Here is a 56656-nt window from a genome sequence, read left to right as displayed (position 1 = left end):
AGGACGCCATGAGCCAGCAGCACTCCGCCGCACCGGCCCGCCACTTCGCCACCGTCTCCGTCGCCGACCGCCGCGACTGGTGGCGGGACGCGGTCATCTACCAGGTCTATCCGCGCAGCTTCGCCGACAGCAACGGCGACGGCATGGGCGACCTGGAGGGCGTACGCTCCCGCCTGCCGTACCTGCGCGACCTCGGCGTGGACGCGGTGTGGCTCAGCCCCTTCTACGCCTCCCCGCAGGCCGACGCCGGCTACGACGTCGCCGACTACCGTGCCGTCGACCCGATGTTCGGCTCCCTGCTGGACGCCGACGCGCTGATCCGCGACGCCCACACGCACGGCCTGCGTGTCATCGTGGACCTGGTCCCCAACCACTCCTCCGACCGGCACGAGTGGTTCAAGCGCGCCCTCGCCGAGGGCCCCGGCTCCCCGCTGCGCGACCGCTACCACTTCCGCCCCGGCAAGGGGGAGAACGGCGAACTGCCGCCCAACGACTGGGAGTCCATCTTCGGCGGCCCGGCCTGGACCCGGGTGACCGAGCCGGACGGCACCCCCGGCGAGTGGTACCTGCACCTGTTCGCCCCCGAGCAGCCCGACTTCAACTGGGACCACCCGGCCGTCGGCGACGAGTTCCGCTCGATCCTGCGCTTCTGGCTGGACATGGGCGTGGACGGCTTCCGCATCGACGTCGCCCACGGCCTGGTGAAGGCCGAGGGCCTGCCCGACCTCGGCGCCCACGACCAGGTCAAGCTGCTGGGCAACGACGTCATGCCGTTCTTCGACCAGGACGGCGTGCACGCCATCTACCGCCAGTGGCGCCGCATCCTCGACGAGTATTCGGGTGACCGTATCTTCGTCGCCGAGGCGTGGACCCCGACCGTCGAGCGCACCGCGAACTACGTCCGCCACGACGAACTCCACCAGGCGTTCAACTTCCAGTATCTGGGGACGGCCTGGGACGCCAAGGAGCTGCGGACGGTCATCGACCGCACCCTGGACGCGATGCGCCCCGTCGGCGCCCCCGCCACCTGGGTGCTGTCCAACCACGACGTCACCCGGCACGCCACCCGCTTCGCCAACCCGCCCGGCCTCGGCACCCAGATCCGCACGGCCGGCGACCGCGAGCTGGGCCTGCGCCGCGCCCGCGCCGCCACCCTGCTGATGCTCGCCCTGCCCGGCTCGGCCTACCTCTACCAGGGCGAGGAACTGGGCCTCCCGGACGTCGTGGACCTGCCCGACGAGGTGCGCCAGGACCCGGCGTACTTCCGCGGCGCGGGCCAGGACGGCTTCCGGGACGGCTGCCGGGTGCCGATCCCGTGGACCCGTACGGGCTCCTCCTACGGCTTCGGCGACGGCGGCAGCTGGCTGCCCCAGCCGCCGGTCTGGGCCGAGCTCAGCGTCGAGGCGCAGACCGGGGTTCCCGGCTCCACGCTGGAGCTGTACCGGTCGGCGCTGCGGGTCCGCCGGGAGCGGCCGGACCTGGGCGCGGGCGAGTCGGTGGAGTGGCTGCGCGCGCCGGAGGGCGTCCTGGCCTTCCGGCGGGGCGACTTCGTGTGCGTGGCCAACACCACCGGCGAGTCCGTGACGCTCCCGTCCTACGGCCGGGTGCTGCTCGCCAGCGGCGAGGTCACCGAGGCGGACGGCGGGACGAAGGTGCCCGCCGACACCACCGTCTGGTGGACCGCGCAGCGCTGACACCCCCACCGGCGCGGCCCCCTGACGCCCCGTCGGAGACGTTTCACGTACCACCTTCACGACGGCCCGCTGCCTTCCGGGCGGCGGGCCGGGCCTTTACCCTCTGCGTCACCGCAAGTCCGCCGAAGCTTTCAGCAAGCGGCTTCAGCGGTCCCCACTGCCTTCAGCGTCGAAGGACCCCACATGGCACGCAGCACACTCCCCATGGCGGTCGCCCTCACCGCCGCCGCCTTGATTGGCATGACCCCGACTACCGCCGAGGCCGCCCCGCCCGGCACCAAGGACGTCACCGCCGTCCTCTTCGAGTGGAACTACGCCTCCGTGGCCAGGGAGTGCACCACCGCCCTCGGCCCCGCCGGCTACGGATACGTCCAGGTCTCCCCGCCCGCCGAGCACATCCAGGGCGCCCAGTGGTGGACGTCGTACCAGCCGGTGTCGTACAAGATCGCCGGCCGGCTCGGCGACCGCACGGCCTTCCGGAACATGGTGGACACCTGCCACGCGGCCGGGGTGAAGGTCGTCGCCGACGCCGTCGTCAACCACATGTCGGCCGGCTCGGGCACCGGCACCGGCGGCTCGTCGTACACCAAGTACACCTACCCGGGCCTGTACTCGGCCCCCGACTTCGACGACTGCACCGCCCAGGTGTCCGACTACTCCGACCGCTGGAACGTCCAGCACTGCGAACTCGTCGGCCTCGCCGACCTGGACACCGGCGAGGAGTACGTCCGCAAGACGCTCGCCGGCTATCTGAACGACCTGCTGAGCCTGGGCGTGGACGGCTTCCGGATCGACGGGGCCAAGCACGTACCGGCCGCGGACCTGGCGAACATCAAGAGCCGTCTGACCAACCCGTCGGTCTACTGGAAGCAGGAGGTCATCTACGGCGCGGGCGAGGCCGTCCAGCCCTCCGAGTACACCGGCAACGGAGACGTCCAGGAATTCCGCTACGCCTACGACCTCAAGCGGGTCTTCACCGCCGAGAAGCTCGCGTACCTGAAGAACTACGGCGAGGGCTGGGGCTACCTGAGCGGCTCGGCCGCGGGTGTCTTCGTGGACAACCACGACACCGAGCGCAACGGCAGCACGCTCAACTACAAGAGCGGCGCGAACTACACCCTGGCCAACGTCTTCATGCTGGCCTGGCCGTACGGCGCCCCGGACGTCAACTCCGGCTACGAGTGGTCGGACGCCGACGCCGGCCCGCCCAACGGCGGCCGGGTCGACGCCTGCTGGCAGAACGGCTGGAAGTGCCAGCACGCCTGGCCGGAGATCAGGTCCATGGTCGCCTTCCGCAACGCGACCCGCGGCCAGGCGGTCACGAACTGGTGGGACAACGGGGGCAACTGGATCGCCTTCGGCCGGGGCGCCAAGGGCTACGTGGCCATCAACCACGAGCCGGGCAGCACGACCCGCACCTACCAGACCTCCCTGCCCGCCGGGACGTACTGCGACGTGCAGGGCAACAAGCCGGTGACCGTCGACTCCGGCGGCCGGTTCACCGCCACCCTGGCCGCCGACACCGCCCTCGCGCTCTACGCCGGCAAGCCGAACTGCTGAGGAGTCACCCCCGTGATACCAAGATGGCCGGCGCCGCCGAGGCGCCGTACCCGGCGGCGCGCGTCAGCCGCGGCCGTCACCGCCGCGGCCCTCGCCGCCACCCTGCTGCCGCCCCTGGCCGCCCACGCGGCCGGCCCGCCCGCACCCCCGTCGGACGCGCGGCTCGCCGCCGTACCCGCCCGGCACGACGCCACCCGCGAGCAGTTCTACTTCGTCCTGCCGGACCGCTTCGCCAACGGCGACCCGGCCAACGACCGCGGCGGCCTGACCGGCTCCCGCCTCGACACCGGCTACGACCCCGCCGACAAGGGCTTCTACCAGGGCGGCGACCTCAAGGGCCTGACCGGGAAGCTGGACTACATCAAGGGGCTCGGCACCACGGCCATCTGGCTGGCGCCGATCTTCAAGAACCGCCCCGTGCAGGGCACCGGAAGCAACGCCTCGGCGGGCTACCACGGGTACTGGGTCACCGACTTCACCCAGGTCGACCCGCACTTCGGCACCAACCAGGACCTGAAGAACCTCATCTCCAAGGCGCACGCCAAGGGCATGAAGGTCTTCTTCGACGTCATCACCAACCACACCGCCGACGTCGTCGACCACGACGAGAAGTCCTACGACTACCTCTCCAAGGGCGCCTTCCCCTACCTGACCGAGGACGGGCGGCCCTTCGACGACGCCGGCCACGCCGACGGCACGGGGAAGTTCCCGCCCGTCGGCACCGGTTCCTTCCCGTACACCCCCCGGGCGGCCGGCCGGGCCAAGGTCCCGGCCTGGCTCAACGACCCGGCGATGTACCACAACCGGGGCGACTCCACGTACACCGGCGAGTCCACCACCTACGGCGACTTCTCCGGCCTGGACGACCTGTGGACCGAGCGGCCCGAGGTCGTCCACGGCATGGAGCGGATCTACCAGCGCTGGGTGCGGGACTTCGCCGTCGACGGCTTCCGGATCGACACCGTCAAGCACGTGAACATGGAGTTCTGGACCCAGTGGGCCACCGCGCTGGACCGCTACGCGGCCGAGCGCGGCCGGAAGGACTTCTTCATGTTCGGCGAGGTCTACTCCGCCGACCCCGCCGTCACCGCCCCGTACGTCACCCGGGGCCGGCTCGACGCCACCCTCGACTTCCCCTTCCAGGACGCGGCCCGCGCCTACGCCTCCCAGGGCGGCAGCGCCCGGAAGCTGGCGGCCGTCTTCGGCGCCGACCACCGGTACACGACCGACAAGGCCAACGCCTACGAACAGGTCACCTTCCTCGGCAACCACGACATGGGCCGCATCGGGACCTTCCTGAAGCAGGACAACCCGAACGCGACCGACGCCGAGATCCTGGCCAAGGACCGGCTCGCCAACGAGCTGATGTTCCTCAGCCGGGGCAACCCCGTCGTCTACTACGGCGACGAGCAGGGCTTCACCGGTTCCGGCGGCGACAAGGACGCCCGCCAGACCATGTTCGCCTCCGAGGTCGCCGACTACCTGGACGACGACGAGATCGGCACCGACCGCACCCACGCGAGCGCCGCCTACGACACCGGCGCCCCGCTGTACCGGCAGATCGCGGACCTGGCCAGGCTCCGCAAGGCCGAACCGGCCCTGACGGACGGCGTGCAGACCGAGCGGTACGCGGCCGACGGCCCCGGGATCTACGCCTTCACCCGCACCGACGCCGCCTCCGGCCAGGAGTACATCGTCGCCTTCAACAACGCCGGCGCACAGCGGACGGCGACCTTCGCGACCGGGTCGCCGGACATGACGTACCGGGGGATCCACGGCGCCACCGGCTCGGTGCGCTCCGACGGCGACCGGAAGCTCACCGTCACCGTCCCGGCCGGATCCGCCGTCGTCTACAAGGCGGCCGGCCCCCTCGCCGAACCCACCGCCGAGCCGGCGGTCACCCTGACCGCCCCCGCCGCCGGAGCCACCGGAACGGTCGACCTCAAGGCCGACGTCGACGGCGGACAGCTCAACCGGGTCGTCTTCGCCGCCCAGGTCGGCAACGGCAAGTGGCAGACGCTCGGCTCCGCCGACCACGCCCCCTACCAGGTCACCCAGACCCTCGGCACCGACGTGCCCGCCGGGACCGCCCTGCGCTACAAGGCCGTCGTCATCGACTCGGCCGGGCACACCGCGAGCGCCACGGCGAGCAGCACCACCGGCGCCCCGCCCCCGCCCGAGGTCCCCAGGGCCTCCTCCCGGGACCACGCCATCGTCCACTACAAGCGCGCCGACGGCGACTACGACGGCTGGGGCCTGTACGCCTGGGGCGACCTGGCCGACGGCGAGGCCACCACCTGGCCGGCCGGCCACCCCTTCATCGGCCGGGACGCCTACGGTGCCTTCGCCTACGTCAAGCTCAAGCCGGGCGCCTCGAACGTCGGCTTCCTGGTCGTCGACAAGGACGGGAACAAGGACGTGTCCGCCGACCGGTCCATCGACGTCACCCGCACCGGCGAGGTGTGGATCGAGCAGGGGAAGACCGACGTACGCACCGAGCGGCCGGACTACCCTGCCCAGGACCCGGCCAAGGCCGTCCTGCACTACCACCGCGCCGACGGGGACTACGACGGCTGGGGCCTGCACGTCTGGACGGGCGCCGCGCACCCCACCGACTGGTCGCAGCCGCTGAAGCCGGTGAAGACTGATGCCTATGGCGCGGTCTTCGAGGTGCCCCTCACCGAGGGTGCCACCCACCTCGGCTACATCATCCACAACGGCGACGAGAAGGACCTCCCGGCCGACCAGAGCCTGGACCTCAAGGCCGACGGCCACGAGGTGTGGCTGGTGAACGGCCAGGAGAAGCACCTGCTGCCGCAGCCGGCCGGCACCGCCGCCGCCCTCGACCTCACCACCTCCAAGGCGGTGTGGATCGACCGGGACACCGTCGCCTGGAACGGCGTGGCGGGCGCCGCCTCCACCCAGCTGCTCTACTCCCTCGACGGCTCCCTCACCGTCCGGGGCGGGACCCTGAGCAGCGACGACGAGCGCTGGATCAGGCTGGGGAAGACGACCCTGACCGACGCGCAGAAGGCGAGGTTCCCGCACCTGAAGGACTACACCGCCTGGTCCGTCGACCCACGCGACCGGGACCGGGTGCGGGAAGCGGTCAAGGGACAGCTGGTCGTCTCGCAGCGGGCGGAGAACGGGGCTGTACTGGCGGCGACCGGTGTGCAGATCGCCGGGGTGCTGGACGACCTCTACCCGGATGCCACGAAGGCGCACCTGGGGCCGGTGTTCCACGATGGAAGGCCCACCCTGTCCGTGTGGGCCCCGACGGCGCGGAGCGTGTCGCTGGAGCTGGACGGTTCGGTCAAGAGCATGCGCCGGGACGACTCCACGGGCGTGTGGTCCGTCACGGGGCCGGCGTCCTGGAAGGGCAAGCCGTACCGGTACGTGGTGAAGGTGTGGGCGCCCGGCGCGGGCAAGGTGGTCACCAACAAGGTCACCGACCCGTACTCGGTCGCGCTCACCGCGGACTCCGGGCGCAGCCTGGTCGTGGACCTGGACGACAAGTCCCTGGCCCCGGCGGGCTGGCCGGCGCTGCGCAAGCCGAAGGCCGTGCCGCTGCGGGACGCGCAGATCCAGGAACTGCACATCCGGGACTTCTCCGTCGAGGACCGCACCTCCCGGCACCCGGGCACCTACCTGGCGTTCACCGACAAGGACAGCGACGGCTCCCGGCACCTGCGGAAGCTGGCGGAGTCGGGGACGTCGTACGTGCACCTGCTGCCCGCCTTCGACATCGCCGGAATCCCCGAGCGCACGGCGGACCAGGCGGTCCCGGACTGCGACCCGGCCGCCTTCCCGGCGGATTCCGAGCGGCAGCAGGAGTGCGTGGGCAAGACGGCCGCGAAGGACGCGTACAACTGGGGGTACGACCCGTACCACTACACGGTCCCGGAGGGCTCGTACGCCACCGATCCCGACGGTACGGCCCGGACGGTGGAGTTCCGCCGGATGGTGCAGGCGCTCAACCAGGACGGGCTGCGGGTCGTGATGGACGTGGTGTACAACCACACGGCGGCGAGCGGGCAGGCGGACACCTCCGTGCTGGACCGGATCGTGCCCGGCTACTACCAGCGTCTGCTGGCGGACGGGTCGGTGGCGAACAGCACCTGCTGCGCCAACACCGCGCCCGAGAACGCGATGATGGGCAAGCTGGTGGTGGACTCGGTCGTCACCTGGGCCAGGCAGTACAAGGTCGACGGGTTCCGCTTCGACCTCATGGGCCACCACCCCAAGGCCAACATCCTGGCCGTCCGCAAGGCCCTGGACGCGCTGACCCCCGAGAAGGACGGCGTGGACGGCAAGAAGATCATTCTGTACGGGGAGGGGTGGAACTTCGGCGAGGTCGCCGACGACGCCCGCTTCGTACAGGCCACGCAGAAGAACATGGCCGGTACCGGCATCGCCACCTTCTCCGACCGGGCCCGCGACGCGGTGCGCGGCGGCACCCCCTTCGACGCCGACCCCGGCGTGCAGGGCTTCGCCTCCGGCCTGTACACCGACCCCAACACCTCCGCCGCCAACGGCACGAAGGAGGAGCAGAAGGCCCGGCTGCTGCACTACCAGGACCTGATCAAGGTCGGGCTCACCGGGAATCTCGCCGGGTTCCGGTTCACGGACACCGGTGGCCGGCAGGTCACGGGTGCGGAGGTGGACTACAACGGCGCGCCCGCCGGGTACGCCGAGGCCCCCGGTGACGCCCTGGCCTACGCGGACGCGCACGACAACGAGTCGCTGTTCGACGCGCTGGCCTACAAGCTGCCGAAGGGCGCGTCCGCCGGTGACCGGGCCCGGATGCAGGTCCTGGCCATGGCCACGGCCGCCCTCTCCCAGGGGCCGGCGCTGTCGCAGGCGGGCAGCGACCTGCTGCGCTCGAAGTCCCTGGACCGCAACTCCTTCGACAGCGGGGACTGGTTCAACGCCATTCACTGGGACTGTGCCGACGGCAACGGCTTCGGCCGCGGGCTGCCCCCGGCGGCCGACAACCGGTCCAAGTGGGACTACGCCAGGCCCCTGCTCACCACCGTCAAGGTCGGCTGCCCGGAGATCACCGGCGCCTCGGCCGCCTACCGGGACCTGCTGAGGATCCGGACCACCGAGAAGGCCTTCTCCCTGGCCACCACCGCCGACGTCCAGGACCGCCTCTCCTTCCCGCTGTCCGGCAAGGACGAGACCCCGGGCGTGATCACCATGCGGCTCGGCGGCCTGGTCGTGGTCTTCAACGCCACCCCCGAACGGCAGGAACAGCGCGTCGACGCCCTCGCCGGCACCCCCTACACCCTCCACCCCGTGCAGGCCACGGGATCGGACGCCACCGTGAAGTCCTCGTCGTACACGGCCGGTTCGGGCACGTTCAGCGTCCCGGCGCGGACCGTCGCGGTGTTCACCCGGGCGGGGAACTAGGGTGAGGCCGTTGCCGTAGAACAGGAGTGCGCATGCCGCAGATCACCATCGACTACTCGGACCTCATGGAGGACGCCTTCGACCGCGAGGGTTTCGCGCGGGCGCTGCACGAGGCCACCGTGGAGATCGCGGCGGCGCGGCCGGAGGCGTGCAAGACGCAGTTCCGGCCGAGCGCGTTCACGGCGTACGGGTACGAGGCCCCGGGGACGCGCGGGCACGCCGTCGCGCACGTGACCATCGGGCTGCTCGCCGGGCGCACCGACGAGACGAAGGCACGGCTGACGGAGACGGCCGTGGAGCTGCTGCGCAAGTACGTGACGGACGGGGCGTTCACCCTGCACGCCTCCGCGGAGATCCGCGAGCTCGACCCGTCGTACCGGAAGTCCGACGGCTAGGGGCGCCCGCTCAGGAACCGAGGGCGATGAGCCGGCCGGCCAGCACCGCGAAGGGGCCGTCGGCCGGCTCGTCCTTCACCATCGTGCGCAGCAGCTCGGCCATGTCCTCGTCGTGGACGGCGCCGACGGCGGCCAGCGCGGCGAAGTCGTGCACGAGCTGGACCTCCAGCTCGGCGCGCGGCACCCGCCGGCCCTCCAGCCAGATCAGGGCCGTGGACTCGGCGAGCGAGATCCAGGAGCGGACCACCAGCTCCAGCCGCGGGGACGCCTCGGTCACGCCCAGGTGCGACAGGATCTGGTCGTAGGCGGCCTGCCGCACGGCGTCGATGAGGGCGTTGGTCGCCGACGAGCCGACCGCCGGGCCGCCGCGCAGCAGCGCCGAGAAACCGGGGCCGTGCTCGTCCACGAAGTCGAAGTAGCGGCCCATCACCCGCAGCAGCCGGGCGCCGAGCGGTCCCTCGTGCGGCTCGTCGAAGCGGCTCGCCAGATCCTCCGACGCCCGCTTCAACGCGGCCTCGTACAGGCTGAGTTTGCCCGGGAAGTAGTGGTACACCAGCGGGCGCGAGATGCCCGCCGCCGTGGCTATCTCGTCGATCGAGACCTCGTCGGGCGAGCGTTGGCTGAACAGCTCCAGGGCGACGCCGATCAGCTGCTGCCGACGCTCCTCGACGCCCATTCTGCGGCGAACCCCGGTCCTCATACGAACACCTTACCGAGCGGATTCGGCCGTCGGTGATCACATGTCGAGCACCAGCCGGTCGCCACGGGCCCGGGACACGCAGATCAGCATCGAGTCGTGCCGTTCGGCGTCCGTCAGCAGCTCGTCCCGGTGCTCGACCTCGCCCTCCAGCACCCGCTGCTGGCAGGTGCCGCAGAAGCCCTGCTCGCAGGAGTAGGCGGTGCCGGGCAGCTCCCGGCGCACGGCGGCCAGCACGCTGGAGCCGGCCGGGACCGTCACCGTACGCCCGCTGCGGCGCAGTTCCACCTCGAAGGCGGCGTCCGGGCCGTCCGCCGTACGCGGCGCGAACCGCTCCAGGTGCAGCGTGGCCCCCTCGGGCAGCGCCTGCTCCACGGCCGCCATCAGGCCCTCGGGGCCGCAGCAGTACACCGCCGTGCCCTCGGCCGTCCCGGCGAACAGCGCGGCCAGGTCCGGCCGCCCGTCCTCGTCCTCCGCGACCACCGTCAGCCGGTCGCCCGCGAGCTTTGCCACCTCGTCCAGGAACGGCATCGAGGCCCGCGTCCGCCCGCCGTACAGCAGCCGCCACTCGGTGCCGTCCGGCAGGGCCCGCAGCATCGGCAGGACCGGGGTGATGCCGATGCCGCCGGCGACGAAGACGTAGGCGGGCGCCGTGACCAGGGGGAAACGGTTCCTCGGCCCGCGCACTTCCAGTTCCATGCCCTCGGTGAGCTGCTCGTGCACCTCGCGGGAGCCGCCCCGGCCGTCCGCCACCAGCCGGGTGGCGAGGGTGTACGCGGAGCTGTCCCCGGGGTCCCCGCACAGGGAGTACTGCCGGACGAGCCCCGAGGGCAGCACCAGGTCGACATGCGCCCCCGGCTCCCAGCGCGGCAGCTCGCGGCCCTCCAGGCGCAGCCGTACGACCCCGTCGGCGACGGTCTCGTGCGCGGTGAGCAGCAGCCGCAGGGGGCGGGGCCGGGACCGGCCGGAGACCGGCGGGTCCAGGGCGGGCAGCGGCCACAGCGGCGAGGTGCGCACCCGGCGGCGCAGGGCCCGCCGGGTGAGCAGGGCGGCGGCGGTGGCGCCCGCGACGAGCGCGGCGGTGCGCGGCGCCGGCATCACGCGGCCCTCCGTTCCGCCGCCGTGGCCGCCGGGGAGGCCGCCAGATAGGCGAGCGCCTGCTCGGTGTCGCCCTCCTGCGAGGGGTGGTAGGAGCGGCTCAGATAGCGGGGTATGGACCGCAGCATGTCCCCGGTCCCGGGCAGCACGCCCTGCCGGCCCCGGTCGTGGAAGTCCTTGAGGGTGGCCCTGCCGTCGGTGAGGGTCGGGTCGTTCTCCATGAAGAACCGCGCCCCGCGCTGCCACAGGAACACCAGCGCGGTGAAGGCGGTGGCCCAGGTCCGCACCCGCCGGCGGTAGCTTCCGTCGAGGTGCGTGAACAGCTCGAAGGCGACGGAGCGGTGCTCGACCTCCTCCGCGCCGTGCCAGCGCAGCAGGTCCAGCATGACCGGGTCGGCGCCGCGCCGGTCCAGCTCCCCGGCGTTCAGCACCCAGTTCCCGAGGAACGCCGTGTAGTGCTCGATGGCGGCGATCAGCGCGACCCGCTCCAGCAGCCACCACCGGCGCGGCCTGCCCGGCGGCAGCGTCCGGTCGCCGAGCAGCTTCTCGAAGAACCAGTCGACCTGCGCGGTGTACGGCGTCGGGTCCAGCCCCAGCTCCCTCAGGTGGGGCAGCACCTCGTCGTGCGCCTGGGAGTGCACGGCCTCCTGCCCGATGAAGCCGATGACGTCCTCGCGGAGCCGGTCGTCCCGGATCAGCGGCAGCGCCTGCTTGTACACCCGCACGAACCAGCGCTCCCCGGCGGGCAGCAGCAGGTGCAGCACGTTGATGGTGTGCGTGGTGAAGGGATCCCCCGGCACCCAGTGCAGCGGTGTGCCGTCCCAGGAGAAGGACACATGGCGTGCCTTGAGCGGCACCCGGGCCTGCGTATTAGACATGGCGTCAATGTACTGACGGGTAGCGCGGCTGAGAACCCCCCGCGCCCCACCTTGTCGACGCCGGCGCCGCCACCGCGGACCTCACCGGCGCCGCTACCGCAGGCCGCTGAGCTCCCGCCCGTCCGCCGACACGCCCCTCAGCTCAGCCCGCGCCCCCTGCTCGGCCCGCGCCACCAGCAGCGGCCCCTGCCCGGACGCGGTGACCCCGCCCGTGGCCTCGATCGACGCCGTGTCCTTGCTGCCCGCCGCCAGCAGGTACCAGTTCCCGCCCGCCGACTTCCACAGCACCCCGGCCAGCACCCGGGGGTCACGCGGCCCGCAGGCCGGCACGTCCGCGCCCTTGGCGACGACCGCCCCGGCCGCCCCGCCCGGCGCCCGGAACTGGGCCAGCGCGGCCGTGCCGTCCCCGCGCCAGGTCTCCGCCCGGGTGCACACCCAGGTGCCGGACCCTCCGCCACCCTCCGGGCGGGGGGACCCCCATCTCGCTTCGCTCGCGCCGGGCAGCGGCTGCTCGGCGAACTCCCAGGCGTTCACGCTGCGGACGCCCGCCGAGCGCATGGCCGCCAGTGAGCAGGCGAACGGCGCCCAGGTGCGCAGCCCCCGCGGACCGGAGGCGTCCTTGGCCGCGCCGGGCCGCCCGGCCGTCAGCCGGGCCGGGACCAGTTCGCCGAGGTCGGTGCCCAGGTGGGTGCCGGAGGCGTCGGTCAGCTGGAGCACGGTCCACGAGGCGCAGCCGCCGGACTGGAGGGCGGGGCTGGCCAGCGGCCCGGTCACGCCGTCGGCGAGCGGGAGCGGGACGGCGGCCGAGTCCGGCTTCGTCAGATCCCGCTGGGCCGCCTTCGTCACCCAAGGGGCGGTCAGATAGCGGACGTTGGCGTCGGAGCGGCCCAGTACCAGCGCGCTCGCCCCCGCACCCGTCGCGCCGTCGACCCGGGCGAAGTCCACGGCCGCGCCCTGCGTGCCGTCCTTCGGCTCGGCGTAACGGGCGATGCGCAGGCCGTCGTAGAGGAGCACCACGCGGGCGGCGTCGACCTCGCCCGCGTACAGCAGCTGCGGCGGGCCGGCCGGGCCGCCGGTCGGGGTGCCGGGGGTCGCCGAGACCCGGACGCCGCTGCCGGGGCGGGCCCACACGGCCAGGGCGCGGCGCAGCAGGGCCTGGTCACCGGTGAGCGGTCCGCGCGCGGGCCACACGGAGAAGTCGGTACGGTCCGCCGTCCGCCAGGCGTCCGGGGCGGCCCGGGTCAGCCTGCCCGGGTCGAGGGCGGCCTCGGCGGCGGGGTTCCCCGCGTACACGGGCGCGGCGGCGCCGTCCGGGCCCCAGCCGCCGCCCGGCAGGGCGACCAGCGCGCCGCAGATCGCGAGCGCGGCGGCCGCGGCGAGGGCGGCCTTGGTGTGCTGGCGGCGGCGCATCAGATCGGTGGGCCGGGCCTGGAGGGTGCACGGGTCGAACTCGGGGGAGGAGAGCAGCCCCGGATGCGCGGGCACACTGTTCGCCGAGGCCAGCGCGCCCCCCGGGTCGGACACCCCGGCCGCCTTCAGCAGCTTGCGGATGTCCGCGTCGGACAACTGCTCCAGGCCACGCAGCACGTAGGCGGCGCGAGCCGGGCCGGAGAGCGTGGACAGCCGCTGGTCCAGGGCGAGTTCGTCGGCGCCGCCGGAGCGCGGGAACAGCCTGAGCCCCCACACCTGCGGCAGCGGCGGCGGCAGCTGGGCCAGGCGGGGCAGGCCCCGGCGGGGACGGGCCGCCGCCAGGGCCATGCGCAGCACCCGCTCGCGCAGATAGGCGTACCCCGGGTCGTCCGCCCGGCCGCCGCCCTGGGCCGGGATCGGGGCCGGCTGCTTGCGGCCCCGGGGCAGCGCGCGCTGGGCGAGGGCGTGTGCGGTCAGCACGCGGCGGCCGCGGCCGAGGCCCGGTGGCAGCACGAGGTAGGCGAGCCGGACGAGCCGGGGGTAGTGCTCGGCGAGCACGGCCTCGGCCTGCTCGGCGTCGACCGGGCCGGGACCGGCGGAGGGAGCCTTGCGCTGGGAGAGATCCTGTGACTGCACGTCCGGAAGAACGAGCGACCCGCAGGTCGGTCACCGCCCGACGGCCGGTTCAGGCCTCCGGATCGACCAGGGCGCGCGCGTAGTTGGCCATCGACCGCTGGTAGCGCGGCAGATGCGGGGCGAGTGCGCCGAGCACCAGGGACAGGCCCTCGCGGTCGCGGCCGAGGCTGGACAGGCACAGGGCGAGGGCGGCCCGGACCGCGTCGTCCAACTCGTCCGACGGCGCGTCGAGTTCGGGCGTGAGCAGCTTGACGCCCTCCTCCGGCTGCCCGACGTTGCGCAGGCTGCTGGACAGCTGGATCTTCGCCCGGCGACCCTGGTAGCCCGTGAGGCCGCGGGCCAGCGCCTCCCGGTACAGCGGTACCGCCTTGTCGGAGTGCCCGGTCGAGTCCCAGGCGCAGGCCTGCTCGAACGGGCCGAGCGGGCTGCCGGCGGGCAGTTCGGCGACGAGGGCGTCGATCAGGGCGCGGAACTCGTGCGCCCGCTCCTGCGGATAGTCGTCGAACGAGGCCCAGGCGGCGGCCACGCGGTCTTCCCAGTCTTGGTTCACCGGGCCACCCTCGCACACGCGTGCGTACCTGGTCACCGGATTTGAGCGCGCCGGGCCCCGGAGCCGTATCCGTGGGGGCCGGGGCCTGCCCGGCACACCAGGACCGGAGGGACAGATGAGGGTGACGCGACTCGCGCCCGCCGCGGCCGTACTGCTGGCGCTGGCGCTGGCGGGCTGCGGCTCGGGCGAGGACACCGGCCGGGTGCCGCCCACCGCGACCGGCAGCCTGGAGGAACTGGCCGCCGAGGTCCGGTGCGAGCCGGACGTGCAGACCGACGCCGACGAGATCCGCCAGGCCATCTGCCGTACGGCACGCGGGCGGTTCGTCCTCGCCACCTTCGCCACCGACCGGGGCCGGCGCGAGTGGACCGACGAGGCCAAGGACTACGGCGGCCACTACCTGGTCGGCCGCAAGTGGGTCGCCGTCGGCGACGAGGAGGTGGTCCGGGCGCTGCGCGGCACGCTGGGCGGCGAGCTGGAGGCGGGCGCCGACCACCACGCGCACGGCGGCTGAGCCGGTCGCGGGCAGGGCGAAGGCCGGTGACGAGGGGGACGTCACCGGCCTTCGGTCAGCTGCCCGTGGTGGGGGTCACGCGCAGTTCTGACCGCGGTTGAGGCAGTTGGCGATCTTCTCGGCCAGTCCGTTCCGGGTGACGCTGATGAAGTCGTCGTGGTCCGTGGCCGGCTTGTGCAGCTGCTCGGGGAAGCCGTCCACCGCGTAGGCGTTTTGCACCTGCCCGTTGCGGATCACCGGCGGGGGAACGGCGTAGACCAGCCGCATGGTCAGCTGCGGGATCGCCTTGAACCCGTTCGGGCAGACCCCGCTGGCCGGGTCGGCGAAGGCCACGTGCGTACGGTGGTTGGCGCTGTCGGTGTTCCGCCCGTCCCAGCAGCTCTGGAAGGCGAACGAGCGCACCACCTTGCTGCCCTGCGGGCAGATCGGGTACCGCTCGGTGAGCTGCACCTTGTTCTCGAAGCCGGTGCAGCTCCAGTGCGCGTTGGCGTTGGCGAGGCCGTTGGTGGTGGTCTTGGCGTCACCGGTGATGACGCGCAGGAACCGCGGCATCGCGACGACCTTGCCCGCCGGGCTGCCGACGTACTTGATCTCGGCCTGGACCGGGGTCAGGATCCGGCCGACGTTGCCCTCCTTGCCGCCGCCGTCGGCGTTCTGGTCGAAGTCCCGGGTGCCGTCCTGGACGCGGACCACCGGCCAGTAGTACGACGACAGGTCGTCGCGGTTCTGGCAGCTGGTGCCGCCCCGGAGGAACGTCTGGTTGCTCGCGAAGGCGTCGATCCTCTGGTTGCCGACGTAGTCGTGCAGGTGGTGCGCGCCGTTGGTGACACCGGGCGCCACGATCACGTTGTCGGTGTTGTGGTTCTTGTTGGCGTTCACCCCGCAGCGGGTGGTGAACGTGCCGGTCGAGGCGTTGCCGGTCCGGCGGGGTGTGCCCTGGACGTTCGGCGCGACCTTGGTGATGTCCACGAAGTCCGCCGCGACGGGGCCGTTGCCGGCCTGCCCGCCGATGCCACCCTGCTGCCCGCCGTTGTTCTGCTGCTGCCCGCCGTTCGGCTGTTGCCCGTTCTGCTGCCCGCCGCCCGCGTCGGTCCGGTCGGTGCTCCGCGTCGTGCAGGGGGCGAGCTGTTTCAGCGCGTCGTCGAAGGACCCGCCGGCCCGCTGGATGGTGATCCGGATCCGGTCGATCGTCGCCGCCCGCTTCTCGCCGAGGGGGCCGGTGATCGCGTTCCGCACGAAGCCGGGGTCCTTCGCCTGCGCGTCCCGGGTGGCGGCGAGCCGGGCGTACGCCTCGGTGATCTGCCGGTCCAGACCGGCCAGTTCCCGCGCCACGCCCTGCCGGGCCGGCTCCGGCACGTTCGTCAGCCGCTGGCCGACGTCCGGGCAGGAGACGGTCGCGACCTGGGCCGTGGCGGCCTTGGTCTGCTCGCCTCCCCAGGCCCGCTGGTCCGGCTCGTGCGCCGAGGCGTGGAAGTTCGCCCAGAGCAGCCCGCCCCCGCCGAGCGCTAGGGCCGCCGCTGCGGCGAGGGCCTTGACGGCCGGCGGCTTACGGCGTTGTCGTGTGTTGCGTCCCATGGAACTCCTCTGACGTCCTTGTGGGGCGGCACCGAGGCGCCCGACAGGAGTGAAGCGGCGCCCTTTCATACGGACGCCGCCCCGGAGGTGTTCACCGGTCTCGCGAATTGCCTTCCGGATCAGTGGAGTTGGCGGCTCACCGGTCCTGGTCCAGATAGGCGAGCACCGCCAGGACGCGCCGGTTGTCGTCGTCGGAGACCTCCAGGCCCAGCTTGGCGAAGATGTTGGAGGTGTGCTTGGCGATCGCCCGTTCCGTCACCACCAGCTGGGCCGCGATGCCCGCGTTGGAGCGGCCCTGGGCCATCAGCTCCAGCACCTCGCGCTCCCGCGGGGTCAGCCGGGCGAGCGGCCGGTCGTCGGCCGACCGGCGGGACAGCAGCTGCTGGATCACCTGCGGGTCCATGGCCGTACCGCCCGCCGCCACCCGTCGTACGGCGTCCACGAACTGCTCCGCGTCGAACACCCGGTCCTTGAGCAGATACCCGATCGCCCCGTTGCCGTCGGCGAGCAGCTCGCGCGCGTACAGCTGCTCCACGTGCTGGGAGAGCACCAGCACCGGCAGCCCGGGCCGCGCCCGGCGGGCGGCGAGCGCGCACTGCAGGCCCTCGTCGGTGTGCGTGGGCGGCAGCCGTACGTCCACCACGGCCACGTCCGGCGTCAACTCCTCCAGCGCCTCGGCGAGTTCCGGGCCGGTCTCGACGGCCGCGGCGATCTCGAAGCCGTAGGCGGTGAGCATCCGCACCAGCCCGTCGCGCAGCAGGAAGAGGTCTTCGGCTAGGACAACACGCACGGGATCTCCATGGTCACCATGGTGGGACCGCCGGCGGGGCTGCTGACGGCCAGGACGCCGTCGAATGTACCCAGCCGGCGCTCCACCCCCGCGAGCCCCGAGCCGGCCCCCACCGCCGCGCCGCCGCTCCCGTTGTCGGTGACCGTGAGCCGCAGCCGGCCGTCGGTGTGGTGCACGTCGATCCAGATCCGGTCGGCACCGGAGTGCTTGACGGCGTTGGTCAGCACCTCGTTGACCGCGAAGTAGGCGGCCGACTCCACCGGGGCCTCCGCCCGGCCGGACAGCTCCACCGTCGCCTCGGCCGGCAGCGGCAGCCGTAGCGCCAACGCCCGTACCGCGTCGCCGAGTCCGCGTTCGGCGAGGACCGGTGGATGGATGCCGCGCACCAGGTCGCGCAGTTCCTCCAGGGCCTCGGCGGAGTTCCGGCGGGCCTGCGCGATCAGTTTCTTCGCCGCGGCCGGGTCCCGTTCGACCAGCATCTCGATGGTGCCGAGGTCCATGCCCATGGCGACCAGCCGGGCCTGCGCGCCGTCGTGCAGGTCCCGTTCGATCCGGCGCAGTTCGGCGGCCGAGGTGTCCACCGCGTCCCGCCGGGTCTCGGTCAGCACCCGTACCCGCTCGGTGAGGTCGCCCCGGCCGCCGCCGAGGACGGCCCGGGTGAGCCGGAAGTGCGCGGTGAGCAGCGACGGGGCGAAGCGGTGGGCGAGCACCAGCAGCACGGCGGCGAGGGCGCCGGCGAGCAGCGCGCTCGCCTGCCCGGTGACCGGCACGAAGAGGTACCAGTAGGTGTCGCCCGGCCCGTGTACGTACGCCCGCCACAGCCCGGCCGCCAGCGTGAGCCCCTCGACCGGGTTGAACAGCAGCACGGCCGGGAGCAGCGCGGTGACCAGGCCCGCGGTCATGTCGGTCAGCAGCCACAGCAGGTCCCGCCACGACTGCGGGTCCCGCAGCAGGGTGACCGTACGCGTCCACGGGCCCGCCCCCGGCGGCACCGGCCGGTACACCACCGGGATCACCACCCCGCCCCACTCGGCGGCCAGCTCCCGCCGGGCCCGCGCGTACCTGCGCACCGCGCCGAACACCGGGGGCACCAGGAACAGGCCGAGGCCGAGCGGGAGCAGTTCGAGGGACACGAGGGTGAAGGCGAAGCACAGTACCGTCACCGGCGGCATCGCCAGGGCCAGGACCAGCCCCCGCACGGCGGCCAGCACCGCCTGCCGGGTGCGGGCGCGGAAGTCGTCCCGCTGGACGTCGGTGTTCATGCCGCCAGTCTGGCCGGTACGCCGGGCCCGGTCACTGGGCGGAGCCCCACGTCAGGGGGTGGTGCCAGGTACACCCTGGTCCAGGCCCAGCACCTTCGCCTCCACCTCGGGGTCCAGGCCCGGGCGGGCGCGGTCCGGGCGCAGCGGCCCGGTGCCGCCGAGCCCGCTCAGCCAGCGCCAGGTGTCCGCGACCGTCTGTGCCACCGGGCGGCACACCAGCCCGGTCGCCACCGCCCGTGACACGTCCGCGCCGTGCACGGCGCCGTGTGTCTCGCCGCCCGGCGGCACCCACACCGGCAGCTCGGTCCACGGCTCGATCCCGGCGGCCAGGATCGCCTCCGGATCGGTCCAGCGCAGCTCCGCGTCCGCGCCGGTCGCCCGCACACAGGCGTCGAGCAGCTCGCCCATGGTGGTGTGACCGGGCGGACTCACCAGGTTGTACGGTCCGGACAGGCCGCGTTCCAGGGCGCCGAGCAGCCAGTCGGCGAGGTCCCGGGCGTCGATGTACTGCAGGGGCAGCTCGCGCGGGCCGGGCGCCAGCACCGGGCCGCCGCGCGCGATCCGGGTCAGCCACCAGGGCAGCCGGCCCACGTTCTCGTGCGGGCCGAGGATCAGCCCGGCCCGCACCAGCAGCGAGTCCGCCGCGCCGAAGGCGCCGACGGCGGCCAGCTCCCCGCCGCGCTTGTCGGCCGCGTAGTCCGTGGCCCCGGCGTCGGCGGCGCCCTCCACCAGCGGGGCGTCCTCCGCGGCGCCGGGCGGCCAGGGCCAGACGTACACCGACCGGCTGGAGACGTACGCGTACCGTCCGGCCCGGCCGCGCAGCAGCCGGGCCGCCTCGTGCACGGCACGCGGGGCGGCCGACCAGGTGTCCACCACGGCGTCCCAGCCGGATCGGTCGGCGGTGAGCGCGGCCAGGCCGTCGGGCGCGGTGCGGTCGCCGTGCAACGACCGCGCTCCGGCCGGGGGTTGGTGCCGTCCCCGGTGGAAGACGGTCACCTCCCAGCCCCGCCCGAGCGCGGCCTCGACGACGGCCCGCCCCACGAACTCCGTTCCGCCCAGCACGAGAAGTCTCATGCCGGTGATCCTGCCCGGTCCGGGGCGGTGTGCGCGCGGGGCTCTGCCGAGGGCAGAACGGTCAGCGGGCGGTCGGCGGGGTGTACTTGTAGCCGACCCGGCGCACGGTCTGGATCGACTGGCGGTGCCGGTCGCCCAGCTTGCGGCGCAGCCGGGCGATGTGCACGTCCACGGTGCGGCCGTCGCCGACGTGGCCGTAGCCCCACACCGTGGTGACCAGCTGGTCGCGGGTGTGCACCCGGTGCGGGTGCGCCACCAGGTGGGCCAGCAGCTCGAACTCCAGGTAGGTCAGGTCGAGTTCGCGGCCCTCGACGCTGGCGGTGCGCCGCACCGGGTCGATCCGCACCAGCGGCTCGGTGCCGGGGTCCGGCTCGGTGCGCCCGGCCGGGGCCTCCGGCTGGTCGGGTACGGCGACCGGCAGGAACGGGGGCCGCTGGTCGGCGGGGACCAGTACCAGGTAGCCGACCATCGGCGGCTGGCCCGGCAGGGTGGGCAGGGTGTGCTGCGGCGCGGGCAGCCAGGTGGCGCCCGGCGGCAGGAAGTCCGCCACGTGGACCGCCTCGTCCCGGTCTACGGCGCGCAGCCGGTGCCGGGTGCCGTTCGGGGCGGAGGCGGGCAGGGTGGCGGTGGAGAGGGATCGGGTGGTCGCCATGAGAGGTCAGCTCTTTCGCGCGAGGAGTTCGTCGGAAGGTGCGGCGGCCCCGATTCGTGGTCGGGCGTCGCCGGAGGACGTACGTCGTTTCGCGCTGGCCGAAGGCCGGGGGTACGGCTTTAGAGGGCCCGCGCGTTCATCGCGGGGCGACACACACGGTCGAAGTCGTGGTGCTGACGGGAAGGCCAGAACGGCTGGAGGTCGTAGCGACCCGTCGCGGTGATCTGCTGGATGCTGGCCATGGTCCCATTGAAGCAGAGCCGTGCGGCGGGCAGGAGTCTCCTCTCACTGCTTGGACGCTTCTTTGATGTGTCACCGACGTGACAACCCCTCCGGGCCCCGGCTTTCTGCCCTGTTCAGCGGCCTGGAGCGGGCCGAGGCGGGCCGGCGGGCCGTCTCATATTCCGGACGGGTCCACAGGGCCGGCCGCCTCGGCGGGGCCGACAGCCGCTCTCGGAAGTGGCGTACGGACACGCGACGGGGGCGCCCGCCGTCACGGCGGGCGCCCCCGGAAGGTGCGGGACGGGTCAGACCTGGCCGGCCTTCTCCAGCGCGGCGCAGCAGGTGTCCACCAGCAGGCGGGTCACCACGTACGGGTCGACGTTCGCGTTCGGGCGGCGGTCCTCGATGTAGCCCTTGCCGTCCTTCTCGACCTGCCACGGGATGCGCACCGAGGCACCCCGGTCGGAGACGCCGTAGGAGAACTTGTCCCAGGGGGCCGTCTCGTGCAGGCCGGTCAGGCGCTCGTCGATGCCGGCGCCGTAGTTCTTCACGTGGTCCAGCGGCTTCGAGCCCTCGCCGAGCGACTCGCAGGCGGTGATGATGGCGTCGTAGCCCTCGCGCATGGCCTTGGTGGAGAAGTTGGTGTGCGCGCCCGCGCCGTTCCAGTCGCCCTTGACCGGCTTGGGGTCCAGGGTCGCGGAGACACCGAAGTCCTCGGCGGTGCGGTACAGCAGCCAGCGGGCCACCCACAGCTGGTCGGAGACCTCCAGCGGGGCCAGCGGGCCGACCTGGAACTCCCACTGGCCGGGCATGACCTCGGCGTTGATGCCGGAGATGCCGAGGCCCGCCTTCAGGCAGTTGTCGAGGTGGGCCTCGACGACGTCCCGGCCGAAGATCTCGTCGGCGCCGACACCGCAGTAGTAGCCGCCCTGCGGGGCCGGGAAGCCGTTCTCGGGGAAGCCGAGCGGACGGGAGCCCTCGAAGAAGGTGTACTCCTGCTCGATGCCGAAGATGGGCTCCTGCGCGGCGAACCGCTCGGCCACCTCGGCCAGCGCGGCCCGGGTGTTGGTGGGGTGCGGGGTCAGATCGGTGTCCAGCACCTCGCACAGCACCAGGATGTCGTCACCGCCGCGGATCGGGTCCGGGCAGGTGAAGACCGGCTTGAGCACGCAGTCCGAGGAGTGGCCCGCGGCCTGGTTGGTGGAGGAGCCGTCGAAGCCCCACAGCGGCAGCGCGTCGAGACCGGCCGGGGCACCCGGGATGACCTTCGTCTTGGAACGGAGCTTGGCCGTCGGCGAGGTGCCGTCGATCCAGATGTACTCGGCCTTGAAGGTCACGGGGGCCACATCCTTCGGGGGTGGGTCGGGTGCGTCCGCCTGGGCGGATGCCGCGGCGCTGCGGCACTGGGGCGCCGCTCGAACTGCGGGCAGCCTGCCAACAGGCGGTTTCCCGGCCATTGCCCGAATGTGAACCCCGTGTTACCTGATGTTTGTGTGCCGAGGGTCACGTGGTGAGGGGGAGCGGTCCCGGCCGCGCGGATTGCGTACGACCGGGTCTCCCGTACGGGACTCCGGTGTGGCGGGAGTCGTCAGCGCCCGCTGTGGGCCAGGGCCTCCCGCACGGCCTCCTCGCTGCGGGCCACCAGCGCCGTCCCGTCGTCCGCGGTGATGATCGGCCGCTGGATCAGCTTGGGGTGCCCGGCGAGCGCGGCGATCCAGCGGTCCCGGGAGTCCGCGTCGCGCGGCCACTCCTTGAGCCCGAGTTCCTTGGCCTCCGCTTCCTGGGTACGGGTGATGTCCCACGGTTCCAGGCCCAGCCGGTCCAGTACGGCCCTGATCTCGTCCTCGCTCGGCACGTCCTCCAGGTACCGCCGCACGGTGTACTCGGCCCCCTCGGCGTCGAGCAGGGCGAGCGCGCCACGGCACTTCGAGCAGGCGGGGTTGATCCAGATCTCCATGGGCGACACGGTACGCGGTACCGGCTCTGTTCGAATTCATGACGCCTCGGCAGCCTCATCCCCACCACCGGTGACGGAACGCCAATTTCCTGCGTGAGCTGGGGATTCGCTCGCTTCCGCGGCCGCCCGATTGTCAGTGGCCGCCGGTAGACTGGAAGCAGTGTTCGAGACCGGGCGCCGGGTCGCCGGCGGCCGGTCTGACCGCGACAGGAGGATGCCTGTGCCCGCTGCCGCCCTCAAGCCGAAGCCGTTGCCGACCCAGTCCACCGCCGAGCACCCCGTGCTGTTCGACTCGCCCTACGAGCCCGAGGTGAAGCGACCGCTGCCGGCCGGACGGCCGCGCCAGTGGTACGTCACGCACAACCGGCGCCTGAAGGCCATGCGCCTCGCCATAGCCCTGCTCGACTCCGGTGTCTATCTGCCGGACCAGGCCCGGGACGAGACGATCCGCGGCACGGCCGAGCGGATCGGCATGCGGCCGCCCTCCGACACCACGTGTCACATGGTGCGGGCGCTGATGCGTTACTCGCGGTGAGCCGTGTGCCGGGTGCCCTCGCGCCGACGGGAGGGCACCCGGCACCGTCAGCGAAGGGGCGCCTCCGCGTGCCCGTCCAGGCCCGCCAGCAGCCGCGTGACGAACTCCCGCCGGTCCCCGTCGTGGTCGCGGAACCACAGGCCGAGGATGTGTTCGGCGTCCGGGAGGTCGAGGCGGGAGAACCGGGAGCGCTCCGACAGCGCCTCCTGTATGGCCTCGGTGACCGCCGCCGGGATCACCGTGTCGTGGCCCGGCACCGCGAGCACCGCCCGGCCCGTGTACGAGCGGAACGCCTCTAGGGCGGGGGAGTCCCGCCAGCTGTCCGGCGTGCGGATCAGCTCCGAGAAGCGGCTGTCGCCGTTGCCGAACGGCACGTTCCAGGCGTCCTGGCCGTAGACCGCGGGCGCGCACAGCCCCACGGCCGCGACCCGGCGCCCGTAGTGCCGCAGGAGATCCGCGACCGTCTGCCCGCTCATACTGAACCCGACGATGATCAGCGGATCGTCCGCCGGGGCGTGCGCGTCGAGCACCGCCACCGCCTGCTCATAGCGGCGGCGCAGGCTCAACTCCGCGAGTTCGCCCGTGCTTTCACCGTGCCCGGAGAAGTCGAAGGCGAGGGCGCGGCAGCCCCGGCCGGCGAAGTCGGCGAGGAACGGCAGCAGTCGCTCCTTGCTGCCGTTGCCCGCGCCGTGCAGCAGCAGCGCCGTGGCCCGGCCGGACGGTCCGGCGCCCGCCCCGCTGAGGCGTTCACCGTCGTACGCGTGCGTGAAGGTGGAGAGTCGGTCCATGCGGGCCATTCACTCACGGCGCCCTTCCGTGCCCGCGCGAACCCCTCGCGCACCGCCTCGGGGCGCGCGGAAAACGGGATGCGCCGCTGATCGCGCCCTCCCTACGCTGTACGTACGGGGACGGAACAGACACGCTCCGCTTCCCCCGACTCACCCCACGGAGGTCCGTCATGCGTGGCATTCTCGCGACCGGGACCGTGGTCCTGGTGATCCTCGGAATCGGAAACCACCTCTGGTGGCTCGCCGCGGTGGCGCTGCTGTATCTGTACGCGACGCACGGCCGCGGCTCCCCCGGCACCATCCCGCCCGGCGCCGCCCCCGGCACGCCTCCGGACAGCTACCGGGCGTACCGCGAGCGCCGGGACCGCCAGGCCCGCTGGGAGCGCCGCTACCGCCGCGAGCGCCCCTTCGAGGCCCGCCGGCAGGAGCGGTAGAAGACGCGGTGAACGAGCGGGGCCGCCCCCGGCCGTCACAGGCCGGGGGCGCCCCACACCGGGAACCAGCGGCCCAGATCCGGCTCTACCGGCAGATCACCGTCGAGGACGGCCTTCAGCCGCAGCTCCAGCGCGGTGTCCCGCCGCTCGGCCGCACCGGGCAGCGGGGCGAACGGATAGAAGGTGCCGCGCTTGTAGAGGTACACGAGCGCCGCCCGCCGCTCGGCGCCGTCCGTGAAGGACACCAGCGAGCACAGCAGCAGCGGGCCGAAGCCGGCCGACTCCAGCGAGCTGTTCACCGCGTGCAGATCGGCCACGAGCTGCGGCAGCTGTCCGGGGGAGCGCCGCGAGACCAGCCAGGAGTAGCCGTAGCCGTCCCGGTACGGCTCCACCGCCGGGCCGGTGCGGTCGCGGTCGGTGTCCAGCAGCGCCCGCACCTCCCGGTGGATCCGCTCGAAGGCCGCCCCCTCCGCCGTGGCGAAGCACACCGCCCCGCTCCCGGCCGGTGTGAGACCGGTCGCCGCCTCCAGGGTCACCGCGGCCGACGGCAGCGCGAACAGCCGGTCGAGATCGGGCGCGACCGGCCGGGTACGCCCCAGCAGAACGTCCAGCAACCGCACGATCAGCTCACCTCCGCCCGCGCGTGCCCCGGCCGGCCGCGCCTGTCCGGTCCGCGGACCTCGCCCGCCCGGCGGCCCACGTCCGGCGGACCGTTCCCGTGTGCGCCCGCCCGGCCCACCCGCACCAGCGCCCGGCCCACCGGCGCCCGGCCTCGCCCGATCGGACTCCGCCGGCCCGGCCGGCCCGCTCGCGAGACCGGCTCACCCCCACCGGTCAGCCGGCCTTCCCCGGGCCGGCGGCCTCGCCCAGCTCCACCGAGATCCGGCCCAGCTGCTCCAGCCGCTGCCCCAGGGGCGGGTGGGTGGAGAAGAAGCGCTCGATGCCGGGCTCCCGGCCGGTCGCCGGGGTGAAGTAGAACGCGTTGAACGCCTGGGCCGTGCGCAGATCCTTCGTCGGGATGCGCGCGATCTCCCCGGAGACCTTGGTGAGCGCCGCCGCCAGCGCCGAGGGCCGCCCCGTCAGCAGCGCCGCCGCGCGGTCGGCCGCCAGCTCCCGGTACCGGGACAGCGCCCGGATCAGCAGGAAGCTGAGCGCGTACACGGCCGCCGAGACGCCCAGGACGGCGGCGAAGACGATGGCCGTGTTCTGGTCCCGGCGGCCCCCGCCGAAGATCTGCGAGTAGAAGGCGAACCGTACGACCAGGCCCGCGACCACCCCGAGGAAGGACGCCACCGTGATCACGGCGACGTCCTTGTGCGCGACGTGCGACAGCTCGTGCGCGAGCACGCCCTCCAGCTCGGCGGGCTCCAGCCGGCGCAGCAGCCCCGTGGTCACGCACACCACGGCGTGATCGGGACTGCGCCCGGTCGCGAACGCGTTCGGCATGTCCATCGCGGACACGGCGACCACGGGCCTGGGCAGGTCCGCGATCGCGCACAGCCGGTCGACCACGGCGTGCAGCTCGGGATACTCCTCCCGCGCCACGGGCCGGGCGCGCATCGCGAACACGGCGATCCGGTCGGAGAACCAGAACTGGGCCACGAACAGCGCCCCGACCAGGACGGCGACCAGCACCCAGGACCTCAGCAGCACGATCAGCGCCGCGACGAAGCCGACGTACAGCAGCCCGAGCAGGAACAGCGTCAGGCCCATCCGCACGGTCAGCCGCCGATCGCTCTGGAACCGGCTCCGCATCTCGCATCACCCCGCAGTCGGGCACTCGCCCCCGCCTGTCCAGTGTGCACCCGCCGCGCCCCGGGGAGGGGAGGGGATCAGTAGGAGGAGCGCATCTGCGCGTACCCCAACAGCACGATCACCGCGGCCACGCAGCCGAGCACCACGGCCGTCGACACCCAGGAGGACCGGCGCGGGCCCACCGGGTCCGGGTCGGCACGGAAGGGCGCCGGCTCCGGCGGGTTCTCCTTCCACCGCGCGGCGAGCATCCGGGCCCGCGCGGAGGGCTCCTTGTGCTCGGCCGAGTTCACCCACGCGTGATCGAACTCGCGCTCCCAGTCGTCCTGTTCCGCCATACCCCGTGCAACCTTCCTCGTCCGGCACCGCGGAGGCATGATCCTCCGACAATAGGAAGCCTGAGCCCCGGGAAAGGTTGCACAGCGCCCCGGAAAGACCGAGGCCCCGCCGCTCACGGGGAGCGGCGGGGCCTCGGGTGGGCGCGGGGACCGTCACACGTCGAAGTACAGCTCGAACTCGTGCGGGTGCGGACGCAGCTGGAGCGGCGCGATCTCGTTGGTGCGCTTGAAGTCGATCCACGTCTCGATCAGGTCGGACGTGAACACGTCGCCCTGGAGGAGGAACTCGTGGTCGGCCTCCAGCGCGTCGAGGACGGCGTTCAGCGAGGTCGGGACCTGGGCGACGTTCGCGTGCTCCTCGGGAGCCAGCTCGTACAGGTCCTTGTCGATCGGCTCGGCCGGCTCGATCTTGTTCTTGATGCCGTCCAGGCCCGCGAGGAGGAGGGCCGAGAAGGCCAGGTACGGGTTGCCGGAGGAGTCGGGCGCGCGGAACTCGACGCGCTTGGCCTTCGGGTTGGAGCCCGTGATCGGGATACGCATCGCGGCGGAGCGGTTGCGCTGCGAGTACACCAGGTTGATCGGCGCCTCGAAGCCCGGCACCAGGCGGTGGTAGGAGTTCACCGTCGGGTTGGTGAAGGCCAGCAGCGACGGGGCGTGCTTGAGGATGCCGCCGATGTAGTAGCGGGCCATGTCCGACAGGCCCGCGTACCCGGCCTCGTCGTAGAACAGCGGGTCGCCGTTGCTCCACAGCGACTGGTGCACGTGCATGCCCGAGCCGTTGTCACCGAAGATCGGCTTCGGCATGAAGGTCGCGGTCTTGCCGTTGCGCCAGGCCACGTTCTTCACGATGTACTTGAAGAGCTGGAGGTCGTCGGCGGCGGCCAGCAGCGTGTTGAACTTGTAGTTGATCTCCGCCTGGCCGGCGGTGCCCACCTCGTGGTGCTGGCGCTCGACCTTCAGGCCCTGCTTGTCCAGCTCCAGGGAGATCTCGGCGCGCAGGTCGGCGAAGTGGTCGACCGGCGGGACCGGGAAGTAGCCGCCCTTGTAGCGGACCTTGTAGCCGCGGTTGTTCTCCAGGGCGCCGGTGTTCCAGGCACCCGCCTCGGAGTCGATGTGGTAGAAGGACTCGTTCGCCGAGGTGGCGAAACGTACGCTGTCGAAGACGTAGAACTCGGCCTCGGGACCGAAGTACGCGGTGTCGGCGATGCCCGTCGACGCCAGGTACGCCTCCGCCTTCTTCGCCACGTTGCGCGGGTCACGGGAGTACTGCTCGCCCGTGATCGGGTCGTGGATGAAGAAGTTGATGTTGAGGGTCTTGTCCCGGCGGAACGGGTCGACACGGGCCGTGGACAGGTCGGCACGCAGAGCCATGTCGGACTCGTGGATGGCCTGGAAACCGCGGATCGACGATCCGTCGAAGGCCAGCTCCTCGTCCGGGTCGAACGCCTCAACGGGCACCGTGAAGTGCTGCATGACGCCCGGCAGGTCGCAGAAGCGGACGTCGACGAACTTGACGTCCTCGTCCGCGATGAACTTCTTGGCCTCGTCGGCGTTCTGGAACATCCAGCTCCTCCTACTCCCGACCGTCCTCGCCGGGGTGGTAGATCGTTCGTGCGGCCAGTGCGGTGGCACACGGTGGTCTCGACCCTAGGGACGGGTGATTTCTCGGGCGTGACCCGTTTGTTTCGCAGACGTTAACCGGTCACGTGTCCACCGTAGCCCCCGCACACCCCTGCGCGTAGTGTCCGAAACCGGGCACAGTACCGTGGACGCGTGGACAACAGGCAGGCAATCGGATCGTGGCTCTCCGGCCCGCGCGCGGCCATGGAAGAGGCGGGTGCCGACTTCGGTTACCGGGGCGAGCAGCTCGGGCTCCCGGAGGACGGGCCCAACTCGATCGCACGGCCCGGACGGCGGCTCGGCGCGCTCGCCGTGGACTGGGCGCTGTGCGTCCTGATCGCATACGGCCTGATCACGCACGGCAACGGGGCGCTCACCAGCAACTGGGCGCTGGGCGTGTTCTTCGTGCTGAGCGCGCTCACCGTCGGCACGGTCGGCTGCACCCCCGGCAAGCGCCTCTTCGGCATCCGGGTGGTCGCCCTGAGCACCGGCACGGTCAGCCCGGGCCGCGCCCTGCTGCGCACCGTCCTGCTGTGCCTGGCGGTCCCCGCGCTGATCTGGGACCGCGACGGCCGCGGCCTGCACGACCGCCTCGCCAAGACCGTCGAGGTCCGTATCTGACGGCGCCCCCGCCGGCTGCGCCGTAAGGGCCACCCGCACCACCGGTACGGGTGACCCTCGGCGTGCCGTCCGTCGGCCTACCCTCTGCGCAGCACCGCCCCCACCACCCGTCGCCGGTGCCGGGTGCGCGCCAGGCCACGAAGCCGTCGGGGCGGACGAGCACCGCGCCGTCGGCCGTCGTGCCGTGCAGGGCCGCCGCCGGGGCTCTGGCTGGCGTAGCCGAGGTCGGTGTCCGGACCGGTGGCCACGCGGTACGTCTCCGGTCGGTTCACGCCCGGCGCAGCACCGCCCCCACCACCCGTCGCAGCTCGGCCTCCGGGTCTGCCACGGTGCCGGGTGCGCGCCAGGCCACGAAGCCGTCGGGGCGGACGAGCACCGCGCCGTCGGCCGTCGTGCCGTGCAGGGCCGCCCAGTCGGTGCCGCCGCCGGGGCCCTCGCCGTCGTAGGTCAGGTCGGCGTCCGGGCCGGCGCCGACGCGGTACGCCTCCAGCCGTACCCCCTCCGTGTCCGCGACGCGCCGCGCGGCGGTCCCCCAGGCCGCGCCCGCCGCCGAGCCGGCGTCGCTGAGAAGGACCAGCGAGCGCTCGTAGAGATCGATCGTGGAGAGCCGTTCGCCCGCCCGCCGCAGCCACAGGTGCGGAGCCCGGCTGCCGGGGTCCGCGGTCAGCCGCACCCCGTCGGGTACGACCGGCTGGGCCGGGTCGGCGTCCAGGACGGCGCCCTCCAGATAGCGGTAGGCGAGGACCACCGGGAGGATGCCGCTGCGCGGGCCGCCGCCGACGCCCGGGGTCGGGGCGAAGCCGGGGTGGCTGTGCTCCACGGAGCGCGCCGAGGCGCGGGCGCTGGTGGCCAGGGCGACCGGCCGGCGCTCGGTGTCGTAGGTCTCCAGCAGCTCGGGCCCGGCCCAGCCGTCGAGCACGGCGGCCAGCTTCCAGGCCAGGTTGTGCGCGTCCTGGATGCCGGTGTTGGAGCCGAACGCGCCGGTCGGTGACATCTCGTGGGCCGAGTCCCCGGCGAGCAGCACCCGGCCGGCCGTGTACCGCTCGGCGACCCGTTCCGCCGCCCGCCAGGACGCCTTCCCGGTGATCTCGACGTCGAGGTCCGGCACCCCGGTGGCCAGCCGGATGTGCCGCTGGAGGCGTTCCTCGGTGAACTCCTCCAGCCGCTCGCCGTGCTCGGGGTGCCAGGGCGCGTGGAAGACCCAGTGCTCCTTGTTGTCGACGGGCAGCAGCGCGCCGTCGGCCTCCGGGTTGGTGAGGTAGCAGCAGATGAAGTGCCGGTCGCGGACGGCCTCGGCGAGCAGCTTGGACCGGAAGGTGACGCTGACGTTGGCGAACAGGTCGCCGGGGCCGCTCTGCCCGATGCCGAGCCGGCGCCGCACGGGGCTGCGCGGGCCGTCACAGGCCGCCAGGTAGTCGGCGCGGACCGTGTACAGCTCGTCGCTGTCGCGGTCCCGGACGTACGCCGTCACTCCTTCGGGGTCCTGGGAGAAGGACTCCAGCTCGTGGTAGTAGCGCAGGTCGCCGCCGAGCGCCCGGGCCCCCTTCAGCAGCACCGGCTCCAGGTCGTTCTGGCTGCACAGGCACCACGTGGTGGGGCTGAACTTCGCGAGTCCGCCACCCGGGTCGATGTGCCGGAACAGCCACTCCCCGGCGTCACCCGCCAGCGTGGGGGTCTGCAGGATGCCGTGGTTGTCCGCGAGCAGCGAGGCCGCCGCCTTGATGTCCGGCTCGATGCCGGCCACCCGGAACAGCTCCATCGTGCGCAGGTTGTTGCCGCGGCCACGCGGGTGGATCGAGGTCCCGGAGTGCCGCTCGACGAGCATGTGCGGTACGCCGAGACGGCCCAGGAACAGGGAGAGGGACAGGCCCACCAGGGAGCCGCCCACGACGAGGACGGGCACCCGGTGATCGGCTTTCTGCTGCATCAGGGCTCCAGAGGCGAAGGTTCGGGATGCGGGGCGCATCGGTGTTTGTGTGCCCTGTGGGACGGCTTTCGCGTGCTCAATCACCCGCGTGGTTCACGCGAGTCGCGCGACCCGGCACAAGCGGCACAGGATCAAGAAGCGCTGACGTCGCGTCATTCGGCGGCCGGCGTGCCTCTGCCCCCGTGAAGGAGATGTGCGCAGCATGACCACCTTGTCGGAAAAGCCCTCGGCCCCCTCGACGCGCCAGGTGTCGAAGCGGGTCTCCCAGTCGGTGTTCGACGGCTCCCGCCTGCGGGTCGTCCTCCTGGTGGACGTCCACGACGGCGCCCAGCAGCAGTTCCTGGAGGCCTACGAACAGCTGTGCAACCAGGTGGCGCAGGTCCCGGGCCACGTCAGCGACCAGCTGTGCCAGTCCATCGAGAACCCCTCCCAATGGCTCATCACCAGCGAGTGGGAGAGCGCCCCGCCGTTCCTCACCTGGGTGAACAGCGAGGAGCACGTGCGGATGGTGGAGCCGCTGCACAGCTGCGTACGGGACACCCGGTCGCTGCGCTTCCACGTCGTCCGCGAGACCGGGGGAGAGGCCGCCGTCTCCGCCGAGCGCCGCCGGCTCCAGGCGTCCCCCCGGATCGGTGACGGGGTGATCCGGCACGCGCTCACCTTCACGGTGCGGCCCGGCAGCGAGGCGGAGGTGAAGCGGATCCTGGCGGACTACGCCTCGCCCCGGGCCCGGGTCGACGAGACCACCCGGCTGTGCCGGACCTCCCTGTTCATGCACGGCAACCGGGTGGTGCGGGCCATCGAGGTGCGCGGTGACCTGCTCGCGGCGCTGCGCCACGTCGCCCGGCAGCCCGAGGTGCGGGCCGTGGAGGAGGCCATCAACCCCTATCTGGAGCAGGAGCGGGACCTGAACGACCAGGAGTCCGCGCGGGTGTTCTTCACCCGGGCGGCGCTGCCCGCCGTGCACCACGTCACCGCGGACGAGCTGACCGAGGGCGAGCGGCTGGCCCGGTACTACCCGGCCCGGCCGGGCGCCGGGATGCGGCTGGCGGAGCTGCTCGCCCAGCGGGACGAGGCGGCGGCGGACGACCCGGACAGCCCCGTGCTGCGCAGCACGATCTTCCAGCGCGACGACGTCGTCGTCCGGCTGCTCGACGTACGCCCCGGCCCCGGCGCCCCGCCGGAGCCCGGACACCCGGCCGGGCTGGAGGCACTGCTGGACGGCGAGCCCGTCGGCATGGACCTCGTCACCGACCGCCGTTCGCCCGACGCCTGACCCCCGCGGGCCGGCCCAACCAACGGAGGAACACCGTGATCAAACCCCTTCCGAAGATCGTGGACCTGAGCGAGATCGAGCCCAACACCCGGCGCGGCGGTGATCTGCGCGCCATGCTCACCCCGAGCACGGTGGGCGCCACCAGCGGTTTCATGGGGGTGGCCATCGTCCAGCCCGGCGACCGCATCGGCGAGCACTACCACCCCTACTCCGAGGAGTTCGTCTACGTCCTGTGCGGGCAGCTGGAGGTCGACCTGGACGGCGAGCCGCACCCGCTGCGGCCCGAGCAGGGGCTGATGATCCCCATCAACATGCGCCACCGGTTCCGCAACGTCGGCAAGGTGGAGGCGCGCCTCGTCTTCCACCTGGGCCCGCTCGCCCCGCGGCCGGCCCTCGGCCACGTCGACACCGAGGAGACGGCGCAGCCCCTGGCCACCGCCGTCGCCGAGCCCGCCGGCCGGGAACAGGTCCGCTCATGACCCGGCGCGTGGCGGTCACCGGCATAGGCGTCGTCGCTCCGGGCGGGATCGGCGTACCGGCGTTCTGGGACCTGCTGGCCGAAGGCCGTACCGCGACGCGGGGCATCACGTTCTTCGACCCGGCCGGGCTCAGGTCCCGGATCGCCGCCGAGTGCGACTTCGACCCCGCCGCGCACGGCCTGGACGCGGAACAGATCCAGCGGGCGGACCGGTACATACAGTTCGCCCTGGTCGCCGGGGAGGAGGCGGTCCGGGACTCCGGTCTCGACCTGGCCCGGGAGGACCCCTGGCGGGTCGGTGTCTCCCTGGGCACCGCCGTCGGCGGCACCACCCGCCTGGAGCACGACTACGTCCTGGTCAGCCACCGAGGGCAGCGCTGGGACGTCGACCACACCGAGGCGGAGCCGCAGCTGCACCGGGCGTTCTCGCCGAGCACCGTGGCCTCCGCGGTGGCGGAACGTTTCGGCGCACAGGGTCCGGTACAGACCGTCTCCACCGGCTGCACCTCCGGACTCGACGCCGTCGGATACGCCTTCCACACCGTCCAGGAGGGGCGGGCCGACATATGCGTCGCCGGGGCCTCGGACTCCCCGATATCCCCGATCACCATGGCCTGCTTCGACGCGATCAAGGCCACGTCCCCGAACAACGACGATCCCGCGCACGCCTCCCGGCCCTTCGACAACAACCGTGACGGCTTCGTCATGGGCGAGGGCGGCGCGGTGCTCGTCCTGGAGGAGCTGGAGCACGCCCGGGCCCGCGGTGCCCATGTGTACTGCGAGTTCGGCGGCTACGCCACCTTCGGCAACGCCTACCACATGACCGGCCTGACCAAGGAGGGCCTGGAGATGGCGCGGGCCATCGAGACCGCCCTCGGCCAGGCGCGGCTCGACCCCACGGCGATCGACTACGTCAACGCGCACGGCTCCGGCACCCGGCAGAACGACCGCCACGAGACGGCAGCCGTGAAGCGGGCGCTCGGCCACCACGCCTACGACACCCCGATGAGCTCCATCAAATCCATGGTGGGGCACTCCCTCGGGGCGATCGGCGCCATCGAACTGGTCGCCTGTGTGCTGGCCCTCGCCAAGCAGGTCGTACCGCCGACCGCGAACTACGAGATCCCCGACCCGGAGTGCGACCTGGACTACGTCCCGCGCGTCGCCCGCGAACGCAAGCTGACCAGCGTGCTGTCCGTGGGCAGCGGGTTCGGGGGTTTCCAGTCCGCGGTGATCCTGACCCGGCCGAGGGAGTGAGGACACACGATGAGCGAACCGAAGGACCGGCAGGCGGCCATCACCGGCATCGGGGTGGTCGCACCCAACGGCACCAGCACCGACACCTTCTGGAAGGCGACCCAGGAGGGCCTCAGCGTCCTCGACCGGGTGACCCGCGAGGGCTGCGAGCACCTTCCCCTGAAGGTGGCCGGTGAGGTCCGCGCCTTCGACCCGGCGGCCACCATCGAGGAGCGCTTCCTCGTCCAGACCGACCGGTTCACGCACTACGCCATGGCCGCAGCCGACTTCGCGCTGGACGACGCCCGGCTGGCGCCGTCCTGCATCCCGGACGCGCCGTACTCCATCGGCGTGGTCACCGCCGCCGGATCCGGCGGCGGCGAGTTCGGCCAGCGCGAACTGCAGCGACTGTGGGGCAAGGGCAGCCGGTTCGTCGGGCCGTACCAGTCCATCGCCTGGTTCTACGCCGCCAGCACCGGCCAGGTCTCCATCCGCCGCGGCTTCAAGGGGCCCTGCTCGGTCGTCGCCTCCGACGAGGCCGGCGGACTGGACGCCCTCGCCCACGCGGCCCGGGCGGTGCGCCGCGGCACCGACGTGATCGTGGCCGGCTCCACCGAGGCGCCGCTCGCGCCGTACTCGATGGTCTGCCAGCTGGGCTACGCGGAACTGAGCCGGGAGACCGACCCCACCCGGGCCTACCGCCCCTTCACCGAGGGGGCGTGCGGATTCGTGCCGGCCGAGGGCGGCGCCATGCTCGTCATCGAGGCGGCGGGCACCGCCGAGGACCGCGGCGCCGGCATCCGGGCCGTCGTCGCGGGCCACGGGGCCACCTTCACCGGCGCCTCCCGCTGGGCGGAGTCCCGCGACGGCCTCGCGCACGCCATCCGGCAGGCCCTGGCGGAGGCCGGGTGCGCCCCCGAGGAGATCGACGTCGTCTTCGCCGACGCCCTCGGGGTGCCGGAGGCCGACCGGGCCGAGGCGCTGGCGCTCGCCGACGCCCTCGGTCCGCACGCCGCCCGGGTCCCGGTCACCGCGCCGAAGACCGGGATCGGCCGCGGCTACTGCGCGGCCCCCGTGCTGGACACCGCAGCGGCCGTGCTGGCGATGGAGCACGGCCTGATCCCGCCGACGCCGAACGTCTTCGACGTCTGCCACGACCTCGACCTCGTGACCGGCCACGCCCGCGTCGCCGAACCGCGCACGGCCCTGGTGCTCAGCCGCGGACTCATGGGGTCGAACTCGGCGCTGGTGCTGCGAGCCGGCACCAGGCAGTGAGCACAGCAAAGGAGGAAAGCGCATGCCGCAGATCACCGTGGAAGAACTCGCCGCGCTGATGAAGAAGGCCGCCGGGGTCACCGTCAGCCCGGAGCAGCTGATGGAGAAGCCGGACACCGGCTTCGACGTCCTCGGCGTCGACTCGCTCGGCCTGCTCGGCATCGTCGGCGAGCTGGAGAACACCCACGGCACCCCGATGCCGGTCGACGCCGAACGCTGCAAGACGCCGCAGCAGTTCCTCAACCTCGTCAACACGACCCTGATGGCAGGAGCCTGACATGGCAGGACACACCCAGAACGAGATCACCATCGCCGCCCCGCTGGACCTGGTCTGGGACATGACCAACGACCTGGAGCGCTGGCCGCAGCTGTTCAGCGAGTACGCGTCGGTGGAGGTCCTCAAGCGGGAGGGCGCCAAGACCACGTTCCGGCTCACCATGCACCCGGACGAGAACGGCACCGTCTGGAGCTGGGTCTCCGAGCGCGAGCCGGACCGCGACTCCCTCACCGTCACGGCCCGCCGGGTGGAGACCGGCCCCTTCGCCCACATGGACATCCACTGGAGCTACGAGGAGGTCCCGGCCGGCACCCGGATGGTGTGGACCCAGGACTTCGCGATGAAGCCGGACGCGCCGGTCGACGACGACTGGATGACCGACAACATCAACAAGAACTCCAAGATCCAGCTCGCCCTCATCCGGGACAAGATCGAGAAGGCGGCGGCCGGCCGGCGGCCCGCCCCGGCCCTGGCCGACTGAGCCGGAGAGCAGGAGACGACCGTGCACCAGGCCCTGATCGTCGCCCGCATGGCCCCGGGCGCCGCCCCGGACATCGCCAAGGTGTTCGCGGAGTCCGACCGCGGAGAGCTGCCGCACCTCGTCGGGGTGGTCCGGCGCAGCCTCTTCCAGTTCGGCGATGTGTACATGCACCTCATCGAGTCCGAACGCGAGCCCGGACCGGCCATCGCCAAGGTCACCTCGCACCCCGAGTTCAAGGAGGTCAGCGAACGGCTGTCGGCGTACGTCAGCGCGTACGACCCCGAGACCTGGCGATCCCCGAAGGACGCCATGGCCCAGCGCTTCTACGTCTGGGAGCGCGACGCCGGAGTCTGAGATCCCCGTCCGGAGCACCGGTGCCGGGCCCGCGTGTGACGCGGACCCGGCACCGGTGTGCCGTGGGGGAGCGGTCTCACCCGCGGACCGTGCAGTCGAACGCGTGCAGGAACGGATTGACCGGGCGGATGTCGCCGACCTCCAGGCCCGCCGCCCGCAGCCGGCCGGTCATGCTGGCGGTGGTGTGCTTGGCGCCGCCCACGTTGAGCAGCAGCAGCAGGTCCATGGCGGTGCTGAACCGCATGGACGGAGTGTCGTCCACCAGGTTCTCGATGACGACGACCCGGGTGCCGGGGCCGCCCGCCTCGACCACGTTGCGCAGCAGCCGGGCGGTGGACTCGTCGTCCCACTCCAGGATGTTCTTGATGATGTAGACGTCGGCCTTGACCGGGACGGCCTCGCGGATGTCACCCGGCACGATCCGGGTCCGGCCGGCCAGGTCGCCGCCCTCGCGCAGCCGGGGCAGCGCGTTGTCCACCACCCGCGGCAGGTCCAGCAGATAGCCCAGCATCGCCGGGTACTTGTCGAGCAGGCTGGCCACCACGTGCCCCTGCCCGCCGCCGAGGTCGGCGACCGAGTCGCTGCCGGACAGGTCGAGCAGCGTGGCGACCTCCCGGGCCGACTGCTCGCTGGAGCGGGTCATCGCCCGGTTGAAGACGTCGGCGGACTCCGGGGCGTCCTCGTTGAGGTACTCGAAGAACTCCTTGCCGTACAGGTCCTGTACGACGTTGTGGCCGGTGCGCACCGCCCGGTCCAGCCGGGGCCAGGCGTCCCAGGTCCACGGCTCGGTGCACCACAGGGCGATGGCGCGCAGGCTGTTCGGGTCGTCCTCGCGCAGCAGCCGGGACATCTCGGTGTGGGCGAACGTGCCGTCGGGCCGCTCGGCGAAGACGCCGTAGCAGGACAGGGCGCGCAGCAGCCGGCGCAGCGGCCCGGGCTCGGTGTGCACGGCCGCCGCCAGGCTCTGGACGGTCATGGGGGCGTCGCCGAGGGCGTCGGCGACACCGAGCCGGGCGGCGGCGCGGACGGCGGCGGCGCAGGCCGCCCCGAACACGAGCTCGCGCAGCCGCATCGACGGCGGCGGGGTGGGGGGTGCCCCGGGCTCCGGCGCGGTGGAGAGCGCGGGGGATGGTGCGGTCATGTGCCGCCTTCCTTCCTTGCGTGGGTCGGGTACGGCCGTCCGGTCAGCACAGGCCCGCGGGCCTGGAGGCGCGGCAGGAGTTGCGGGTGAAGGCGTTGCCGCTCTTCGCCGCCTCCTGGTTGACCAGGTCCGCCGGGGAGTTGGCCGACAGGTGGTTGCCGGTGATCCGGTTCCGCTCGCTGGTGGCACCGACGAAGCTCTTGAACAGGACGATGCCGCCCGACAGCGGGGACTTGCCCGAGTGGCCGGTGACGGTGTTCCGGGAGACCAGGGTGTTCTCGGTGCCGGTCAGGACGATGCCGGAGCCCTGGAGGTAGGGCAGCCGGGCGGTCTTCGGGCAGTACTTGTTGTTCCGCTCGACCAGGTTGGCGCGTACGGTCAGCGCGCCCGCCCGGGGCTTGTTCTCGTCGCCCACGATGAACACGCCGGCGCAGTTGCCGGTGACGTGGTTGCGCCGGACGGTGAGGTCGCGCAGCCGGCGGACGGTGAGCCCGATCCGGTTGCCCTCCAGCAGGGTGCGGTCGACCACGGTGCCCTTGCTGTCCTGGGCGCCCTGTTCGGCCTTGACGCTGTTGGCGAGGAACAGGCCGGCGTCGCCGTTGCGCCGGGCGGTGTCCCGGCGGAAGACGCCCCGGGTGGAGTGCTCCTGGGCGATGCCCCACTGGCCGTTGTCGTCGGCGGTCACCCCGGTCACGGTCAGATGGTCGGTGCCCATGGACCACAGGCCGACCTTGGCGAACCCGGTCACCGACAGATCGGCGACGGTGACGTCCCGCAGGGGCTTGTGCTTCCCGCCGACCACGCAGATGCCGTTGCCGGAGCCGAGACAGGTGGGGGTGGCCCCCTTGGCGGGCGGTACGAGCTTGGCGCCGGCGGGCGGCCGGATGACGGTGTCCGGGCCCGCGCCCCGCAGGGTCACCGCGGCCGTCCTGAGCGTGACGCTCTCGTGGTAGGTGCCGGCCAGGACCCGCACGGTGTCGCCGGGCCGGGCGGCGTTCACCGCCTTCTGGATGGATTCACCGGGGTGCACCACGAGGGTCCGGTGGGCCGCCGACGCCGGGGCGGCGCCGGCGAACGCACCGACGAGGGCCGTGGCGCATGCGAGGTACGTAATATGGCGTTTTGTCACATCCCGAAGGCTAAAAGCGGATGAGCCGACAACCCGCCGGATGCTCCGTTCGGTGGCGTGTCAACGAAGCCCCGCACCCTGGAGGGGGTACGGGGCTTCGTCGATGGCGTACGGGTGCGGGTCAGCGCCCCCGGGGGCCGCCCTTCGGGAGGCGCATCCCCTTCGGCATGGGGCCTTTTGGCAACGGCATGTTGCTCATCAGGTCGCCGAGCGCGCGCAGCCGGTCGTTGGTGGCGGTCACCTGGGGGCCGGTCAGCACCCGCGGGAACTTCAGCAGGGTCGTGCGCAGCTTCTTCAGCTCCACCTGGCCCTCGCCGTTGCCCACGATCACATCGTGCACCGGCACGTCCGCGACGATCCGGTTCATCTTCTTCTTCTCGGCCGCCAGCAGGGTCTTCACCCGGTTCGGGTTGCCCTCGGCCACCAGCACGATGCCGGCCTTGCCGACGGCCCGGTGCACCACGTCCTGGCTGCGGTTCATCGCCACCGCCGGAGTCGTCGTCCAGCCCCGGCCGATGTTGTCCAGCACGGCCGCGGCGGCGCCCGGCTGGCCCTCCATCTGGCCGAACGCGGCCCGCTCGGCCCGGCGGCCGAACACGACGGCCGTCGCCAGCAGGGCGACCAGCAGACCGAAGATGCCCAGGTAGACCGGGTGTCCGATCAGGAAGCCGATCGCGAGGAAGACACCGAGCGTGCCGATCCCGACGGCCGCGAGTACAAGGCCGATCGTCTTGTCGGCCTTGCGGGTCATCTGGTACGTGAGGGCGATCTGCTTCAGTCGCCCGGCATTCGCGGCGTCCGCCGCGGTTTCCTTCCTCGCCATGCCACGAAGTCTACGTGCCCCCGGGAGCGCCTACGACGGCAGTGCCCGGCGGGGCCGGTCCGGGGGCGGGGCCGGGCGGGGTCAGGAGCGGCCGGCGGCGGCCCGCTCCAGGAACCGCTGGGCCTCGACCCGGTCCTTGGCCCGGCGGCGGTCCTCCAGGACGGAGGTCCAGGCGTTGCGGCGGGCGGTGCGCTGGCCGCCGCTCAGCAGCAGGGACTCGACGCGGCGCAGCGCGTCGGTGAAGGACGGGATGGCGGTGGCGCGCACGGGTGGTGCCTGCATGATCGGGATCCCCCCTCGAAGCGGTGGAGTCAGGGGCGTGACACCAGGGTCACTGTCTGGTGTTACCAGGGCGTGACCGGCCGGTCAAACAGTGGTGAACCCCCCGGTGCCGGAGCCGGAACGAACGGCGCGGCCCCGGCGGTCGCCCTCATCAGCGAGGACGGCCGGGACCGCGTCGACTCGGCCATTACCGGCCAGTAGCAATTTGTGCGACGATTCACACGCGCGGCTCACACCGCGGAACCGGAGCGGGACTCACACCGCCTGGGCGGCGACGAAAGCGCCCCGCTTCTCGACGGCCATCTGGTACAGCCGCCCGGCGCGGTAGGAGGAGCGCACCAGCGGGCCGGACATCACACCGGAGAAGCCGATCTGCTCGGCCTCCTCCTTCAGCTCCACGAACTCGTGCGGCTTCACCCAGCGCTCCACCGGGTGGTGCCGGACGGAGGGGCGCAGGTACTGGGTGATGGTGACCAGCTCGCAGCCCGCCTCGTGCAGCTGCTTCAGCGCCTCGCTGACCTCCTCGCGGGTCTCGCCCATGCCGAGGATCAGGTTGGACTTGGTGACCAGGCCGAAGTCGCGGGCCTCGGTGATGACCTTCAGGGAGCGCTCGTAGCGGAAGCCGGGACGGATCCGCTTGAAGATCCGGGGGACCGTCTCGACGTTGTGCGCGAAGACCTCGGGACGGGACTCGAACACCTCCGCCAACTGCTCGGGCACCGCGTTGAAGTCGGGGGCCAGCAGCTCCACCTTGGTCCGGCCGCCCTCGCGCCCGGCCGTCTGCTCGTGGATCTGGCGCACGGTCTCGGCGTACAGCCAGGCGCCGCCGTCCGGCAGGTCGTCGCGGGCCACGCCGGTGATGGTGGCGTAGTTCAGGTCCATCGTCACCACGGACTCGCCCACCCGGCGCGGCTCGTCGCGGTCGAGCGCCTCGGGCTTGCCGGTGTCGATCTGGCAGAAGTCGCAGCGCCGGGTGCACTGGTCGCCGCCGATGAGGAAGGTCGCCTCGCGGTCCTCCCAGCACTCGTAGATGTTCGGGCAGCCGGCTTCCTGGCACACCGTGTGCAGGCCCTCGCTCTTCACGAGGTTCTGCATCTTCGTGTATTCGGGGCCCATTTTCGCCCGGGTCTTGATCCACTCGGGCTTGCGCTCGATGGGGGTCTGGCTGTTGCGGACCTCCAGGCGCAGCATCTTGCGTCCGTCGGGTGAGACTGCGGACACGTCGGCTCCCTGTGACTTCGATTCTTCGGCGTACACCAGGGTACGCCCGTGCTCATTGCGCCCTGCCGGTGAGACCAACCTCCCGACCGCAGGGCGCATTCCCGGTGCCGACGGTCAGGCGGACGCCTTCTCGATCTCCCGGGGCTTCAGGTCCGCGTTCTCCAGGACGTCCCTGAGGTGCTTCTCCACCACCGGCACGACCTCCTCGACCGTGATGTCCCGGCCCAGCTCGCCCGCGAGGGAGGCCACGCCCGCGTCGCGGATGCCGCACGGGATGATCCGGTCGAACCACTTCATGTCCGGGTTCACGTTGAACGAGAAGCCGTGCATCGTGACGCCCTTGGCCACCCGGATGCCGATCTGCGCGATCTTGCGGTCCTCGCGCCGCTGGCCCGCGTTGGACGGGGCGTACTCGGGGCCGTTGAGCCGGGGGTCGAACTCCTCGTCGGTCAGGCGCGGGTCGAGGTCCAGGGACAGCCCCCCGAGCGCCGGCCGCTGCTCGACCGGGTCGCCGAGCACCCATACGCCGCTGCGGCCCTCGACCCGGGTGGTCTCCAGGCCGAACTCGGCGCAGGTGCGGATGAGCGCCTCCTCCAGCCGCCGTACGTGCGCGACCACGTCCACCGGGCGGGGCAGCTTCTGGATCGGGTAGCCCACCAGCTGGCCCGGGCCGTGCCAGGTGATCTTGCCGCCGCGGTCCACGTCGATGACCGGGGTCCCGTCCAGCGGGCGCTCGCTGTCCTCGGTGCGCCGGCCGGCCGTGTACACCGGGGGGTGCTCCAGGAGGATCACGGTGTCGGGGACCTCGTCGGCGAACCGGGCCGCGTGGATCCGGCGCTGCTCGTCCCAGGCCGCCTGGTAGTCGACGGCATCGGCACCGAATCCCCTGCGGACGAACCGCAACTCACTCACGGCAAGCGCCTCCCTCGGCGATGGGTGTGTCAGGCATGTATCGCGCCCACGCCACTGTACGTCCGAGCCGTACACGTCAGCCCGGCGGGCGTTCCTCACACGATCGGATGAAGGTGGCGCAAAGTGTGTGATCGTCTGCTCACTCTCCGCTACATTCGCGCCGTTCGTGAGCCATAAGGGCTGCTCAAAGGCAATCCGGGCACGTCCACCGCCCGGAAGGCAGGAGACCGCACCGCAGATGACGGACCGACCCGCGCAGCGCACCCCCAACCGCCAGCTCGCCGCGCTCATCGCAGAAGCGGGGTTCTCCAACGCGGGTCTGGCGCGTCGCGTCGATCAGCTCGGTCTGGAACACGGGCTGGACCTCAGATACGACAAGACATCGGTCACCCGCTGGCTGCGCGGGCAGCAGCCGCGCGGCACCACCCCCGCCCTCATCGCCGAGGTCTTCACCCGCCGGCTCGGGCGCCGGCTCACCGCCCAGGATCTCGGCCTGGACTCCTGTGCGCCGGTGTACGCCGGGCTGGAGTTCGCGGCCACCCCGGAGGAGGCCGTCGACATCGTCAGCGGCCTGTGGCGCAAGGACTCCGGCAGCCACGCCGAGCTGCGCAAGATCGCCTTCACCCCGGCGGGCCTGGTCGTGCCCAGCCGGGACTGGCTGATCGGCAAGCCCGACGACCGGGTGGCCCGCGAGCCGGGGCCCCGGGTGCCGCAGCAGGGCCGGCCCGGCGCGGTCAGGTCCCCGCTCCCGCCCGGGGCGGCGGCCGCGGCCCGCGCCCGCGCGAGTGCCGAACGCGCCCCCGGCCACCGGGTCACCACCGGCGACATCGCCGCGCTGCGCTCGGTCGGCGAGCTGTTCCGCACCCTCGACGACCGGTTCGGCGGCGGCCACGCCCGGCAGGCGCTGGTGCGCTACCTGGAGCACGAGTGCGAGCCGATGCTCCGCGGCAGCTACGGCGAGCAGACCGGCCGCCGGCTGTTCGGCGCCGCCGCCGACCTGACCCGGCTGGCGGGCTGGACGTCGTACGACATCGCCGCGCACGGGCTCGCCCAGCGCTACTTCGTGCAGGCCCTGCGGCTCGCCCAGGCCGCCGGCGACCGGGCCTACGGCTCCTACGTCCTGGTCACCATGAGCCGCCAGGCCGTCTACCTCGGGCACGGCAGGGAGGCCGTGCAGCTGACCCGGGTCGCCCAGCAGGGCGTCGGCACCGGCGCCCCGCCCGTCGTCCAGTCGCTGCTGCACGCCTCCGAGGCGCGGGCGCACGCCGTCCTCGGCGAGGTACGGGCGTGCACCGCGGCGCTGGTGCGGGCCGAGCGCGCGCTGGAGGCGGCCCGGCCCGGGGACGAGGTGCCGCACTGGGCCCGGTTCTTCGACGAGGGGCAGCTCGCCGACGAGTTCGCGCACTGCCACCGGGACCTCCAGCAGTTCCGGGCGGCCGCGCAGCACGCCGAGCGCGCCCTCCAGCTGCGGGCGCCAGCCTTCGCCCGCAGCCGGCTGTTCTGCCGGGTCGTCCTCGCCACCGCGCGGCTCGGCCTCGGCGAACTCGACCAGGCCTGCGCGCTCGCCGCGGAGGCCGCGGGGCAGGCCGCCGAGATGCGCTCCGCCCGCGCGGTGGAGTACGTCAAGGACTTCGAACGCCGGCTGGAGCCGTACCGGGACGCGGCGCCGGTGCGCGGTTACCGGGAGAAGGTCGCGACGCTCGGGTAGGGCCACCCGAAGCCACGCCCCGACGCCACGCCTGGGGGCTACGCCGCCCTCGGCAGCACCGGGGCCGGGTCCGCGCGGTGCATCGAGCCCGTCGCGCCCAGGTCCGCCAGGATGGCCGCCGCCGCCCGGCGGGCGGAGTGCAGCGCGCCCTGGACCGTGCTGGTGTCGCGGTGGTCGCCGCACACGTACAGGCCCGCCAGGAGGCGCACCGGGCGGCGCGGGTCGTGCGGGGGGCGCATGGCCGGGACCGCCTCGGGGGTGTGGTGCACGGCCAGCGTCTCCCAGCGGCGCGTGGAGGTGCCGTAGAGCCGGGCCAGGTGGATGCGGACGGCGGTGTCGACGCCCTCCGGCGGCGGGCCCAGCACCGTCGAGGAGATCAGCACCCGGCCGGCCGGCGCCCGGCTCGGGTCCACGGTGCTGAGCACCGCCGTGTGCGCCACCGGCCCGCCCCGGTCCGCGTCCAGCAGCAGCGAGGCGCCGGTCGGGAGGGCCTCCGCGGGTTCGTCCGTGGTGTGGTGGAGCACCGTCACCGGATGGAAGTCCGGCACCCGCAGCCCGGGCAGCAGCTCCGCCGCGGCCCGCGCGTCGGTGGCCAGCAGCACCGCCCGGCAGCGGATCTCGCCGTGCTCGGCGGTGGCCACCGAGGTCGTGGACACCGAGGTGACCCGCACCCCGGTGCGCACCGTGCCCGGCGGCAGCGCGCGGGCCAGCAGCTCCGGCAGCGCCTCCGCGCCGCCCTCCGGCACGCACAGCCGGCCGCTCGCGAAGGCGCGCAGCGCCAGGTCGGCGCACCGGCTCGACGTGGTCAGCTCCGGGTCGCACAGCAGCGCGGCCAGCAGCGGGCGCAGGAAGCCGTCGATGGTGCGCGCCGGCACCCCGCGCCGGGCCAGCGCCTGGGCGGCGGGCAGCTCGGGGCGGGCCAGGACGCGCTCGACGGGGGTCGCCGCGAGCCGGCCGAGCGCGGCGCCCAGCCGGGCCTGGTCCACGGCGCCGCCCACCGGCGCGCCGCCGGCCCGGCCGGGCGTGACCGTCGTGCCCCGGCCGGTCGCGGCCCGGGCCGCCGTGGCCCTGGCGGCCGTGACCCCGAGGACCGTATCCCTGAGGGCCGTACCCCGGGCGGCCGTACTCCTGGGCGTTCCGGCGAGGGCGCGCACCACATGGAGTGCGCCCCGTGCGCCCCTCGCGCTCCCGCCGGGCGCCGGGGCGCCCGCGCGCTGGAGGCGCCCGTCGCGGTGCAGCAGCACGCCCGGCGCGAAGCGGCGCACGGCCAGCTCGGTCAGGCCCGGGGTCAGCCGGAGTTCGGGGTAGGACGTGGACAGCAGCTGTCCGACGCGGTCGAGCCGGAAGCCGTCGACCTTCTCCGTCGACATGCGACCGCCGACGTACGGGGCGGCCTCCAGGACCGCGGTGGTGATTCCGGCGCTGGTCAGCCGGTGAGCGGCCGAGAGGCCGGCGATGCCGGCCCCCACGATGACGACGTCCACCTGGTACGCGGGCTCAAGCACGAGGCCCCTCCTGTGGTTACGCGGCCGGTGGAGGAGCCATGCCTCCGACTGGCGCCACGGATACCCGAGTTCGGATCGAGGTTAGGGCGGTGATCGGTCAGGAGGAGTCGCGCATCAACAGGGCACGGTCGCATGGAGGTCGCATACGGTCACTTTTGTTCGCCCGTGTTGCCAATCGGCTCATTACGCCGCGCGGATCGCCTCCTCGATACCGGGAAAGGCGAACCGGAAGCCCGACTCCAGCAGCCGCCTGGGCACCACCCGCTGACTGCCCAGCACATCCCCCGCCATCTCCCCGAGGACCACCCGCAGCACCCCGCCGGGCACCGCGCACACCGCCGGCCGGTGCAGCACCCGCCCCATCGCCGCCGTGACCTCCCGGTTCGTCAGCGGCTGCGGGGCGGTCAGGTTGAACGGGCCGGACAGATCCTCCCGGTCGACGAGATGCCGGATCGCGGCCACCTCGTCGTGCAGCGCGATGTACGACCAGTACTGCCGCCCGTCGCCCAGCCGCCCCCCGAGCCCCGCCCGGAACAGGGGGAACAGCCGCCCCCAGGCCCCGCCGCCCCGGGCCACCACCAGACCCGTGCGCAGGAACACCGTCCGCACCCCGGCCTCCTCGGCGGGCGCCGCCGCCTCCTCCCACTCCACGCACAGCCCGGCCAGGAAGCCGTCGCCGGGAGGCGCGTCCTCGTCCACGACCCGCTCGCCGGTGTCGCCGTAGAAGCCGATCGCGCTGCCGTTGAGGAACACCCGGGGCGGCTCGGGCAGCGAGGCCACCGCCTCGGCCAGCGCGGCCGTGCCCAGCACCCGGCTGTCCCGCAGCACCCGCTTGTACTCCGGCGTCCAGCGCCGGTCGCCCACCCCGGCCGCCGCGAGATTCACCACCACCTCGCACCCGGTCAGCCCGGCCGCGTCGACCCGGCCCCGCTCCGGGTCCCAGCGGACCTCGTCCGGGCCCCGGGGCGCCCGGCGCACCAGCCGCACCACCTCGTGCCCGTCGGCGGCCAGGGACCGCACCAGGGCGCCGCCGATGAGACCGGACGCGCCGGCCACCGCGATACGTGAACGTTCCATGGCCCCAAGCATGACCCCACCCGCACCCCGGAAAACCGCTGGACACCCGGACCGCGCGCCATAGGGTGACCGTCATGCCCGAGCCCCGCATACGTACCGCCCAGGCCCGTGACGAGGAGGAACTGGCCCTCCTCGACCGGGCCGTCTGGTCCACCCTGCACGCCGTCATGCCCCGGCCGGCGCCGCCGTACCCGCCGTTCTTCGACGACCGGCACCGCCCGGAGGACTTCCTCGTCGCCGAGGACGGCGGACGCCTCCTCGGCTATGTCCGCCTCGCCCGCCCCACCCCGCTCGCCTCCAACGCGCACGTCCTGCAGATCCAGGGGTTCGCCGTCGCCGAGGAGGCGCGCGGCCGGGGCGTCGGGCGCGCGCTGATCCGGGCCGCCGTCGACCGGGCGCGCGAGCGCGGCGCCCGCCGGCTGACCCTGCGGGTGCTCGGGCACAACGCCCCGGCCCGGTCGCTGTACGAGTCCGAGGGGTTCGCCGTCGAGGGCGTGCTGCCGGGGGAGTTCTTCCTCGACGGCCGCTACGTCGACGACGTCTTCATGGGCCGGTCCCTGTGAACACGGGCGGCGCGAAGCCCCGGTGACGCTACGCGGCGACCAGCTCCCCGGTGTCCACCCGGGCCGTCGCCGTGGCCGCCCGCCGGGCGTCGCCCGTCAGCTCGTCCGCCGTCAGCACGTAGCCCGTCCCCGCGTCCGAGACGGACCGGGCGAAGACCATCCCGAGCACCCGGCCGTCCGGGGTCAGCAGCGGGCCCCCGGAGTTGCCCGGCAGCACCTCGGAGCGGACCGCGTACAGCTCCCGGGTGACCGTGCGCTCGTCGTAGATGTCCGGGCTGGTCGCCCGCACCCGGTCGGTGACCTTCGCCGCCCGCAGGTCCAGGCCCCCGTCCTCCGGGTAGCCCGCCACCACCGCCGGGTCCCCGCGCCCGGCGTCCGGGGCGAACCGCAGCGCCGGCGCGCGCAGCGCGGGCACGTACAGCACCGCCACGTCCCGGCCCGGGTCGAACAGCACCACCCGGGCCGGATACCACCGCCCGGCCCCGCCGACCCGCACGCCCGGCCGGTCGATGCCGGCCACCACGTGCGCGTTGGTCAGCACCCGCCGGGACGCGTAGACGAACCCGCTGCCCTCGCGGCCCTCGGCGTCCGCGAACCCCTCGACCTTGACCGTGCCGCTGCGGGCCGCCCGGGCAGCGGCCGGGGGGACACCGTCGCCGTCCGGGGCCGCCCGGGCCGCCGGCTCGTCCGCGAACGGGCCGGACACCCGGGGGAAACCCGCCTCGGACAGCGCGGACGTGGCCCGCGCGAACCAGGCGGGCGTGGTCTCGGGCATCCGCTGCCGCACCGCGCCCGGCAGCGTCGAGTCCCGTACCTGAGCCGTGAGCGCCGGAGCCGGGGCCGCGCCCAGCACGCCCGCCGCGACCGCCGCCACCACCAGCACCGCCACCGCGTGCACCGAGGCGCCCCCGACGCCGTCCGCCACCCGCAGCGGGCCCCGGTCCGTCCGCCCGCGCAGCCGCCGCGCCGCCCGGCCCGCCAGCGCGCACCCCAGCACCGCCGGCACCAGCAGCGTCACCGCGGCGAGCGCCGTGACCGCCGCCGAACCGCGCACCTGGCCCGTCGCCCACGGCAGCAGCCACATCCCGACGGCCGCGCCACCCGTGAAACCGGCCGGCGAGACACACCCGGCCGACAGCCCGCGCCGGTATCCCGGCACCGCGGAGCAGACGGCCACCACAGCGAGCAGCAGATCCAGCAGGTTCACGGCAGCCGCCTTTCTCCCGGGTCCCCCGGACCGGGACCCGAGGTTCCGCCAGGTGGCAGAGCGCGCGTCGCGGGTACGGCCCGGCGGCTTGACAGTGGGATCATGCGTGTCCTTCGAAGAGCCCCGCAGGCCCCGGCACGGCCCGTCGCGGGGAACCCCCGTACCGCACGGCGGATACCCGGGGCGCTGCTGGTGCTGCTCGGCTGCCTGTCCGGGCTGCTCGCCGTCGGCGCGCTGGTCCTGTGCGCCCGTGGCGCCGAGCGCGCCGCCGTCTCCCGCCCCGACCGCCCCGCCGCCGGGGCCCGGCCGCCCGTCGGGCACCGGGCCGCCCGGCCGCGCATCGTGCCGCGCTCCGCCTGGCTGGACCGCATCACCGGGCACACCCAGCCGCCCCCGCGCTACGACGACAAGGTGGTGGCCGTCTTCCTGCACCACACCGACTCGCCCAACGACTACGCCTGCGCCGACGCGCCGCGCATCATCCGCGGCCTGTACGCCGGCCAGACCGGTGCCCGGCACTGGGACGACATCGGCTACAACTTCCTCGTCGACCGCTGCGGCACCATCTACGAGGGCCGGGCCGGAGGCGTCGACCGGCCCGTCACCGGCGCCCACAGCCAGGGCTTCAACCACCGCACCGCCGGGATCGCCGCCCTCGGCACCTTCACCGCCGGCGTCCCCGTGCCCCGGGCCATGACCGACGCCATCGCCGCCCTCGCGGCCTGGAAGCTGGGGCTCGCCGACATCGATCCGCGCGGCCGGGCCAAGCTGGTCTCCAGCAGCGGCCAGAGCCGCTACCGGGCGGGCGCCACCGCCACCCTGCCCGCCCTCGCCGGGCACGACGCCGGATTCCCCACCAGCTGCCCCGGCGCGGCCCTGACCGCCCGCCTCCCGGCCATCCGGGAGCGGGCCGCCCAGCTCCAGGGCCGCCCGGCCACGACGCCGTCCCGGAAGCCGGCCGCGACGCACCCCCTCGAGACCCGCAGCCCGCGCCCCTCTCTCCGCCCCACGGCGGTGCCCGGCACCAACGCGCCCACCACTGGAGGAAAAACCGGCAGCAGCCCCGCCCGGGCCGAGCCGACCGGAGCCGAGCGGACCGGAGCCGAGCCGGCCGAAGGCGGGAAGCACGGGAAACAGCCGTGAGGCCGTCATGACCTGAACCGCTCCCACAGCCGGGGAAACCGCCCGGCGAGCACCCGGTCGTCCTCCAGGTCCAGCGGCGTGCCCTCCGGCTCGGCCGGGGCCGGGGCGAGGCCCAGCTCGGGGGCGACGGTCCCGGTCAGCTGCTCGTACGCCTCGTCCGCCGCGTACCCCAGCTCCTCGCCGTCGCCGTCGACCTCCTCGTCGAACTCGCCCAGCAGCCCGGCCAGCGCGTCCGGGTCGTGCAGGGCGCCCTCGAACACCTCCCGGCCCTGACCGATCAGCCAGCACCGGAAGAAGTCGAACGCGTCGTCGCTGCACCCGTCCAGCAACAGCCAGGCGGCACCCCACAGGTCCCAGCGGTAGGCGCGGTTGTAGCGGGCCTCGAAGTGGCGGGCGAAGTCCAGCACCTGCTCCGGATCCAGCCGCAGCAGCCGCTCCACGAGCAGGTCGGCCTGCTCCTCGGGGTCCCCCTCGGCGGCCCCGCGGGTGGAGTCGATCAGCTCCCAGAACTCCGTCTCGTCCATCACGCCACCAGCATCGGGCCTCACCCGGCGGCACGCACCCGGAGTACGGCCCAGGTGCTCAGCCGTCCTCGCGGTGGTACAGGGCGGCGGCGCGGGCCGCGTCCGCCGCGAACCGCTCGCGCAGCGCGGCCGGCGCCAGCACCTCGGCCTCCGGCCCGAGTGCCGTCAGCTGCTCGTACGCGACCTCCTCCGACTCCACGGGCAGCGTCACCGTCACCCGGCCCGCCCCGTCCGGCGCGCCCGGCTCGGCGAGGGCCGCCCGCGCGGCCAGCGGATCGACGGCGTGCGGCAGCCGGCGCACCCCCTCCGGGGAGAGCCGTACGACGACCTCGGCACGCAGGATCGACCGGGCGAACCGCTCGGCCTGCTCCGCCCAGAAACCCGGCAGATCGAACCCCGGATCACGGTCGAACCGCTCGCCGAGCGGGTCCACGTCGGTGAACCGGTCGATCCGGTACGTCCGGAAGGAGCCGTTTGAGGCCACCCGCGCGCACAGGTACCAGACACCGGCCTTCAGCACCAGCCCGTACGGCTCCAGCCGCCGCTCCACCGTGTCCCCGGCGCGCCGGTACCGGGCGAGGACCCGCCCGTCGTCCCACACCGCCTCGGCGAGCACCGGCAGCAGCGCGGGCGTCTCGGGCTCCCGGAACCAGGCGGGCGCGTCCAGGTGGAAGCGCTGCGCGGCGGCGTCCGGGGCGTCCCGCAGCGAGGGCAGCAGGGCCGCCGACACCTTCAGCCGGGCCGCCGAGGCGACGTCCGCCAGGCCCATCTCCCGCAGCGCCCCCGGCACCCCGCTCAGGAACAGCGCCTCGGCCTCGCCGCGGGCCAGCCCGGTCAGCCGGGTCCGGTACCCCCCGATCAGCCGGTACCCCCCGGCCCGCCCCCGGTCGGCGTACACCGGCACGCCCGCCTCGGACAGCGCCTGGGCGTCCCGGGTCACGGTCCGCTCCGACACCTCCAGCTCCCGCGCCAGCTCGGCGGCGGTCATGACGGGCCGGGACTGGAGCAACAGAACCATTTTGATGAGCCGGGCCGCACGCATGCGCCCATGATGCCAAGAGGCCCCCGCCGAAGCGGGGGCCTGCTCATCCGGCCGGTCCGTTACAGCCCGTACTTCTCCCGGGCCTCCTTGACCGCCGTCGCCTTGATCTCGCCGCGGCGGGCGAGCTGGGCCAGGGCGGCCACGACGATCGACTCGGCGTCGACGCCGAAGTGGCGGCGGGCGGCCTCACGGGTGTCCGACAGACCGAAGCCGTCGGCGCCCAGCGAGGACCAGTCCTGCTCGACCCACTGCGCGATCTGGTCCGGGACCTGGCGCATGTAGTCGGACACCGCGAGCACCGGGCCCTCGGCACCCTGGAGGGCCTGGCGGACGTACGGCACCCGGTCCTCGCCGCGCAGCAGCGCCGCGTCGGCCTCCAGCGCGTCCCGGCGCAGCTCGGTCCAGGAGGTCGCGGACCACACGTCCGCGGCCACGCCCCACTCCTCGGCCAGCAGCTTCTGCGCCTGAAGGGCCCAGTGGATCGCCGTGCCGGAGCCCAGCAGCTGGATGCGCGGGGCGCCCGCCGCGACGGTGATGCCCGCGGACTCGGCCGTGTTGAAGCGGTACAGGCCCTTGACGATGCCCTCGTCGATGCCGAGGCCCTGCGGCTTGGCCGGCTGCGGCAGCGGCTCGTTGTAGACCGTCAGGTAGTAGAAGACGTTCTGGTCCTCGCCCGGCTTGGCCTCGCCGTACATCCGGCGCAGACCCTCACGGACGATCACCGCGATCTCGTAGGCGAACGCGGGGTCGTACGTCAGCGCGGCCGGGTTGGTCGCGGCGATCACCGGGGAGTGGCCGTCGGCGTGCTGGAGGCCCTCGCCCGTCAGGGTCGTACGGCCCGCCGTCGCGCCGATCAGGAAGCCGCGGCCGAGCTGGTCGCCGAGCTGCCACATCTGGTCGGCCGTGCGCTGCCAGCCGAACATCGAGTAGAAGATGTAGAACGGGATCATCGCCTCGCCGTGCGTCGCGTACGACGACGAAGCGGCGATGAAGTCGGCCATCGAACCGGCCTCGGTGATCCCCTCGTTGAGGATCTGGCCGTTCTTGGCCTCCTTGTAGTACATCAGCTGGTCACGGTCGACCGGCTCGTACGTCTGGCCCTTGGGCGAGTAGATGCCCAGGGACGGGAAGAGGCTCTCCATGCCGAAGGTGCGCGCCTCGTCCGGGACGATCGGCACCCAGCGCTTGCCCGTCTCCTTGTCGCGGACCAGGTCCTTGATCAGGCGGACGAACGCCATGGTGGTGGCCACGTTCTGGGAGCCGGAGCCCTTGTCGAAGGAGGCGAACGCCTTCTCGGCCGGGGCGGGCAGCGCGGGCAGCGGGTGGGTACGGCGGGCCGGGGCCGGGCCGCCGAGGGCCGCGCGGCGCTCCTGGAGGTAGCGCACCTCCGGGGAGTCGGCGCCCGGGTGGCCGTAGGGCACCACGCCGTCGACGAAGTCGCTGTCCTTGATCGGCAGGCCGAGGCGGTCGCGCATCGCCTTGAACTCGTCCACCGTCAGCTTCTTCATCTGGTGGTTGGCGTTCTTCGACGCGAAGCCCTCGCCCAGGGTGTGGCCCTTGACCGTCTGGGCCAGGATCACGGTCGGCGCGCCCTTGTGCTCGACGGCGGCCTTGTACGCGGCGTAGACCTTGCTCGCCTCGTGACCACCGCGCGAGACGTGGAAACACTCGAGGATCTTGTCGTCGCTCAGCAGCTTGGCCATCTCGACCAGCGCCGGGTCCTTGCCGAAGAAGTCCTCGCGGATGTAGGCGGCGTCGCGGGTCTGGTACGTCTGGACCTGCGCGTCCGGTACCTCGCGCAGCCGGCGGACCAGCGCGCCCGTGGTGTCCAGGGCGAACAGCTCGTCCCAGGCCGAGCCCCACAGCGTCTTGATCACGTTCCAGCCGGCGCCGCGGAACTGGGCCTCCAGCTCCTGCACGATCTTGAAGTTGGCGCGGACCGGGCCGTCCAGGCGCTGGAGGTTGCAGTTGATGACGAAGGTGAGGTTGTCCAGCTGCTCACGCGAGGCCAGCGCGAGGGCGGCCGTGGACTCCGGCTCGTCCATCTCGCCGTCGCCGAGGAAGGCCCAGACGTGGGAGGCGGAGACGTCCTTGATCCCGCGGTTGGTCAGGTAGCGGTTGAACCGCGCCTGGTAGATCGCCGACAGCGGGCCGAGGCCCATGGACACCGTCGGGAACTCCCACAGCCAGGGCAGCCGGCGCGGGTGCGGGTAGGAGGGCAGACCGTTGCCGCCGGCCTCCTGGCGGAAGTTGTCGAGGTGCGCCTCGTTCAGGCGGCCGTCGAGGAAGGCGCGGGCGTAGATGCCGGGGGAGGCGTGGCCCTGGATGTACAGCTGGTCGCCGGAGCCGTCGCCCTCCTTGCCCTTGAAGAAGTGGTTGAAGCCGGTCTCGTACAGCCAGGCGGCGGAGGCGAAGGTCGCGATGTGGCCGCCGACGCCGTGCTTGCTGCCACGGGTCACCATGGCCGCCGCGTTCCAGCGGTTCCACGCGGTGATCCGGGCCTCCATCTCCGGGTCACCGGGCAGGGCCGGCTCCGCGGAGGTGGGGATGGTGTTGACGTAGTCGGTTTCGAGGAGCTTCGGCAGCGCGATGCCGCCCGCCTCGGCGCGCTCCAGCGTGCGGCGCATCAGGTACGCGGCGCGGTGCGGTCCGGCTTCCCTGGCCACGGCGTCCAGGGAGGCCTGCCATTCGGCGGTCTCCTCCGGGTCGCGGTCCGGGAGCTGGTCGAGCGCGCTCGGCTGGATGGCGTTGGGGTCGGTCATGTCGCCGCCTTCCTCAGTCGAAGGGGGTTCCCTCATCGTCAAGGGTTCGGGGGTGCCCTAGGTCTTTGGCAGGACAGGGCAGTGGACTTCGGTGGAAGTCCGTCGGCGACTGTAACCCTCTGATCGATGATCGATCAAAGGGTTGAGGGCGAAAAGGTCTCGATTCCGAGAAAGTAGGCACCCGGTGCCTTCGAAATGGGCACCCGGTGCCGCCTTTGAGGGGGGTTTTCGCAGGTGAGCGGGGGTATGCTCGGCTGGGTCAGGCGCGCGGCGCGCACCCCAGCACATGCGCCTTCACCAGCTCCGCGATCCGCGGGTCCCGGCGCTGGAACGCCTGCACCAGCTCCTCGTGCTCCTCCGCGTACGACTGCTGGACCGTGCCCAGCCAGCGGATCGACAGCGCCGTGAACACCTCGATGCCCAGGCCTTCCCACGTGTGCAGCAGCACCGAGTTGTGCGCGGCCCGCACCAGCTCCCGGTGGAAGCCGACCGTGTGCCGCACCTGGGCCGTGCCGTCCGCCTTCCGGTCGGCCTCGTACAGGGCCGCTACGTGCGGCTCGAGCGCCGAGCAGTCCTCCGCGAGCCGCTCGGCCGCCAGCTCGGCGGCGATCGCCTCCAGGCCCGCCCGGACCGGGTAGCTCTCCTCCAGGTCGGCCGCCGTCAGATTGCGGACGCGTACGCCCTTGTTCGGGGCCGACTCGATCAGCCGCAGCGACTCCAGCTCGCGCAGCGCCTCCCGCACCGGGGTCTGGCTGACCTCCAGCTCGGTCGCGATCCGCCGCTCCACGATCCGCTCGCCCGGCTGCCAGCGCCCGCTGACGATTCCCTCCACGATGTGCTCGCGGATCTGCTCGCGCAGCGAGTGGACGACGGGCGCGGTCATGACGGCTCCTTAGGGAGGGGCCGTCCTGCGGCCCCCGGGGGCTTTGACGCTTAGACAATACGGCTGGTTCGCTCCGCGGGAAGGGCGTGCGGGGGCGCTTCTCCGCAGGTGAGACGAGCCTTACACGCTGCGCACCCGGACAAACACGAACACCCCGCCCGGAAAAAGCTCCGGACGGGGCGTTCGTACGCCTGATCAGGCGCGATGGGGTCGGAGGCCGAGCACCACGTCGCTACGGTGCTCGGCCCGAGAGCCGCTCAGAGGCCGAGCTCGACCTCGAACTCGCCCGCCTCCAGGATCGCCTTGACGGCCGTCAGGTAACGGGCCGCGTCGGCGCCGTCCACCAGACGGTGGTCGTAGGAGAGGGTCAGGTAGGTCATGTCGCGGACGCCGATGACCGTGCCCTCCTCGGTCTCGATGACGGCCGGACGCTTGACCGTGGCACCGATGCCGAGGATCGCGACCTGGCCCGGCGGCACGATGATCGTGTCGAACAGCGCGCCGCGCGAACCGGTGTTGGAGATGGTGAAGGTCGCGCCGGACAGCTCGTCCGGAGTGATCTTGCTCGCCCGGACCTTGCCCGCCAGCTCCGCCGTGGCCTTGGCGATACCGGCGATGTTCAGGTCGCCGGCGTTCTTGATGACCGGGGTCATCAGGCCCTTCTCGGAGTCCACCGCGATACCGACGTGCTCGGTGTCGAAGTAGGTGATGGTCCCCTCGGCCTCGTTGATCTTGGCATTGATGGCCGGGTGGGCCTTCAGCGCCTGCGCGGCGGCCTTGACGAAGAACGGCATCGGGGAGAGCTTGACGCCCTCGCGGGCCGCGAAGGAGTCCTTCGCCCGGGCGCGCAGCTTCATCAGGCGGGTGACGTCGACCTCGACGACCGACGACAGCTGCGCCTGCTCGTGCAGCGCCTTGACCATGTTGTCGCCGATGACCTTGCGGATGCGGGGCATCTTGACGGTCTGGCCGCGCAGCGGGGAGGCCTCCAGCGCAGGGGCCTTCTTCGCGGCGGCGGCCGGGGCGGCCGCGGCGGGGGCCGGAGCGGCGGCGGCCTTCGCGGCCTCGGCGGCGGCGAGGACGTCCTGCTTGCGGATCCGGCCGCCGACGCCGGTGCCCTTGACGGTGGCCAGGTCGACGCCGTTCTCGGCGGCGAGCTTGCGCACCAGCGGGGTCACGTACGCGCCCTCGTCGGTCGCCTGGGTGGCGGTCGGCGAGGTCGGCGCGGTGGCCGGGGTGACCGGAGCCGGAGCCGGGGCGGGCGCCGGAGCCGGGGCGGCAGCGGCGGGAGCCGGAGCAGGCGCGGGAGCCGGGGCCGGGGCAGGCGCGGGCGCCGGGGCAGCGGCCGGAGCGGGCGCCGGAGCCGGAGCCGGAGCCGGGGCGGCCGCGGGGGCGGCCGGGGCGGACTCGGCGGCGGGGGCCGGAGCGGCACCCGGGGCACCGATGACGGCGAGCTTGGCGCCGACCTCGGCCGTCTCGTCCTCGCCGACCACGATCTCCAGCAGCACACCCGAGGCGGGGGCGGGGATCTCGGTGTCGACCTTGTCCGTGGAGACCTCGAGCAGCGGCTCGTCGGCCTCGACGGTGTCGCCGACCGACTTCAGCCAGCGGGTCACGGTGCCCTCGGTGACGGACTCGCCCAGCGCGGGCAGGACCACGTCGGTGCCCTGCGCGCCACCGGCCTCGGCGGCCGGAGCGGCCTCGGCGGCGGGCGCCGGAGCCGGGGCCGGAGCCTCGGCGGCCGGGGCGGGCTCGGCGACGGGGGCCGGAGCCTCGGCCGGGGCGGCCTCGGCGGCGGGGGCCGGAGCGGCGGCGGGCGCACCCGTGCCGTCGTCGATGAGGGCCAGCTCGGCGCCGACCTCGACCGTCTCGTCCTCGGCCACCTTGATGGAGGCCAGGATGCCCGAGGCGGGGGCGGGGATCTCGGTGTCGACCTTGTCCGTCGAGACCTCGAGCAGCGGCTCGTCGGCCTCGACGCGCTCGCCCTCGGCCTTCAGCCAGCGGGTGACAGTGCCCTCGGTGACGCTCTCGCCGAGCGCCGGAAGGGTTACGGAAACCGCCATGGTTTCGGTTACTCCTAACGAATTGCGGAAGTCTGTGTCGTCGCGCCCGAAGACGGAAGGCGTCAGTCGTGCATGTGGAGGGGCTTGCCGGCCAGGGCCAGGTGGGCCTCGCCGAGCGCCTCGTTCTGCGTCGGGTGGGCGTGGATGAGCTGGGCCACCTCGGACGGCAGCGCCTCCCAGTTGTAGATCAGCTGCGCCTCGCCGACCTGCTCGCCCATGCGGTCGCCCACCATGTGGACGCCGACCACGGCACCGTCCTTGACCTGGACGAGCTTGATCTCGCCCGCGGTCTTCAGGATCCGGCTCTTGCCGTTGCCGCCGAGCGGGAACTTGATGGAGACGACCTTGTCCGCGCCGTAGACCTCCTTGGCCTTGGCCTCCGTGATACCGACGGAGGCGACCTCCGGGTGGCAGTACGTCACCCGCGGAACACCGTCGTAGTCGATCGGGACGACCTTCAGACCGGCCAGGCGCTCCGCCACCAGGATGCCCTCGGCGAAGCCGACGTGCGCGAGCTGGAGGGTCGGGACGAGGTCACCGACGGCGGAGATGGTCGGGACGTTGGTGCGCATGTACTCGTCGACGAGCACGTAGCCGCGGTCCATCGCGACGCCCTGCTCCTCGTAGCCGAGGCCCTGGGAGACCGGGCCGCGGCCGACGGCGACGAGCAGCAGCTCGGCCTCGAACTCCTTGCCGTCGGCCAGGGTGACCTTCACACCGTCCTGGGTGTACTCGGCCTTCTGGAAGAAGGTGCCCAGGTTGAACTTGATGCCGCGCTTGCGGAAGGCGCGCTCGAGAAGCTTGGAGGAGTTCTCGTCCTCGACCGGGACGAGGTGCTTCAGGCCCTCGATGACCGTGACGTCGGCACCGAAGGACTTCCACGCCGAGGCGAACTCGACGCCG

At 73.1% G+C, this 56656-nt stretch carries 51 protein-coding genes and 1 pseudogene (1 of these 52 running past the window's edge); 18 read left to right on the top strand and 34 right to left on the bottom strand.

Annotated features, from left to right (window positions below; all coding sequences use genetic code 11):
* Window positions 1-8 precede the first annotated feature (8 nt).
* The 4 genes from IE251_RS10200 to IE251_RS10185 all read left to right on the top strand — a co-directional run bounded on the left by IE251_RS10200 (window position 9) and on the right by IE251_RS10185 (window position 9061).
* Window positions 9-1694 (top strand): glycoside hydrolase family 13 protein, encoded by a 1686-nt coding sequence (locus IE251_RS10200; protein ID WP_189752599.1) that lies wholly within the window; start codon window positions 9-11, stop codon window positions 1692-1694.
* A gap of 183 nt (window positions 1695-1877) precedes the next feature.
* A complete protein-coding gene (locus tag IE251_RS10195; protein WP_189752569.1) occupies window positions 1878-3254 on the top strand; it encodes an alpha-amylase in 1377 nt (458 codons plus the stop codon).
* Window positions 3255-3266: 12 nt separating this feature from the next.
* A complete protein-coding gene (gene pulA, locus IE251_RS10190) occupies window positions 3267-8666 on the top strand; it encodes a pullulanase-type alpha-1,6-glucosidase (protein ID WP_189752568.1) in 5400 nt (1799 codons plus the stop codon).
* A 32-nt stretch (window positions 8667-8698) separates the two neighbouring features.
* The gene (locus IE251_RS10185) at window positions 8699-9061 is read left to right on the top strand and encodes a 5-carboxymethyl-2-hydroxymuconate Delta-isomerase (protein WP_189752567.1); all 363 of its coding nucleotides are present in this window, start codon (window positions 8699-8701) and stop codon (window positions 9059-9061) included.
* Between the two features lie 10 nt (window positions 9062-9071).
* Here the strand turns inward: IE251_RS10185 and IE251_RS10180 are convergent, their stop codons facing one another.
* The 5 genes from IE251_RS10180 to IE251_RS10160 all read right to left on the bottom strand — a co-directional run bounded on the left by IE251_RS10180 (window position 9072) and on the right by IE251_RS10160 (window position 14348).
* On the bottom strand, window positions 9072-9761 hold the full coding sequence (locus IE251_RS10180; protein ID WP_189752566.1) for a TetR/AcrR family transcriptional regulator: 690 nt from the start codon (window positions 9759-9761) through the stop codon (window positions 9072-9074).
* A gap of 36 nt (window positions 9762-9797) precedes the next feature.
* On the bottom strand, window positions 9798-10856 hold the full coding sequence (locus IE251_RS10175; RefSeq protein ID WP_189752565.1) for a PDR/VanB family oxidoreductase: 1059 nt from the start codon (window positions 10854-10856) through the stop codon (window positions 9798-9800).
* The gene (locus IE251_RS10170) at window positions 10856-11734 is read right to left on the bottom strand and encodes a metal-dependent hydrolase (RefSeq protein ID WP_189752564.1); all 879 of its coding nucleotides are present in this window, start codon (window positions 11732-11734) and stop codon (window positions 10856-10858) included. The genes IE251_RS10175 and IE251_RS10170 overlap by 1 nt, the downstream gene beginning before the upstream one ends.
* Window positions 11735-11827: 93 nt before the next feature.
* Window positions 11828-13780, bottom strand: coding sequence for a hypothetical protein (locus IE251_RS10165; RefSeq protein WP_189752563.1), 1953 nt, complete (start codon window positions 13778-13780; stop codon window positions 11828-11830).
* 49 nt (window positions 13781-13829) lie between these two features.
* Window positions 13830-14348, bottom strand: coding sequence for a tetratricopeptide repeat protein (locus IE251_RS10160; RefSeq protein ID WP_189752562.1), 519 nt, complete (start codon window positions 14346-14348; stop codon window positions 13830-13832).
* A gap of 97 nt (window positions 14349-14445) precedes the next feature.
* On the opposite strand from IE251_RS10160, the gene IE251_RS10155 reads away from it, so the two are divergent.
* Window positions 14446-14844 (top strand): hypothetical protein, encoded by a 399-nt coding sequence (locus tag IE251_RS10155; protein ID WP_189752561.1) that lies wholly within the window; start codon window positions 14446-14448, stop codon window positions 14842-14844.
* Window positions 14845-14919: 75 nt separating this feature from the next.
* On the opposite strand, the gene IE251_RS10150 is transcribed toward IE251_RS10155, so the two are convergent.
* The 8 genes from IE251_RS10150 to IE251_RS10120 form a co-directional block, all read right to left on the bottom strand.
* Window positions 14920-16419 (bottom strand): DUF1996 domain-containing protein, encoded by a 1500-nt coding sequence (locus tag IE251_RS10150; protein ID WP_189752560.1) that lies wholly within the window; start codon window positions 16417-16419, stop codon window positions 14920-14922.
* Window positions 16420-16555: 136 nt separating this feature from the next.
* Complete coding sequence (locus IE251_RS10145) at window positions 16556-17209, bottom strand: LuxR C-terminal-related transcriptional regulator (RefSeq protein WP_189752559.1); 654 nt, start codon at window positions 17207-17209, stop codon at window positions 16556-16558.
* A complete protein-coding gene (locus tag IE251_RS10140; protein ID WP_189752558.1) occupies window positions 17194-18471 on the bottom strand; it encodes a sensor histidine kinase in 1278 nt (425 codons plus the stop codon). Before IE251_RS10140 ends, IE251_RS10145 begins: the two co-directional genes overlap by 16 nt.
* Window positions 18472-18522: 51 nt before the next feature.
* Window positions 18523-19545 carry an NAD-dependent epimerase/dehydratase family protein gene (locus tag IE251_RS10135; protein WP_189752557.1) on the bottom strand — a complete coding sequence of 341 codons (1023 nt, stop codon included), beginning with the start codon at window positions 19543-19545 and terminating at the stop codon, window positions 18523-18525.
* A 61-nt stretch (window positions 19546-19606) separates the two neighbouring features.
* Window positions 19607-20197, bottom strand: coding sequence for a winged helix-turn-helix domain-containing protein (locus tag IE251_RS10130; RefSeq protein WP_189752556.1), 591 nt, complete (start codon window positions 20195-20197; stop codon window positions 19607-19609).
* A gap of 119 nt (window positions 20198-20316) precedes the next feature.
* Window positions 20317-20439, bottom strand: a complete 123-nt coding sequence (locus IE251_RS41680; protein WP_267925127.1) for a hypothetical protein — start codon at window positions 20437-20439, stop codon at window positions 20317-20319.
* Between the two features lie 285 nt (window positions 20440-20724).
* A complete protein-coding gene (gene glnII, locus IE251_RS10125; RefSeq protein ID WP_189752555.1) occupies window positions 20725-21756 on the bottom strand; it encodes a glutamine synthetase in 1032 nt (343 codons plus the stop codon).
* A 251-nt stretch (window positions 21757-22007) separates the two neighbouring features.
* A complete protein-coding gene (locus IE251_RS10120) occupies window positions 22008-22376 on the bottom strand; it encodes an arsenate reductase family protein (RefSeq protein WP_189752554.1) in 369 nt (122 codons plus the stop codon).
* Between the two features lie 220 nt (window positions 22377-22596).
* Between IE251_RS10120 and IE251_RS10115 the strand changes: the two genes are divergently transcribed.
* The gene (locus IE251_RS10115; RefSeq protein ID WP_189752553.1) at window positions 22597-22911 is read left to right on the top strand and encodes a hypothetical protein; all 315 of its coding nucleotides are present in this window, start codon (window positions 22597-22599) and stop codon (window positions 22909-22911) included.
* A 47-nt stretch (window positions 22912-22958) separates the two neighbouring features.
* On the opposite strand, the gene IE251_RS10110 is transcribed toward IE251_RS10115, so the two are convergent.
* Entirely contained in the window at window positions 22959-23699 is a 741-nt protein-coding gene (locus IE251_RS10110; protein ID WP_229896678.1) for an alpha/beta hydrolase, read from the bottom strand.
* A gap of 170 nt (window positions 23700-23869) precedes the next feature.
* On the opposite strand from IE251_RS10110, the gene IE251_RS10105 reads away from it, so the two are divergent.
* Complete coding sequence (locus IE251_RS10105; RefSeq protein WP_189752551.1) at window positions 23870-24133, top strand: hypothetical protein; 264 nt, start codon at window positions 23870-23872, stop codon at window positions 24131-24133.
* A gap of 35 nt (window positions 24134-24168) precedes the next feature.
* On the opposite strand, the gene pspAB is transcribed toward IE251_RS10105, so the two are convergent.
* From pspAB to glnA, 4 genes are all read right to left on the bottom strand, one after another.
* The gene (gene pspAB / locus IE251_RS10100) at window positions 24169-24753 is read right to left on the bottom strand and encodes a PspA-associated protein PspAB (protein WP_189752550.1); all 585 of its coding nucleotides are present in this window, start codon (window positions 24751-24753) and stop codon (window positions 24169-24171) included.
* Between the two features lie 214 nt (window positions 24754-24967).
* Window positions 24968-25888 carry a zinc metalloprotease HtpX gene (gene htpX / locus IE251_RS10095; RefSeq protein WP_189752549.1) on the bottom strand — a complete coding sequence of 307 codons (921 nt, stop codon included), beginning with the start codon at window positions 25886-25888 and terminating at the stop codon, window positions 24968-24970.
* A 77-nt stretch (window positions 25889-25965) separates the two neighbouring features.
* Window positions 25966-26223 carry an SCO2583/SCO2584 N-terminal domain-containing protein gene (locus IE251_RS10090; RefSeq protein ID WP_189752548.1) on the bottom strand — a complete coding sequence of 86 codons (258 nt, stop codon included), beginning with the start codon at window positions 26221-26223 and terminating at the stop codon, window positions 25966-25968.
* A 153-nt stretch (window positions 26224-26376) separates the two neighbouring features.
* The gene (gene glnA, locus IE251_RS10085) at window positions 26377-27786 is read right to left on the bottom strand and encodes a type I glutamate--ammonia ligase (RefSeq protein WP_189752547.1); all 1410 of its coding nucleotides are present in this window, start codon (window positions 27784-27786) and stop codon (window positions 26377-26379) included.
* A gap of 210 nt (window positions 27787-27996) precedes the next feature.
* Between glnA and IE251_RS10080 the strand changes: the two genes are divergently transcribed.
* Window positions 27997-28464 (top strand): RDD family protein, encoded by a 468-nt coding sequence (locus IE251_RS10080; RefSeq protein ID WP_189752546.1) that lies wholly within the window; start codon window positions 27997-27999, stop codon window positions 28462-28464.
* 268 nt (window positions 28465-28732) lie between these two features.
* On the opposite strand, the gene IE251_RS10075 is transcribed toward IE251_RS10080, so the two are convergent.
* Entirely contained in the window at window positions 28733-30391 is a 1659-nt protein-coding gene (locus tag IE251_RS10075; protein ID WP_189752545.1) for an FAD-dependent oxidoreductase, read from the bottom strand.
* Between the two features lie 202 nt (window positions 30392-30593).
* Between IE251_RS10075 and IE251_RS10070 the strand changes: the two genes are divergently transcribed.
* Genes IE251_RS10070 through IE251_RS10040 form a run of 7 tightly spaced genes read left to right on the top strand, consistent with a single transcriptional unit; the run spans window position 30594 to window position 35768 of the window.
* Window positions 30594-31667 (top strand): SchA/CurD-like domain-containing protein, encoded by a 1074-nt coding sequence (locus IE251_RS10070; protein ID WP_189752544.1) that lies wholly within the window; start codon window positions 30594-30596, stop codon window positions 31665-31667.
* Window positions 31668-31702: 35 nt separating this feature from the next.
* Complete coding sequence (locus IE251_RS10065) at window positions 31703-32146, top strand: cupin domain-containing protein (RefSeq protein WP_229896677.1); 444 nt, start codon at window positions 31703-31705, stop codon at window positions 32144-32146.
* A complete protein-coding gene (locus tag IE251_RS10060) occupies window positions 32143-33402 on the top strand; it encodes a beta-ketoacyl-[acyl-carrier-protein] synthase family protein (RefSeq protein WP_030783113.1) in 1260 nt (419 codons plus the stop codon). Before IE251_RS10065 ends, IE251_RS10060 begins: the two co-directional genes overlap by 4 nt.
* Before the next feature lie 9 nt (window positions 33403-33411).
* Window positions 33412-34656 (top strand): ketosynthase chain-length factor, encoded by a 1245-nt coding sequence (locus IE251_RS10055; protein ID WP_189752543.1) that lies wholly within the window; start codon window positions 33412-33414, stop codon window positions 34654-34656.
* A 22-nt stretch (window positions 34657-34678) separates the two neighbouring features.
* Window positions 34679-34933 carry an acyl carrier protein gene (locus tag IE251_RS10050; RefSeq protein ID WP_030783119.1) on the top strand — a complete coding sequence of 85 codons (255 nt, stop codon included), beginning with the start codon at window positions 34679-34681 and terminating at the stop codon, window positions 34931-34933.
* Window position 34934: 1 nt separating this feature from the next.
* Window positions 34935-35414, top strand: a complete 480-nt coding sequence (locus tag IE251_RS10045; RefSeq protein WP_189752542.1) for an SRPBCC family protein — start codon at window positions 34935-34937, stop codon at window positions 35412-35414.
* Window positions 35415-35435: 21 nt separating this feature from the next.
* Complete coding sequence (locus tag IE251_RS10040; protein ID WP_189752541.1) at window positions 35436-35768, top strand: TcmI family type II polyketide cyclase; 333 nt, start codon at window positions 35436-35438, stop codon at window positions 35766-35768.
* Between the two features lie 76 nt (window positions 35769-35844).
* On the opposite strand, the gene IE251_RS10035 is transcribed toward IE251_RS10040, so the two are convergent.
* The 6 genes from IE251_RS10035 to lipB all read right to left on the bottom strand — a co-directional run bounded on the left by IE251_RS10035 (window position 35845) and on the right by lipB (window position 41276).
* The gene (locus IE251_RS10035) at window positions 35845-36840 is read right to left on the bottom strand and encodes a methyltransferase (RefSeq protein ID WP_189752597.1); all 996 of its coding nucleotides are present in this window, start codon (window positions 36838-36840) and stop codon (window positions 35845-35847) included.
* 112 nt (window positions 36841-36952) lie between these two features.
* A complete protein-coding gene (locus IE251_RS10030; protein WP_189752540.1) occupies window positions 36953-38038 on the bottom strand; it encodes a right-handed parallel beta-helix repeat-containing protein in 1086 nt (361 codons plus the stop codon).
* Between the two features lie 121 nt (window positions 38039-38159).
* Window positions 38160-38861: a DUF4191 domain-containing protein gene (locus tag IE251_RS10025; protein ID WP_030783133.1), complete on the bottom strand. Its 702-nt coding sequence runs from the start codon at window positions 38859-38861 to the stop codon at window positions 38160-38162.
* Window positions 38862-38942: 81 nt separating this feature from the next.
* The gene (locus tag IE251_RS10020) at window positions 38943-39143 is read right to left on the bottom strand and encodes an SCO2195 family GlnR-regulated protein (RefSeq protein ID WP_030616762.1); all 201 of its coding nucleotides are present in this window, start codon (window positions 39141-39143) and stop codon (window positions 38943-38945) included.
* Window positions 39144-39398: 255 nt separating this feature from the next.
* Window positions 39399-40364, bottom strand: coding sequence for a lipoyl synthase (gene lipA / locus IE251_RS10015; protein ID WP_030783140.1), 966 nt, complete (start codon window positions 40362-40364; stop codon window positions 39399-39401).
* Window positions 40365-40478: 114 nt separating this feature from the next.
* Window positions 40479-41276: a lipoyl(octanoyl) transferase LipB gene (lipB, locus tag IE251_RS10010; protein WP_189752539.1), complete on the bottom strand. Its 798-nt coding sequence runs from the start codon at window positions 41274-41276 to the stop codon at window positions 40479-40481.
* Between the two features lie 238 nt (window positions 41277-41514).
* Here lipB and IE251_RS10005 point away from each other — a divergent pair, with 238 nt between their 5' ends.
* Window positions 41515-42984 carry an NsdA family TPR-like regulatory protein gene (locus IE251_RS10005; protein WP_030783144.1) on the top strand — a complete coding sequence of 490 codons (1470 nt, stop codon included), beginning with the start codon at window positions 41515-41517 and terminating at the stop codon, window positions 42982-42984.
* A gap of 38 nt (window positions 42985-43022) precedes the next feature.
* Here the strand turns inward: IE251_RS10005 and IE251_RS10000 are convergent, their stop codons facing one another.
* Window positions 43023-44489, bottom strand: a complete 1467-nt coding sequence (locus tag IE251_RS10000) for an NAD(P)/FAD-dependent oxidoreductase (protein ID WP_189752538.1) — start codon at window positions 44487-44489, stop codon at window positions 43023-43025.
* A gap of 183 nt (window positions 44490-44672) precedes the next feature.
* Window positions 44673-45566, bottom strand: a complete 894-nt coding sequence (locus IE251_RS09995) for a TIGR01777 family oxidoreductase (RefSeq protein WP_189752537.1) — start codon at window positions 45564-45566, stop codon at window positions 44673-44675.
* Window positions 45567-45640: 74 nt separating this feature from the next.
* Here IE251_RS09995 and IE251_RS09990 point away from each other — a divergent pair, with 74 nt between their 5' ends.
* Entirely contained in the window at window positions 45641-46129 is a 489-nt protein-coding gene (locus IE251_RS09990; protein ID WP_189752536.1) for a GNAT family N-acetyltransferase, read from the top strand.
* Window positions 46130-46157: 28 nt separating this feature from the next.
* Here IE251_RS09990 and IE251_RS09985 read toward each other — a convergent pair whose 3' ends face one another.
* A complete protein-coding gene (locus IE251_RS09985) occupies window positions 46158-47336 on the bottom strand; it encodes a MarP family serine protease (protein WP_189752535.1) in 1179 nt (392 codons plus the stop codon).
* Window positions 47337-47438: 102 nt separating this feature from the next.
* On the opposite strand from IE251_RS09985, the pseudogene IE251_RS09980 reads away from it, so the two are divergent.
* Window positions 47439-48266: pseudogene (locus IE251_RS09980) on the top strand (peptidoglycan recognition protein family protein); the annotation flags it as partial.
* A gap of 218 nt (window positions 48267-48484) precedes the next feature.
* Here IE251_RS09980 and IE251_RS09975 read toward each other — a convergent pair.
* The 6 genes from IE251_RS09975 to lpdA form a co-directional block, all read right to left on the bottom strand.
* Window positions 48485-49003, bottom strand: coding sequence for a DUF4240 domain-containing protein (locus IE251_RS09975; protein WP_189752596.1), 519 nt, complete (start codon window positions 49001-49003; stop codon window positions 48485-48487).
* 58 nt (window positions 49004-49061) lie between these two features.
* Entirely contained in the window at window positions 49062-50045 is a 984-nt protein-coding gene (locus tag IE251_RS09970) for a helix-turn-helix transcriptional regulator (RefSeq protein WP_189752533.1), read from the bottom strand.
* A 59-nt stretch (window positions 50046-50104) separates the two neighbouring features.
* Window positions 50105-52807, bottom strand: coding sequence for a pyruvate dehydrogenase (acetyl-transferring), homodimeric type (gene aceE, locus IE251_RS09965; protein WP_189752532.1), 2703 nt, complete (start codon window positions 52805-52807; stop codon window positions 50105-50107).
* Window positions 52808-53066: 259 nt separating this feature from the next.
* The gene (locus IE251_RS09960; protein ID WP_030783170.1) at window positions 53067-53690 is read right to left on the bottom strand and encodes a GntR family transcriptional regulator; all 624 of its coding nucleotides are present in this window, start codon (window positions 53688-53690) and stop codon (window positions 53067-53069) included.
* A gap of 257 nt (window positions 53691-53947) precedes the next feature.
* Entirely contained in the window at window positions 53948-55753 is a 1806-nt protein-coding gene (gene sucB / locus IE251_RS09955) for a 2-oxoglutarate dehydrogenase, E2 component, dihydrolipoamide succinyltransferase (protein WP_189752531.1), read from the bottom strand.
* 62 nt (window positions 55754-55815) lie between these two features.
* Window positions 55816-56656 carry the 3' portion of a dihydrolipoyl dehydrogenase gene (lpdA, locus tag IE251_RS09950; protein ID WP_030783177.1) on the bottom strand. The gene runs 548 nt beyond the window's last position, so the window shows 841 of its 1389 coding nt (coding positions 549-1389); its start codon lies off the right edge, out of view — the gene reads right to left on this strand; the stop codon is at window positions 55816-55818.

It is taken from the genome of Streptomyces eurythermus (assembly GCF_014649115.1).
In the GTDB taxonomy this organism is placed as follows: domain Bacteria; phylum Actinomycetota; class Actinomycetes; order Streptomycetales; family Streptomycetaceae; genus Streptomyces; species Streptomyces eurythermus.
This window is presented reverse-complemented; position numbering and strand designations above follow the sequence as displayed.

What these genes read in the sequence shown, in the direction of transcription:
- IE251_RS10045 (WP_189752542.1), top strand. Translation starts at nt 34,935, where the DNA reads ATGGCAGGACACACCCAGAACGAGATCACCATCGCCGCCCCGCTGGAC.
- aceE (WP_189752532.1), bottom strand. Translation starts at nt 52,807, where the DNA reads ATGACCGACCCCAACGCCATCCAGCCGAGCGCGCTCGACCAGCTCCCG.
- IE251_RS10180 (WP_189752566.1), bottom strand. Translation starts at nt 9,761, where the DNA reads ATGAGGACCGGGGTTCGCCGCAGAATGGGCGTCGAGGAGCGTCGGCAG.
- IE251_RS10060 (WP_030783113.1), top strand. Translation starts at nt 32,143, where the DNA reads ATGACCCGGCGCGTGGCGGTCACCGGCATAGGCGTCGTCGCTCCGGGC.
- IE251_RS41680 (WP_267925127.1), bottom strand. Translation starts at nt 20,439, where the DNA reads ATGGCCAGCATCCAGCAGATCACCGCGACGGGTCGCTACGACCTCCAG.
- glnA (WP_189752547.1), bottom strand. Translation starts at nt 27,786, where the DNA reads ATGTTCCAGAACGCCGACGAGGCCAAGAAGTTCATCGCGGACGAGGAC.
- IE251_RS10090 (WP_189752548.1), bottom strand. Translation starts at nt 26,223, where the DNA reads ATGGCGGAACAGGACGACTGGGAGCGCGAGTTCGATCACGCGTGGGTG.
- IE251_RS09975 (WP_189752596.1), bottom strand. Translation starts at nt 49,003, where the DNA reads ATGGACGAGACGGAGTTCTGGGAGCTGATCGACTCCACCCGCGGGGCC.
- IE251_RS10150 (WP_189752560.1), bottom strand. Translation starts at nt 16,419, where the DNA reads ATGGGACGCAACACACGACAACGCCGTAAGCCGCCGGCCGTCAAGGCC.
- IE251_RS09990 (WP_189752536.1), top strand. Translation starts at nt 45,641, where the DNA reads ATGCCCGAGCCCCGCATACGTACCGCCCAGGCCCGTGACGAGGAGGAA.
- IE251_RS10050 (WP_030783119.1), top strand. Translation starts at nt 34,679, where the DNA reads ATGCCGCAGATCACCGTGGAAGAACTCGCCGCGCTGATGAAGAAGGCC.
- IE251_RS10055 (WP_189752543.1), top strand. Translation starts at nt 33,412, where the DNA reads ATGAGCGAACCGAAGGACCGGCAGGCGGCCATCACCGGCATCGGGGTG.
- IE251_RS10120 (WP_189752554.1), bottom strand. Translation starts at nt 22,376, where the DNA reads ATGGAGATCTGGATCAACCCCGCCTGCTCGAAGTGCCGTGGCGCGCTC.
- IE251_RS10105 (WP_189752551.1), top strand. Translation starts at nt 23,870, where the DNA reads ATGCGTGGCATTCTCGCGACCGGGACCGTGGTCCTGGTGATCCTCGGA.
- IE251_RS10175 (WP_189752565.1), bottom strand. Translation starts at nt 10,856, where the DNA reads ATGCCGGCGCCGCGCACCGCCGCGCTCGTCGCGGGCGCCACCGCCGCC.
- IE251_RS10020 (WP_030616762.1), bottom strand. Translation starts at nt 39,143, where the DNA reads ATGCAGGCACCACCCGTGCGCGCCACCGCCATCCCGTCCTTCACCGAC.
- IE251_RS10110 (WP_229896678.1), bottom strand. Translation starts at nt 23,699, where the DNA reads ATGGACCGACTCTCCACCTTCACGCACGCGTACGACGGTGAACGCCTC.
- IE251_RS10025 (WP_030783133.1), bottom strand. Translation starts at nt 38,861, where the DNA reads ATGGCGAGGAAGGAAACCGCGGCGGACGCCGCGAATGCCGGGCGACTG.
- IE251_RS10155 (WP_189752561.1), top strand. Translation starts at nt 14,446, where the DNA reads ATGAGGGTGACGCGACTCGCGCCCGCCGCGGCCGTACTGCTGGCGCTG.
- IE251_RS09960 (WP_030783170.1), bottom strand. Translation starts at nt 53,690, where the DNA reads ATGACCGCGCCCGTCGTCCACTCGCTGCGCGAGCAGATCCGCGAGCAC.
- IE251_RS09970 (WP_189752533.1), bottom strand. Translation starts at nt 50,045, where the DNA reads ATGCGTGCGGCCCGGCTCATCAAAATGGTTCTGTTGCTCCAGTCCCGG.
- IE251_RS10135 (WP_189752557.1), bottom strand. Translation starts at nt 19,545, where the DNA reads ATGAGACTTCTCGTGCTGGGCGGAACGGAGTTCGTGGGGCGGGCCGTC.
- IE251_RS10035 (WP_189752597.1), bottom strand. Translation starts at nt 36,840, where the DNA reads ATGCGGCTGCGCGAGCTCGTGTTCGGGGCGGCCTGCGCCGCCGCCGTC.
- IE251_RS10075 (WP_189752545.1), bottom strand. Translation starts at nt 30,391, where the DNA reads ATGCAGCAGAAAGCCGATCACCGGGTGCCCGTCCTCGTCGTGGGCGGC.
- IE251_RS10070 (WP_189752544.1), top strand. Translation starts at nt 30,594, where the DNA reads ATGACCACCTTGTCGGAAAAGCCCTCGGCCCCCTCGACGCGCCAGGTG.
- IE251_RS10185 (WP_189752567.1), top strand. Translation starts at nt 8,699, where the DNA reads ATGCCGCAGATCACCATCGACTACTCGGACCTCATGGAGGACGCCTTC.
- IE251_RS10195 (WP_189752569.1), top strand. Translation starts at nt 1,878, where the DNA reads ATGGCACGCAGCACACTCCCCATGGCGGTCGCCCTCACCGCCGCCGCC.
- IE251_RS09995 (WP_189752537.1), bottom strand. Translation starts at nt 45,566, where the DNA reads ATGGAACGTTCACGTATCGCGGTGGCCGGCGCGTCCGGTCTCATCGGC.
- IE251_RS10130 (WP_189752556.1), bottom strand. Translation starts at nt 20,197, where the DNA reads ATGGCGACCACCCGATCCCTCTCCACCGCCACCCTGCCCGCCTCCGCC.
- IE251_RS10170 (WP_189752564.1), bottom strand. Translation starts at nt 11,734, where the DNA reads ATGTCTAATACGCAGGCCCGGGTGCCGCTCAAGGCACGCCATGTGTCC.
- IE251_RS10140 (WP_189752558.1), bottom strand. Translation starts at nt 18,471, where the DNA reads ATGAACACCGACGTCCAGCGGGACGACTTCCGCGCCCGCACCCGGCAG.
- IE251_RS10200 (WP_189752599.1), top strand. Translation starts at nt 9, where the DNA reads ATGAGCCAGCAGCACTCCGCCGCACCGGCCCGCCACTTCGCCACCGTC.
- IE251_RS10005 (WP_030783144.1), top strand. Translation starts at nt 41,515, where the DNA reads ATGACGGACCGACCCGCGCAGCGCACCCCCAACCGCCAGCTCGCCGCG.
- sucB (WP_189752531.1), bottom strand. Translation starts at nt 55,753, where the DNA reads ATGGCGGTTTCCGTAACCCTTCCGGCGCTCGGCGAGAGCGTCACCGAG.
- htpX (WP_189752549.1), bottom strand. Translation starts at nt 25,888, where the DNA reads ATGCGGAGCCGGTTCCAGAGCGATCGGCGGCTGACCGTGCGGATGGGC.